Origin of the sequence: Rhizobium sp. ZPR4 (assembly GCF_040215725.1) — a bacterium.
Classification (GTDB): Bacteria; Pseudomonadota; Alphaproteobacteria; order Rhizobiales; family Rhizobiaceae; genus Rhizobium; species Rhizobium rhizogenes_D.
The window spans coordinates 510525-567174 of sequence record NZ_CP157968.1 but is presented as its reverse complement, the minus strand read 5'-3'; the positions used below and the strand labels follow the sequence as shown (position 1 = coordinate 567174).

General features: G+C 59.3%; 52 protein-coding genes, 3 pseudogenes and 1 riboswitch (2 of these 56 only partly in view). Of the genes and pseudogenes, 29 read left to right on the top strand and 26 right to left on the bottom strand.

Annotated features, from left to right (window positions below):
- The 3 genes from ABOK31_RS22185 to ABOK31_RS22175 form a co-directional block, all read right to left on the bottom strand.
- Positions 1–618: the 5' portion of an ATP-binding cassette domain-containing protein gene (locus ABOK31_RS22185; RefSeq protein ID WP_349960859.1), read on the bottom strand. 69 nt of this gene lie to the left of the window's left edge; 618 of the gene's 687 nt are visible here — the first part of the coding sequence; it begins with the start codon at positions 616–618; its stop codon lies beyond the left edge, outside the window.
- Positions 619–623: 5 nt separating this feature from the next.
- Positions 624–1088: a hypothetical protein gene (locus ABOK31_RS22180; protein ID WP_349960857.1), complete on the bottom strand. Its 465-nt coding sequence runs from the start codon at positions 1086–1088 to the stop codon at positions 624–626.
- A 75-nt stretch (positions 1089–1163) separates the two neighbouring features.
- A complete protein-coding gene (locus ABOK31_RS22175) occupies positions 1164–2918 on the bottom strand; it encodes an alkaline phosphatase (RefSeq protein ID WP_349960855.1) in 1755 nt (584 codons plus the stop codon).
- Positions 2919–3244: 326 nt separating this feature from the next.
- Between ABOK31_RS22175 and ABOK31_RS22170 the strand changes: the two genes are divergently transcribed.
- The 7 genes and pseudogenes from ABOK31_RS22170 (at position 3245) to ABOK31_RS22140 (ending at position 9059) form a co-directional block, all read left to right on the top strand.
- Positions 3245–3724 (top strand): Lrp/AsnC family transcriptional regulator, encoded by a 480-nt coding sequence (locus tag ABOK31_RS22170; RefSeq protein WP_349960853.1) that lies wholly within the window; start codon positions 3245–3247, stop codon positions 3722–3724.
- Positions 3725–3962: 238 nt separating this feature from the next.
- A complete protein-coding gene (locus tag ABOK31_RS22165; protein WP_349960851.1) occupies positions 3963–4580 on the top strand; it encodes a methyltransferase domain-containing protein in 618 nt (205 codons plus the stop codon).
- A 171-nt stretch (positions 4581–4751) separates the two neighbouring features.
- Positions 4752–5735, top strand: a complete 984-nt coding sequence (locus ABOK31_RS22160) for a TerC family protein (protein ID WP_349960849.1) — start codon at positions 4752–4754, stop codon at positions 5733–5735.
- Positions 5736–5807: 72 nt separating this feature from the next.
- Complete coding sequence (locus ABOK31_RS22155) at positions 5808–6119, top strand: hypothetical protein (protein WP_349960848.1); 312 nt, start codon at positions 5808–5810, stop codon at positions 6117–6119.
- A gap of 48 nt (positions 6120–6167) precedes the next feature.
- Positions 6168–6797 (top strand): annotated as a pseudogene (locus ABOK31_RS22150) (exopolysaccharide biosynthesis protein).
- 173 nt (positions 6798–6970) lie between these two features.
- Positions 6971–7687, top strand: coding sequence for a hypothetical protein (locus ABOK31_RS22145; RefSeq protein ID WP_349960846.1), 717 nt, complete (start codon positions 6971–6973; stop codon positions 7685–7687).
- A 400-nt stretch (positions 7688–8087) separates the two neighbouring features.
- Entirely contained in the window at positions 8088–9059 is a 972-nt protein-coding gene (locus ABOK31_RS22140; RefSeq protein WP_349960845.1) for a hypothetical protein, read from the top strand.
- Between the two features lie 492 nt (positions 9060–9551).
- On the opposite strand, the gene repC is transcribed toward ABOK31_RS22140, so the two are convergent.
- The 4 genes from repC to ABOK31_RS22120 form a co-directional block, all read right to left on the bottom strand.
- A complete protein-coding gene (repC, locus tag ABOK31_RS22135; protein ID WP_349960843.1) occupies positions 9552–10865 on the bottom strand; it encodes a plasmid replication protein RepC in 1314 nt (437 codons plus the stop codon).
- 155 nt (positions 10866–11020) lie between these two features.
- Positions 11021–12022, bottom strand: coding sequence for a plasmid partitioning protein RepB (gene repB / locus ABOK31_RS22130; RefSeq protein WP_174181609.1), 1002 nt, complete (start codon positions 12020–12022; stop codon positions 11021–11023).
- Between the two features lie 4 nt (positions 12023–12026).
- A complete protein-coding gene (repA, locus tag ABOK31_RS22125; RefSeq protein ID WP_174181607.1) occupies positions 12027–13220 on the bottom strand; it encodes a plasmid partitioning protein RepA in 1194 nt (397 codons plus the stop codon).
- A 479-nt stretch (positions 13221–13699) separates the two neighbouring features.
- Entirely contained in the window at positions 13700–14176 is a 477-nt protein-coding gene (locus tag ABOK31_RS22120; protein WP_349960841.1) for a ProQ/FINO family protein, read from the bottom strand.
- A gap of 927 nt (positions 14177–15103) precedes the next feature.
- Between ABOK31_RS22120 and ABOK31_RS22115 the strand changes: the two genes are divergently transcribed.
- Positions 15104–15640, top strand: a complete 537-nt coding sequence (locus tag ABOK31_RS22115; RefSeq protein WP_349960839.1) for a hypothetical protein — start codon at positions 15104–15106, stop codon at positions 15638–15640.
- A 397-nt stretch (positions 15641–16037) separates the two neighbouring features.
- Here the strand turns inward: ABOK31_RS22115 and ABOK31_RS22110 are convergent, their stop codons facing one another.
- Positions 16038–16454 (bottom strand): hypothetical protein, encoded by a 417-nt coding sequence (locus ABOK31_RS22110; RefSeq protein WP_349960837.1) that lies wholly within the window; start codon positions 16452–16454, stop codon positions 16038–16040.
- A gap of 378 nt (positions 16455–16832) precedes the next feature.
- Here ABOK31_RS22110 and ABOK31_RS22105 point away from each other — a divergent pair, with 378 nt between their 5' ends.
- From ABOK31_RS22105 to ABOK31_RS22080, 6 genes and pseudogenes are all read left to right on the top strand, one after another.
- Positions 16833–17258 (top strand): DoxX family membrane protein, encoded by a 426-nt coding sequence (locus tag ABOK31_RS22105; protein ID WP_174181599.1) that lies wholly within the window; start codon positions 16833–16835, stop codon positions 17256–17258.
- Between the two features lie 358 nt (positions 17259–17616).
- Positions 17617–18123: pseudogene (locus ABOK31_RS22100) on the top strand (HIT family protein).
- 82 nt (positions 18124–18205) lie between these two features.
- Positions 18206–18847 carry a glutathione S-transferase family protein gene (locus tag ABOK31_RS22095; protein ID WP_349961261.1) on the top strand — a complete coding sequence of 214 codons (642 nt, stop codon included), beginning with the start codon at positions 18206–18208 and terminating at the stop codon, positions 18845–18847.
- A 173-nt stretch (positions 18848–19020) separates the two neighbouring features.
- A complete protein-coding gene (locus tag ABOK31_RS22090) occupies positions 19021–20187 on the top strand; it encodes a GGDEF domain-containing protein (RefSeq protein ID WP_349960835.1) in 1167 nt (388 codons plus the stop codon).
- 260 nt (positions 20188–20447) lie between these two features.
- Positions 20448–21149: a GntR family transcriptional regulator gene (locus ABOK31_RS22085; RefSeq protein WP_174181593.1), complete on the top strand. Its 702-nt coding sequence runs from the start codon at positions 20448–20450 to the stop codon at positions 21147–21149.
- Positions 21150–21273: 124 nt separating this feature from the next.
- On the top strand, positions 21274–22236 hold the full coding sequence (locus ABOK31_RS22080; RefSeq protein WP_349960832.1) for a dihydrodipicolinate synthase family protein: 963 nt from the start codon (positions 21274–21276) through the stop codon (positions 22234–22236).
- Positions 22237–22331: 95 nt separating this feature from the next.
- On the opposite strand, the gene ABOK31_RS22075 is transcribed toward ABOK31_RS22080, so the two are convergent.
- On the bottom strand, positions 22332–23369 hold the full coding sequence (locus ABOK31_RS22075; protein WP_349960830.1) for an Ldh family oxidoreductase: 1038 nt from the start codon (positions 23367–23369) through the stop codon (positions 22332–22334).
- Positions 23370–23528: 159 nt separating this feature from the next.
- Between ABOK31_RS22075 and glnQ the strand changes: the two are divergent.
- The 3 genes and pseudogenes from glnQ to ABOK31_RS22060 form a co-directional block, all read left to right on the top strand.
- A pseudogene (glnQ, locus tag ABOK31_RS22070) lies at positions 23529–23816 on the top strand (glutamine ABC transporter ATP-binding protein GlnQ); the annotation flags it as partial.
- Positions 23816–25057 (top strand): FAD-binding oxidoreductase, encoded by a 1242-nt coding sequence (locus tag ABOK31_RS22065; RefSeq protein WP_349960828.1) that lies wholly within the window; start codon positions 23816–23818, stop codon positions 25055–25057. The pseudogene glnQ and the gene ABOK31_RS22065, both read left to right, overlap by 1 nt.
- A gap of 72 nt (positions 25058–25129) precedes the next feature.
- Positions 25130–26818 (top strand): aconitase X, encoded by a 1689-nt coding sequence (locus tag ABOK31_RS22060; protein ID WP_349960827.1) that lies wholly within the window; start codon positions 25130–25132, stop codon positions 26816–26818.
- 94 nt (positions 26819–26912) lie between these two features.
- On the opposite strand, the gene ABOK31_RS22055 is transcribed toward ABOK31_RS22060, so the two are convergent.
- The gene (locus tag ABOK31_RS22055; RefSeq protein WP_349960825.1) at positions 26913–27941 is read right to left on the bottom strand and encodes a proline racemase family protein; all 1029 of its coding nucleotides are present in this window, start codon (positions 27939–27941) and stop codon (positions 26913–26915) included.
- Positions 27942–28178: 237 nt separating this feature from the next.
- Between ABOK31_RS22055 and ABOK31_RS22050 the strand changes: the two genes are divergently transcribed.
- Positions 28179–28853 carry a GntR family transcriptional regulator gene (locus tag ABOK31_RS22050; RefSeq protein ID WP_349960823.1) on the top strand — a complete coding sequence of 225 codons (675 nt, stop codon included), beginning with the start codon at positions 28179–28181 and terminating at the stop codon, positions 28851–28853.
- A 38-nt stretch (positions 28854–28891) separates the two neighbouring features.
- Here the strand turns inward: ABOK31_RS22050 and ABOK31_RS22045 are convergent, their stop codons facing one another.
- The 5 genes from ABOK31_RS22045 to ABOK31_RS22025 all read right to left on the bottom strand — a co-directional run bounded on the left by ABOK31_RS22045 (position 28892) and on the right by ABOK31_RS22025 (position 33707).
- Positions 28892–29653, bottom strand: coding sequence for an SDR family oxidoreductase (locus ABOK31_RS22045; RefSeq protein ID WP_349960822.1), 762 nt, complete (start codon positions 29651–29653; stop codon positions 28892–28894).
- A gap of 13 nt (positions 29654–29666) precedes the next feature.
- Positions 29667–30479, bottom strand: coding sequence for an ABC transporter permease (locus tag ABOK31_RS22040; protein WP_174181576.1), 813 nt, complete (start codon positions 30477–30479; stop codon positions 29667–29669).
- Entirely contained in the window at positions 30479–31345 is an 867-nt protein-coding gene (locus tag ABOK31_RS22035) for an ABC transporter permease (protein ID WP_174181575.1), read from the bottom strand. Before ABOK31_RS22035 ends, ABOK31_RS22040 begins: the two co-directional genes overlap by 1 nt.
- Positions 31346–31429: 84 nt before the next feature.
- Entirely contained in the window at positions 31430–32593 is a 1164-nt protein-coding gene (locus tag ABOK31_RS22030) for a spermidine/putrescine ABC transporter substrate-binding protein (protein ID WP_349960819.1), read from the bottom strand.
- Between the two features lie 22 nt (positions 32594–32615).
- On the bottom strand, positions 32616–33707 hold the full coding sequence (locus tag ABOK31_RS22025; protein ID WP_349960817.1) for an ABC transporter ATP-binding protein: 1092 nt from the start codon (positions 33705–33707) through the stop codon (positions 32616–32618).
- Positions 33708–33894: 187 nt separating this feature from the next.
- Between ABOK31_RS22025 and ABOK31_RS22020 the strand changes: the two genes are divergently transcribed.
- Positions 33895–34707 (top strand): helix-turn-helix transcriptional regulator, encoded by an 813-nt coding sequence (locus ABOK31_RS22020; RefSeq protein ID WP_349960816.1) that lies wholly within the window; start codon positions 33895–33897, stop codon positions 34705–34707.
- Between the two features lie 114 nt (positions 34708–34821).
- On the opposite strand, the gene ABOK31_RS22015 is transcribed toward ABOK31_RS22020, so the two are convergent.
- On the bottom strand, positions 34822–35106 hold the full coding sequence (locus tag ABOK31_RS22015) for a hypothetical protein (RefSeq protein ID WP_349960815.1): 285 nt from the start codon (positions 35104–35106) through the stop codon (positions 34822–34824).
- Positions 35106–35903 carry a thioredoxin family protein gene (locus tag ABOK31_RS22010; RefSeq protein WP_174181570.1) on the bottom strand — a complete coding sequence of 266 codons (798 nt, stop codon included), beginning with the start codon at positions 35901–35903 and terminating at the stop codon, positions 35106–35108. Before ABOK31_RS22010 ends, ABOK31_RS22015 begins: the two co-directional genes overlap by 1 nt.
- Before the next feature lie 120 nt (positions 35904–36023).
- Here ABOK31_RS22010 and ABOK31_RS22005 point away from each other — a divergent pair, with 120 nt between their 5' ends.
- From ABOK31_RS22005 to ABOK31_RS21995, 3 genes are all read left to right on the top strand, one after another.
- Complete coding sequence (locus tag ABOK31_RS22005) at positions 36024–37244, top strand: helix-turn-helix domain-containing protein (RefSeq protein WP_349960813.1); 1221 nt, start codon at positions 36024–36026, stop codon at positions 37242–37244.
- 49 nt (positions 37245–37293) lie between these two features.
- The gene (locus ABOK31_RS22000) at positions 37294–37926 is read left to right on the top strand and encodes a DUF5074 domain-containing protein (protein WP_349960811.1); all 633 of its coding nucleotides are present in this window, start codon (positions 37294–37296) and stop codon (positions 37924–37926) included.
- A gap of 135 nt (positions 37927–38061) precedes the next feature.
- The gene (locus ABOK31_RS21995) at positions 38062–38577 is read left to right on the top strand and encodes a hypothetical protein (protein WP_349960810.1); all 516 of its coding nucleotides are present in this window, start codon (positions 38062–38064) and stop codon (positions 38575–38577) included.
- A gap of 249 nt (positions 38578–38826) precedes the next feature.
- Here the strand turns inward: ABOK31_RS21995 and ABOK31_RS21990 are convergent, their stop codons facing one another.
- The gene (locus ABOK31_RS21990) at positions 38827–40152 is read right to left on the bottom strand and encodes an MFS transporter (protein WP_174181566.1); all 1326 of its coding nucleotides are present in this window, start codon (positions 40150–40152) and stop codon (positions 38827–38829) included.
- Between the two features lie 318 nt (positions 40153–40470).
- Between ABOK31_RS21990 and ABOK31_RS21985 the strand changes: the two genes are divergently transcribed.
- On the top strand, positions 40471–42261 hold the full coding sequence (locus tag ABOK31_RS21985; RefSeq protein ID WP_349960808.1) for an ATP-binding protein: 1791 nt from the start codon (positions 40471–40473) through the stop codon (positions 42259–42261).
- Positions 42258–43562 carry a sigma-54 dependent transcriptional regulator gene (locus tag ABOK31_RS21980; RefSeq protein WP_349960806.1) on the top strand — a complete coding sequence of 435 codons (1305 nt, stop codon included), beginning with the start codon at positions 42258–42260 and terminating at the stop codon, positions 43560–43562. Before ABOK31_RS21985 ends, ABOK31_RS21980 begins: the two co-directional genes overlap by 4 nt.
- Before the next feature lie 630 nt (positions 43563–44192).
- On the opposite strand, the gene ABOK31_RS21975 is transcribed toward ABOK31_RS21980, so the two are convergent.
- Positions 44193–45788 (bottom strand): DHA2 family efflux MFS transporter permease subunit, encoded by a 1596-nt coding sequence (locus tag ABOK31_RS21975; protein ID WP_349960805.1) that lies wholly within the window; start codon positions 45786–45788, stop codon positions 44193–44195.
- A gap of 23 nt (positions 45789–45811) precedes the next feature.
- Positions 45812–47005 (bottom strand): HlyD family secretion protein, encoded by a 1194-nt coding sequence (locus tag ABOK31_RS21970; RefSeq protein WP_349960803.1) that lies wholly within the window; start codon positions 47003–47005, stop codon positions 45812–45814.
- Positions 47006–47128: 123 nt separating this feature from the next.
- Here ABOK31_RS21970 and ABOK31_RS21965 point away from each other — a divergent pair, with 123 nt between their 5' ends.
- On the top strand, positions 47129–47785 hold the full coding sequence (locus ABOK31_RS21965; RefSeq protein ID WP_349960802.1) for a TetR/AcrR family transcriptional regulator: 657 nt from the start codon (positions 47129–47131) through the stop codon (positions 47783–47785).
- A gap of 55 nt (positions 47786–47840) precedes the next feature.
- On the opposite strand, the gene copC is transcribed toward ABOK31_RS21965, so the two are convergent.
- The 5 genes from copC to ABOK31_RS21940 all read right to left on the bottom strand — a co-directional run bounded on the left by copC (position 47841) and on the right by ABOK31_RS21940 (position 51476).
- Positions 47841–48209: a copper homeostasis periplasmic binding protein CopC gene (gene copC / locus ABOK31_RS21960; RefSeq protein WP_349960800.1), complete on the bottom strand. Its 369-nt coding sequence runs from the start codon at positions 48207–48209 to the stop codon at positions 47841–47843.
- Between the two features lie 135 nt (positions 48210–48344).
- Positions 48345–48941: an SCO family protein gene (locus tag ABOK31_RS21955; RefSeq protein ID WP_349960798.1), complete on the bottom strand. Its 597-nt coding sequence runs from the start codon at positions 48939–48941 to the stop codon at positions 48345–48347.
- Positions 48931–49410: a copper chaperone PCu(A)C gene (locus ABOK31_RS21950; protein WP_349960797.1), complete on the bottom strand. Its 480-nt coding sequence runs from the start codon at positions 49408–49410 to the stop codon at positions 48931–48933. Before ABOK31_RS21950 ends, ABOK31_RS21955 begins: the two co-directional genes overlap by 11 nt.
- A 64-nt stretch (positions 49411–49474) precedes the next feature.
- Positions 49475–50848, bottom strand: coding sequence for a PepSY domain-containing protein (locus ABOK31_RS21945; RefSeq protein ID WP_349960795.1), 1374 nt, complete (start codon positions 50846–50848; stop codon positions 49475–49477).
- Between the two features lie 223 nt (positions 50849–51071).
- Entirely contained in the window at positions 51072–51476 is a 405-nt protein-coding gene (locus tag ABOK31_RS21940; protein ID WP_349960793.1) for a hypothetical protein, read from the bottom strand.
- Positions 51477–52062: 586 nt separating this feature from the next.
- On the opposite strand from ABOK31_RS21940, the gene ABOK31_RS21935 reads away from it, so the two are divergent.
- From ABOK31_RS21935 to ABOK31_RS21920, 4 genes are all read left to right on the top strand, one after another.
- Positions 52063–53157, top strand: a complete 1095-nt coding sequence (locus tag ABOK31_RS21935) for a diguanylate cyclase (protein ID WP_349960791.1) — start codon at positions 52063–52065, stop codon at positions 53155–53157.
- Positions 53158–53237: 80 nt separating this feature from the next.
- Positions 53238–53493, top strand: a riboswitch (cobalamin riboswitch).
- A 163-nt stretch (positions 53494–53656) separates the two neighbouring features.
- Complete coding sequence (locus ABOK31_RS21930) at positions 53657–54673, top strand: ABC transporter substrate-binding protein (RefSeq protein ID WP_349960790.1); 1017 nt, start codon at positions 53657–53659, stop codon at positions 54671–54673.
- Positions 54674–54676: 3 nt separating this feature from the next.
- On the top strand, positions 54677–55714 hold the full coding sequence (locus ABOK31_RS21925) for an iron ABC transporter permease (RefSeq protein ID WP_349960788.1): 1038 nt from the start codon (positions 54677–54679) through the stop codon (positions 55712–55714).
- Entirely contained in the window at positions 55711–56475 is a 765-nt protein-coding gene (locus ABOK31_RS21920; protein WP_349960786.1) for an ABC transporter ATP-binding protein, read from the top strand. Before ABOK31_RS21925 ends, ABOK31_RS21920 begins: the two co-directional genes overlap by 4 nt.
- 66 nt (positions 56476–56541) lie before the next feature.
- Here the strand turns inward: ABOK31_RS21920 and ABOK31_RS21915 are convergent, their stop codons facing one another.
- On the bottom strand, positions 56542–56650 hold the end of the coding sequence (locus ABOK31_RS21915; RefSeq protein WP_350019300.1) for an ABC transporter permease. The gene runs 1019 nt beyond the window's last position; only the last 109 of its 1128 coding nucleotides appear in the window; the start codon falls outside the window, past its right edge; it ends in the stop codon at positions 56542–56544.

Sequence of the window (56650 nt, the reverse complement as noted above, 5' to 3'; positions counted from 1 at the left end):
ACGCTCGGCGAGCGCCGCATCATGCGTAACCACGATAAGCGTCGTCCCTTCTTCTGCCGACAATTGCAGCAAGAGCTCCGCAACCTCACCACCCGCCTGGCGATCGAGGCTCGCCGTCGGCTCGTCCGCAACGATGACGCCGGGGCGCAATAGCAATGCGCGGGCAACGGCAACGCGCTGCATTTCGCCGCGCGACAAGGTTTCGATCTTCTGCTGCGGCCGGGCGATACCGGTCACGGAAAGCAGATGAAGCGCACGCTCGCGTTCTTGGGCCGCAAGGCGCCGTGTCAGCTTGATCGGCAACACGACATTCTCGAAGGCGGACAGGCCGGGAAACAGATGAAAATCCTGCATGACGAGACCGATATTGCGCGCGCGAAAGGCGTCGCGACGGCCGGCGGAGAGGCGCGTGATCTCCGTCCCGCTCCAGGACACGCTGCCATCCCTCACATCTTCCAGCCCGGTAATGGCATTGACGAAGGTGCTCTTGCCGGAACCGGACGCACCCGTGATCGCAAGCCGGCCGCCCGCCGGCAAATGAAGCCGGTCAATGGAGAGAACCGGCGCGGCCAGACCCGGAAAGCGCATCTTCAGGCCGGAAACATCGAGAGCGAGCATGAGGATCAGACAGTCCTGAACGAGGCGTCCCTGAGACGCAATTGGCTGATGAAGCCGGTTTCCGGGTCCGTCCACGAACCATGTTCCAGCATGCCGCGTGCCATGATCGGCGCGTTGTACTGCACGAATGTCTGCTTGGAGGAGAGATAGACGACCAGGATATTGTCGGGCCAGTCGGCATCGGAAGAGCAGAACGGGCAGAGCGACATCGGGATTTCCGTGAGCACGAAGAAAGCGGCCTCCGCCTTCAAGGGCGGTGCCATGAAGCCGTTTATGGCAACTTCCTTGCCGCTCAGCTGTTTTACCTTGTCAGAAAATTCCAGTCCGAGCGGGCCGAAACTCTTGTAGAGTTCGCCGAAGCCTAACTTCTCGGAGGCGCCTGTGCGTGTCGCAATACCCATGACAGGCAAAGCCGCGGCAGCAGCCAAAAAGCTCCGACGATTAATGGTGGCGATCTTGTCCCCGGACATCGCATACCCCCATGAAAGATGAAAAGACAGGCGGCGTTGACACCGCCTGTCCATATTCACATGGTCCGCAAGAACTTACATCTTTTCGGTGCCGAGCGCGAAGGTATCGGCCAGCACGCGGTAGACGTCGCTCTGTTCCATGTAACCGCGGAAGCCTTCGGCACCAGGACCGGCAGCCTGCAGAACGATATCGTCCACAGCGTGGACACCACTATCCTCGTCCTTCGGGATATTGCCCTGCACGAAGACGGCACCGGGCACGTCCTTGTAGGCTTCGTTGGCAACATATTCCTTCTTCTCGTTCTGGATTGCCGGAACGAAAGGACCATCGAGCTTCGGACGGAAGGTTTCGTAGTGGTCAGGGCCGTTGTTGGCGGCCATGAACAGACGACGCGAAACGTCGACGCGATCCGGATAGCCATCGCCATCCTTGTCTTCGTAGTTCGGGAAGCCGGCAGCGGCGTAGGTGCCGACCTTTTCACGCATTTCGGTGCCCGGCTTGTTATCGTCAACCGTGCCGATGATCGAGACGCCATGGGTATGGTCGCCGGTAACAACGATCAGCGTATCCGGGTTCTTTTCCTGGAATTCGCGGGCAACGGCAACGGCCTTGTCGAACTCGATCGTGTCGACAAGGGCACGATCCCAATCGAGCGGATGGCTCATCTTGTCGATGGAGGCACCCTCGACCACCAGGAAGAAGCCTTCCGGGTTCTTGGCGAGCTTGTCGAGCGCAACCTTGGTCATGTCGACGAGGCCCGGCTGGTTCGGGAACTTGTCGACGGTGCCCTTCTTGAGGAATTCGCGATCGAGCGTCACGTCGAGGTTACCGGTGTGGAAGAGACCGAGCAGCTTGTCCTGGTTGGAGCCGGCAGCGGTCGCCAGTTCGCTCTTGTCGGTGGCAACGGCATAGCCGGCGTCCTTGAAGAGCGCGATATAGTCCTTGTCGTCCTTGCGCTTGGAGCCGGGAACGCTTTTCGCCAGGAAATAGGCCGAGCCGCCACCGAGCAGGACATCCGGCTTGACGTCGTACATCATGCCGACAATCTCGGCCTTGTCGCCGCGCTTGCGCGTGTGGGAGACGAGTGCGGCCGGCGTTGCATCTTCGACTTCGGCCGTGGTGACGATGCCGAGCGACTTCTTGCCGGTGCGGCGCAGGGCTTCACCGATCGTTTCGACCTTCGGATCGTCCAGGCTCGCCGGCGTGCGGTCAGCATAGACGCCGAGTGCATTTACGGCCGACTTGTGGCCGGTCATGTAGGCCGACATGGTGTTGGCGCTGTCGGTGGCGATGGCCGAGGTCGAGGACGTGCCGATGAAAGCGACCGGCGGGATATCGTCCATGGCGAGGCGGCCGTTGGCCTTACCTTCGGTCATGCCCTTGGACATGATGCGGGCACCGGTGCGATGCGCAACGGAGAGACCGTCGCCGAGCAGGAAGATGATGTTCTTGGCCTTCGGCGTCGCCGACGTGCCATAGACATCCCAGTTGACCGACTTTTTCTCGTCGCCGGCCGAAACTTCGACCTTGTACTGGCCAGGCTTTGCGAGCTTGATGCCGCGCAGGATCAGGGCCGATCCGAGAACCTTGTCCTCAGCGCCCTTTTCTTCCGCGACGAAATCGGCAGCCTTGCCGAAAACGGCATCGTAGCTTTCGCCGTTGACGGTGACCTTGACGTCCTCCGGCTTCACGACCTTGCTGAATTCCACCTTGAAATCGAAGGGCGAGCCGGCAAGTACCGTTGCCCGGTCCAACGGATAGACTGTCGCTGCATGGGCTGCGCCGGATATTACGGTCGCAGACATCATGGCGAGAAGAAGTTTACGCATTTTTACCCCCTGCGTTTGGTTGCTTCCCGCTTCCCACTTATAAAAGCCAGATGACAATCACGTAAAAAGGAGTCAACTTTCTGCAACCGGAAATTCCAAAGGTGCAAACGCTAAGGAAGACTGATTGTATGTGCGGCATCTAAAAAGATGGCGCGAACGCTGGTGGCAGTGCAGCCCCTTCCCGTTTCGTTCGGCCCAAAAGCGTCGAAAATTATCGAATCCAACTGTGCAAGATTTGACCGAAGATTCGCCCTTGAAGCTTGTAACTCTCCGAGGAAAAGACAAAACTCGTACAGGATTCGTGAGGATTGTAAGAGTTTTGCGCAATGGATGAACAGCTCGACAAATTGGATCTGCGCCTGTTGGAGGAGCTTCAGAAAGACGGAAGATTGACGAACAACGAGCTCGGCGAACGTATCGCACTTTCGCCATCGCAGTGCTCGAGGCGACGTACGAGGCTGGAGGCGGAAGGCTATATCCGCAGCTACCAAGCCAATCTTGACCGGCAGAAGCTGGGGCTGGACATGCTCGTGGTCATTTCGGTGACGCTTGCCACCCACAACAGAGACAATGCCCGCCGGTTCTCCCAGCTCATCAACGGGCTGCCGGAGGTGCTGGAAGCCTATGCGCTGACAGGCGAAATGGACTATCACCTGAAGGTCGCCACTCGCGGGCTTACCGATCTCTCCCGTTTCGTCAACGATGTGCTGCTGCCGCATGAATCGGTTCAGCATGTAAAGACGTCGATCGTCCTCGACACGCTCAAGACCTTTGAAGGATTTCCCGTGCTGTCGCCACATGGCTGACGTGGCGACGACGTTCGATGATCGCAATTGCGCGGCTCTGCCCCATCGACCGACGAAGGCAAGTTTTGAGGGCTTGCTTTCGGCGCATGCAGCCTTTCCAATCACGCCAAAGACTACACCCTTGGCGAGGACAGGCTTCATGACATACGCGGCCGTACAGACACGAAATCTCGAAGAATTTTCTGAGATCTTGCTAAGGTGTAACCACCTGTACCATCCAAGCAACGACAGTATTGCTTTGCGCAATGCTGTCGAAAGCCGGCGCCAGATCGAGATATTCGACTATAACCTTTCCGCCGATGCCTTCACCCGTGCATTCGGTATGCGAAACTCTCTGAAATGCCTGCAGGCGCTTACCAGCCTTGAAGACGCCGTCCACAGATATAGAAGGGTATGCGATCTCGGCTGCGGCTCCGGCGCCTTCAGCCTTGCCTTTGCCTATCTCGCCGACAATCCCGAGCTGGAGCTTCGGGGGCTGGACTTATCCGAACACCAGCTGTCCCTCGCCAGAGAATTGATGGCTGCCGCGGGGTTGCCCGGCGATTTCCAGTTCGAGCAAAGAAATCTGCCGGCACAGATCGGCTACCTCCCCGATCTGACAATTTCCTCCTACTGGTTCTGCGAAAATGAGCGCGTGCTCGCCGATCCCCTTCTCTTCGACCTCATGGCCGGTCGGGAGATGCTCATCGTCGATTATGAAACGATTATCGACCGCATCGCCACCTGTCTTCCCAAAGGGTTCCGTATTCTTGAGCGGCGCAGCGCCCATGTCGACATTCCATCCGCGCTGACGGATTTCGTCGCACAGAAGAGAGCAAGCGTTCACAGCATCCACATCGGCCGGACCGCAGCTTAAAGGAGCAAGCGAAATCGCTGCGCCTTTGAAAAGTGCGTGCAGCTCTTGAAACGCAAACGTCCGCTTCCCAGCTATTGGCCAACCCGCTGGTCCGGGCCCCTCTGGTGAGAGCCGTCGGCGTTCTCGCGATGTCGGACCTTTCCGACACCGCGCCGACAGAGGTTTTCCGTCATGGAAACGTCTTTGCTCTTCGTCGAGTGGCTGGGAAAGCCGCTCTGGATGTGGGCGAGCTTCCTTGCGCTCGTCATTGCCATCCTCTCCTTCGATCTTGGTGTCCTGCATAAGGAAAACAAGGAAATCGGCGTTGGCGAGAGCATCAAGCTCTCCGTCCTCTACATCACGCTCGGTCTCGCCTTTGGTGGCTGGGTATGGTGGTATCTCGGTGCCGATTCCGGCCTTGCCTATATGACGGGCTTCGTCGTCGAAAAGACGCTGGCTCTCGACAACGTCTTCGTCATTGCCCTCATCTTCGCCTTCTTTGCCGTACCCCGCCTCTATCAGCACCGCGTGCTCTTCTGGGGGATTCTGGGTGTCATCGTGCTGCGCGCCATCATGATCGGTGTCGGTGCGACGCTAGTGGCCGAGTTCTCGTGGCTGCTCTATGTCTTTGCCGCCTTCCTGATCGTAACCGGCATCAAGATGCTGGTCATGAAGGATGCCGAGCCTGATGTCGCGAAGAACCCGCTCATTCGCTTCATGCGCAGCCGCTTCAACGTCACCGACCACCATCATGGCGAACGCTTCTTCGTCAAACAGCCGCATCCGCAGAACGGTAAAATGGTCTGGTTCATCACGCCGCTCTTCATGGCGCTTGTGCTGATCGAAGTCGCCGACGTGATCTTTGCCGTGGATTCGGTTCCCGCCATCTTCGCGATCACGACCGATCCGTTCATCGTCTACACCTCGAACATCTTTGCAATCCTTGGCTTGCGTGCCCTCTACTTCGCACTCGCCGCCATGATCCATCGCTTCCAATATCTGAAGCCGGCGCTTGCCATCGTGCTCGTCTTCATCGGCTCGAAGATCTTCGTCGCCGACATGCTGGGCCTGGAAAAATTCCCGGCCGCCCTCTCGCTCGGCATCACCTTCGCCATTATCGGCAGCGGCGTCGCCTGGAGCCTGCTGAAGACGCGCGGCAAGGCCGAAAGCGCCTGATGCCGTGAGGTGCCCGCGCTCCGTGGGCACCTCCCTCCCCCGCTTCAAACAGATTTCCGACAAGGTACAGATATGATCTCCAATATCCTCGCAGCCCTCTTCGCCACCTTCGCCCTTGGTCCGCTTCAAGCCGAGATCGAGCGACAAGCCGTCGCCGTCGGCCAGCCAGTCGAGATCGTCAGGCAATCGCAGGCCTGTCTCTCGACCGAAGTCCCGGCACTGGCGCAACGCGCGTCGGAAGATACTTTCTGGACGATTTCCACCGTCATCGGCCTGTCGACCGGCTGGAGCAGCCCCGCCGACCTGCTCGACAAAAGCAATCCGGATTGCGCGACCGTCATCAAGCTGATCCAGACAAACAGTGCAGGTTCCGATGAGGCCTGAAGCTTTGTGCAAGCAAGAGATTCGAGTGGCCCGATCTGGTGATGTCCGATGATAGAACGGGCTGCCGGCACGACTGAGGAGGATGATAGGGCGTCCACTCGCCTGTACGATCTCGCCAAGCTCGCCCATGAGCGGGGCGGCCTCTCCATCGGAGAGGTGCTCTCCGGCCTCGGGCGCAGAAGCATGGCCTTTACCATTCTCGTTCTCGCCCTGCCTGCCCTGATTCCGATACCGGGGCCGTTCGGTGTCGTTTTCGGAAGCGCTCTCACTCTGGTGGCGGTGCAGATCGGGCTAGGCTGCCGGACGATATAGTTGCCCGCCTTTCTAAGCCGGCACAAGCTGTCGCCGTCACTCGTGGAACTCATTGTGCGCTACAGCGCGCCGATCCTCACCAGGATTGAAACCGTCGTTCGTCCGGGTCGTCTGGCCGCTTTCACGGGCAGCACCATGCAATGGCTGCTGTCCTTTCCGATCCTGCTGCTGGCGATTGCCATTGTCCTTCCGATCCCACTCGGCAACTATATGCCGGTCTTTGCCCTCGTCGCGATCTCGGTCGCCCTGATGGCACGGGACGGATTGCTGATATTGGCGGCACTGTTGGTCTCCGCGCTGGCCTTCGTCGCCACGGCCGGCCTCATCCAGTTGGCGATCATCGGTCTCGATGCAATCGGATCTTAGGCATCTCATACGGCGAGGAAGACACCGGCTGATTTTGCGGCCGGTTGCCGCGCTTGTCCGCAACAGCCTTTTCAGGTCTTGCCAATAGCAGCGGGCCTGCCATCTATGCCAACGGCGCACTTGTCAGCCACTAGGTTCTGGCCTGTAAAATCATCTGCAGAGGATTTCATCGCATGGCATCAAAGTCCCCGTCATTCGTCCGCATGATTGCCCTCGGCAGCTCGGTCGCCATCGCGCTTGGCGCGCAGACGGCAACGGCGCAGGAAATGTCGGCTGCTTCCCAGTGGCCCGACACGCCAACCTCGCGTCTGGAAGCACTGGCAATCCTTCAGACCCTCAATGCCGATCTCCTCAGCAATGCCAGCGCCACGCTGACGCTCGACCGCTGGTGCGCCGCGCATAAGCTTGCGCCGGAAGGCTCGAAGATCATCGCACAGCGCGTGCGCGGTCAGGACAAACCGGCCGATGCTTCCATCCGGAAGTTGCTGGCGGTCGGATCCGACGAGCCTGTCGCCTATCGTCGCGTTCGCCTGGCCTGCGGGGATCGTATTCTGTCCGAGGCGGATAATTGGTACGTGCCGGCAAAGCTCACAGCCGAGATGAATAAGTCGCTCGATACCAGCGATATCGCATTCGGCCGCGCCGTTCAGGCCCTCAATTTCACGCGTACGAACCTGTCGGCAAAGCTGCTCTGGTCGCCTCTCCCGCAAGGATGGGACACGGGCGCCGATCTGCCGCCATCCGGAAACGCGTCTCTCGCGCTGCCTTCGTTTCTTCTCGAACACCATGCCGTGCTGAAACTGCCGGATGGAACACCGTTCAGCGCGCTGATCGAAAGCTATACCAGCCGGGTGCTGGATTTTCCTGCCCCGCATCTGTCTTCGCAATAAGTGACCGGCCACCCTGCCAACCTGATCCAGACGCGGAAGAGCTACATCGGCGGTTCCAAGGCATTCCCACGAGTTCCTAGCTTCTGGCGCCCTGCTCGCCTGAAGTCCGCCATATTTGCGCCGTGATCGCTGAAGAATGCTGGCGCGAAACGGATGTCGACAATCAATGACAGGCGAGCAATTTTCCTTGTCAACCAGGATTTCCCGTATCTGTTAGGGTCTCGTTCAGCAAAGCAGCGCACAAGTATGATTTCCGGATCTGAGCGCGTGCCAGTCGAGCTTGTGGGGCAGGCAGGCTGTCAACATTGCTTTTGACGGCAGCGGCGCGTGAGGGCCCGGGATATTTGATAGGAGAACTAATTCCGTGCGGTTGAGATATGCCCTTCGAAGCGTCCCCCAGATGCTCAGCCTTTGCTCCCTCGCCCTCGTCATTCCCGCAACATCGCAATCCCTGGCCGCGACCCGGCAGCCGGACATTCCGGCCTGGCTCGGAGCCTATGTCGGTACCGGTGAAGGGCAGATTGCCCAACCGATCCTGCAAAGAGCCCGCGCGCTCTACATGCGAAAAGTGAGCGAAGGCACGGTCAAAAATCCCTGCTATTTCGCCATGGACGCAACCCGTCCAAACGCTCCAAATGACGGCAAGTCCGCGGGTCGCTTCTATATCGTCTGCGAGGCGACACAGACCTTCCGTGTCGTTTCATCGGGCCACGGCAGCGGCCGCGACCTCAAAGGTGTTGCCGACTTCGGCAATGGACGCATGTGCGCGAAGAACTTCGGCAACGCGATGGACTCGAACCTCACGATGGGCGGCTCCTATGTGACCGAAGAGACGAAGACGACCTTCAAGGGTTACTACAAGCTCTCCCAAACGAAGGAGGCCGCCTACCTTCGCACGTTCCTCCAATTCGACGGTGAAGGCGAGACCGCCAATGCGCGGCAGCGAGCGATCGGCGGACATGCCGCCGCCAAGGTTGCGGGCATCTGCATGAAGAAGGATCCGCAGAGCCCCTATGCCAACCGGGACGGCTATGTTCCGCTCGGAAAGCTGGTGGAATATGCCGGCGGCCGCAGTGATGGTTGCACCAGCTGGGCGGCATCGGATGCCAATCAGATCATCTCCATGGTCAAGGACAATCCGACGACACTCTATATCTACCCGGAGTCTTTAGACATCAAGGCAATCGCCAAGGCCGTTGCGGCGGGACGCTCTCCGGCCCAATCCGGACTGTATTGGAACGATTCCTGCCTGAAGGAAATCGGCACGCCTAAGTTCTGGCCCAAGGAAACCCTCGAGCCGATCATCGTTCAGTACAAGAAGGACCATCCGGTTCCGCCTGCCAAGCCGATCCCGATCTGCGACCAGCAGTGACAGTGACCAACGGCCAAGTCAGGTCGTTTGACAGGCAACGGCAGGGATCATTGTCGTGCCTGTTTGAGCGAGCCGGGGATACAATTCCCATACGCCGCCGGCATGCCGTCCAGTATCCTCACCTATGCATATTGTAGCATCGGACCGAGAACCCATATGCGAAAATATATGGACATTTGCCAGCAAAAACGGCATAAAAACTTGGTATCGGCGAACGATAAGAGCGTTTCCCATGACTTATTCGGTCAATTTGGCTGAATTTTATATAGTCTCTAGCCGATTGATTTCATTGAAATAAAGCCTCAAATAGAAGCTATTTTTCCCTTTGCTGCCGCTAGCCCTGCACGAAGGTCGCACACTAACTTTCGCATCAACGAAACCGTCGTCGATGCGTCTCAGCAGACTTGATCAGGTCCGCGTTAAATCAGCGCCACGAATTTGGGGGCTAAGCGGAACCGGATATCAATTTTTTTACACTGAAATCGGAACCAGCTAGGCCACCTTTCGCGCTGTCGTGGTCATATTTGCCCGCAGAAGGCTCATAAGCATGGGACCAATCGCAAATTCTCCCTTCTCCGTTCGCCGGGTCAGATCTCGGAGATAACCACCGGCAGAATTGATGTGTGCGGCGCGTTGGAGGATGCAGGCGATCACAGTGGCAGCATTTTCTGTCCCCATGACCCTGCAGGCCTCCTGATGGGCTCCAGGGCTAATATCGAGTGTTGATTTGGCGATGATCGTGGCTGCAAGCAGATCGCGCCAGTTGCTGATAGTGCCGGCCGGTGCATAAGCCGTGATGTCCGGGCAAGCACGGAGGATGAGATCCAGCGGGAAAGATTTCAGTTCCGCTGGAATCTCCTTACGAGTTTCAGTGCAAAAGCCATGTGATGTTGAAGGTGTTGGTCGGATAGTATCCGAAGATGTTTGGGCTTTGGGGGTTGTTGGAGTTGTCCGCGGAAATGCAGATTGGTTCAGCGGTATTGTTCGCTGTTTGGCTCCGGTTTCAGATTCAATGAAGGATTCGGAGTCTGAATTCTGTATGTGCCGCTCATTTTGATAGGGATTGCCGCTTAATTTCGTGGTTTTTATGTATGTTTCCAACTGGTTGATGATTTCGTCATGTAGGTGGCCGAGCTTATCGAGAAGAACTTCCAGCTCCATTGCCGTCGGGGATCTTGAAAGCCCGTCGATCAATGCACGGAAAGCCACATAGACGGCCTCCCAGGGGCCTTCCACGGCCTCGGCAATGGCGGTTTCGATCAGTTTGGCAATATCGCGTCTGTGGAGGCTGATGCGCTCGCGCAGGCTCTGGATATGAAGCCGCTCGGCTGCGACCTGGGCGGCAAGATGTTCGATCTCTTCCGCTCGCGAGAGAAGAGGCGCCAATGAGAAGCCATAGGCCTCATTGAGGTCCCCTGCCCTGCTCCGACGAGCATAACGCTTGCCGTTGGGGCTATCTCTGCGCACAAGAAGCCCGGCAGCGATCAACGCAGCCAGATGACGGCGAATGGTCTGCTCGGCCATCCCATGAGCGCGCAAGGACAATTGCGCGTTCGAAGGAAACACGATCAGGTTGGCATCATCCGATAACTCGTTCTTCGGATAGAAGCTCAAGAGTGCATTGAGAACTGCAAGTGCGCGGTCCGTCACCCCGAGAAGAGGCTTGGCTTCACAGAGCGCGCGATAAATCTTCCATTTGTCGACAGACCTGATGGGCTTCCCATGCTCGGCTCGTCTTTGAGCCATCAACATGGCAAGCGTCATCGGCCGCCGCCCAAAAGGCGTCGTCACATATTCGGCTTCCATTTTCTTTCACCTACGTTGTGGCAAAAGAAGACAGCTCACCAAAACGGCGTCAAAGACTCTTGACTGTGATTCGGGGAAATGCGATTCTCGATTTGCTTAAGATCAGAGAAGGGCTTCCACGACGACGTCGTTTGGGGGCCTTTTTCTTTTGCGGGTTACGTTTCCTTTCCTTGCTGAAACTCGTTGAAGAGAGATTGCAGTCTCTCCTGCACGAACTCGTCGAAACCAGGCGCAGCCTTGCTGTCGAAAACAAAGGTGGCGCGCGCGGGTGTTCGCTTAAAAGTTACTGGAACTCCGGTCATGGATGAGGGAGCTGCTACACTCTTGGCAGAAGTGGGCTTGCCCATTGCCAGAATGAGTGCACGCTGGAAGCGCTCATCGCTCGACATCTTCCGATAGTTGTCCGCGGACAACTCCGCAGTGATCGGCTCGGAAGCAATGCTCTCAAGACGCTCTCCCAGCTCTAGCCATCGCCTGCGGCCGATTTCGGGAGCCGGCCCGATCGCGCTGATAAGCGGCAGAGGCACCTGTCTCGTGACGATCAGCATCTTGGAAAGCGCTGCCTTGTCGACGCCAAGCGCAGCCATGATGACATCGCGGCCAAAACCACGCTGCTCGAGGCGCAATGCGAACAATGCTCGCTCAACATAGGAGAGATTGGTGCGTGCGCTGTTTTCCTGGCCCTGACTGACGACCAGCTGGTCATCCGTGAGCTGACGCACGACCGCGCGCACTTTAATGCCGAGTTCCTTCGTGGCCGCCAGTCGCCGATGGCCGTAGGCGACCTGAAAGCGCCCCTTGGCCTCCGGATGCGGTCGCACAAGGATCGGGACCTGCTGGCCGTGCTCGCGTATCTGCTCAACCAGCTGGCCAAGCTCAATCGGATCTATTTCGAGGCGATCGGTAACGAAGGACCCGTCAATGACATCGGGATCGATGTCGACGACCGTTTGTCCCTCTGCCAGCTGCCGTTCGAGATCGCTGGCGCGTTCCATCTTCTCCGTGATGTTTCCGAGCGTCCTCGTAATGCCACCTACAGGACCGGCACCCCTCGCCTGTGGCAGGAAGCCAGCAATCGGACGATTGTCCTTTGCTGTCGGCGCATCCGTGCGCGCCGTGCTCGGCGCCGAGATTTCAAGGAGGTTTTTGCGCGCCATCTATTTATTTCCTTCCCCAGGTCAGGCGGAGATGCGTCTCGATCTCGCTGTTGACGAGATTGAGCGAATCCAGAGCCCGGTCGTAGGTACCCCTGGTGAACTGGGCACGATCGACCTCATAAAGCGTTTGTTTGGTGACACCGGCGTCGGCAACGGCCGTCGACTTGACCATGGCATTCTGCAGCATGCGGTTGCCGAAGATTGCTCGCATGAAGCCGGTCATCTGACTTTGCGGTCCGTCGTTCGGCTCAAAACGGGTGACGAGATAACGCATCCAGTCGTAGCTGGTACGGCCGCCTGCATTCTCGACCACGGACATAAGCTCGCTCGTCATGGTGAGAAACTGCGACATGGACATGACGTCGAGCATCTGCGGATGAACGGTGATAAGGATTGATGTCGCGGCGCAGAGCGCAGACATCGTCAGGAAGCCCAGCTGCGGTGGGCAGTCGATAACGACGACATCGTAGAAGCTTTCGATCTCGGTCAGAACCTCACCAATGCGGGCAAAAAACATCGTCTCGGCGCGACCTGCCGCCATTGCGCGCGGCGTTTCGTGCTCGAACTCCATGAGCTCGAGATTGCCGGGGATAAGATGCAGGTTCGGCGTATAGGTCGAGCGGACGATATCGGCGATCGGACGCGGCTCTTCATAGCGGATGGCGCCGTAGAGCGTTTCATTTTCGCCGACATCAAGTTCCGGTTGATGGCCAAAAAGAGCAGACAAGGAGGCCTGCGGATCGAGATCGATAGCCAGCACGCGATAGCCCCTCAGCGCCAGATACTGGGCGAGGTGGGCGGCGGTGGTGGTTTTGCCTGAGCCACCCTTGAAATTCATAACCGAGACGATCTGGAGCTTTTCCGATCCTCTACGCCAGGGAACATATTTGGGTGCCCCGTTGCGCTCATCCAGTACCTTGCGGATGCGGTCCATGTCTTGGGCGGCATAAAGCCGACGCCCATTGGAAAGCGGGTCGGGCCCATGGCCTTCAGCTGCGATCTGGCGAAGATAACCCTCACCGATGCCGATGAAGGCTGCAGCTTCGGCCGGCGAAAACATCCGCATAGTTTTCTGTGACTGCGGCGGGAAGATCTTTGCCTGATGTTGCTGGAGCTGATAAGACAATTCCTGCGCATCTGTTGCCAGAAGCGTTGGAAGGTGCTCTTGATCTTCTTGTAGCGCGAGGCTCGGCTGCATGGTTGTTTTCCCAATTAACTGCGCAATTGTGACGGAATGCTACTGAACTACGCAGTTACAATATGCTCCGATTCGTGTCCGTTTTACAAATGCTTAGATAAAAGGCAGTTTTTGATGCGTTTTTGCGCATCAACAGCGCTCTGCCACGTTCGATCTGTGGCCGCTTTACTATTCCGACGATTTGAGTAGCGCCGATCGCGAAAGTGATTCGCTCCACCTGATGTTCCTGGATAAAGCGATGAGTAGTCCGCGGACCACTCACGTTGGAGGCTGGGCAGGATTCTAGAGTGATCGCGTCTAAGCGTCTAAGGATGACGCTTCGCGCATGAAGCTCAATTGGCCGGTAGTCCGCGGACTACCGGGATGCCGCCGGAGTTGCCGCCCACCACAGCGTTGCGTCACCGCGCTAAAGGCGCAGCGTTTCCATTGTGGTCATTACAATAAAGGTGAGAAGGTTACAGGCGATGCGCCCAGGCGCATCAGCGAGCGGCGCGATCGGAGCGCCGGCCCAGGAGAGAGGCTCGAATGAGTTCTGCTTTGCTCAAGACTGGCGGTGGTGGCGGCTCGTCGCGTTGAACCGTAGCCTTGGCCTGCGTTTGACGGAGCGTGATCAGGCGCTGCTGTGCGGCAAGCCTATCTTCGGCCGAAAGCGGCTCGACGGGATTGCCGGCAAGATCGTGCCGCATGGATTCCGGCTGGGCGCAGGCATGATAATATCGCTTGGAATGCAGAAACGCGCTGGTGGAGCGACGCAGAGACATGACCGGCACGTCAGGTTTCAAAAGCGGACGGATTTCATTCCAGAGGCCAAGCGCAAAAGGACGGATAGGGTCGCCGGCTTTGGCGGGCAGGATACCGATAGGGCGAAGCAAGAGCGTGTTGATCGCGGTCGCCTTCTTGACATCGAGCTCGGTCGCCGCGATCGGCTCGCGATTGGTTGTCGAGGGTTCTTCCATCAAATCGTTCCTCTGCGTACAATTCCATTACGGATTGATTGTGAAGTGATTTTGACGGGATGGCAAAGAAATCTGTCCCCGCTTGTTCGCCCTCACGCCAAGCCGACGTTCATATATGAGTTGGTGCAGCCTGCAGCAAGTTTTGGTTAACGAGATTTTTATAGTTGGGCGGCTAGCGTTCGCAAAGCCGCGATAGGTAGTGCGTACGCGGCGCATCTTCCCTCAATCCCGAATTCGTAACAAGCTGCTTGCGAAAATGTCGCAGGGCTCTGGCTTGTGCGGACAGCCGTGTCCTAAACGGGGAGGGCTCTTTACCCGGCAGCTGCAAACCAGATGCTGGCGGAGCAAGTCGCGGCCAATCGGCGGCAATCGATAGTCCGCGCTGTGTTTGCCGTCGTTCAAAAGATCTGGTGAAGTCGCTTCTTTCGAATGGTCGGCGCGCTGAGCGGTAAAGCAGAGCATTGTTCGGATTCGAGCTTTGCTTGCCAACGCCAGCGGCTGGCTTCTGTGGTCCGAGGCTCGCCGTTGGTGCCATCAATTCGGCATCCCATAGCATTTTTCCTCGGCAGGGTAGGGAAAGGAGTATTTGCATTTGAATAGCGCCGCAGACGGAGAAGGGATTTGCGAGAATGAAGCCATACAGGGCAGGGGCCGGCTGTCGAGCGGGAGGGTGCGATCCATCCTCTTGCGTCGTTAAGCCAGGCCGCCATCCTTCAGTGCATTGAAGAGGGCGGTTCTATATCGGGTGGCACCGCATAGGTTAAAGCACATTCCGCGGCCGTCGCGATGTAATCTGTGAGCCCGATGAAAAATCTGGAGATAGTTGTTCCGAGCGGCTTGGCTGGCGGTGGCCGTAGCGGTAGATACAGCAGCGCGGCCGACACGATCCGAGTTCGAATGGCTTATTAGTCATCGGGAGAAATATTCTTGAATATAGCAGCATCCCTTTCGCTGGGCGTCGTTGTTTCGCTTGCGCTCGGTTCGAGCGCGTTGGCTTTCGACAAGGCTTCCTTCTTCGATGCGGCTCTTTGCAAGCCGCCTTATTCGACCGCCAGCGCGACAAAGATGTATGATGAGGCTGAAAAGCTCGCGAAGGCAGATACATCACTCATGACGGCTGCCGTCTACAAAATGTCCGCGGACTTCGGACGCCAGGGCTTCAAGACGAATGAAATCGTCTTCGCTGGAACCAGCTTCGGCGTTCTGGTGGAGGGCTTGAGGGCGGACGATCTGGCCAAGACCTATCACCTCACATCTGATGGCCTTGGCAATCTCTTCGGCACCGCAACGAAGTCATACGGGCGCACCTTGTCCAAGGCCGAGCAGCCCGCGGCCGAGATGGGAGTGGTGTCCGTGATCGCTCGCGAATCTGCGGCCTTCCCCGACAAGACCCTGCTGGCTTGCGAATTCGTTTCACATGAAGACCTCAAGGCCATGAAGAGTATGCAGTCGCTGCCGAAGTAATGCGCGCTGCGGGATAGCGCCTCTGTGTTCTTCCGCAGTTGGAAGGCAAGCGAGGCATGGCCTTCCGCTGAAGAAGATGGGAATTGCGATCGACTGCTTTGAAGCGGCTCCCGGTTCAATATTCCGCATCCGACCCTTCAGCCTCGCTCAAACCCGATTGCAAGAGCGGCGCGTGTGGCGGAAGCAAAACCTCAAATAGCTTCGGCTAAGCGAAGTGTTAACCATAATCTCAAGCTATTGCGAAACCTGTCGTTTGAGTTCTCCTGGGTAGATGGAGGATAGGTGGGACAGATTGGGAGGCATGTGATTTTTCGTCCTGAACCAATCAAGTCATCGGGCAGCCGCTGCCGCAAGGTCGCAGACCGAAGGGAATGAATCGGCCGGACTTCTTGTTTTCTCAGCTCGAAACTGGAGTATGGCTCGTGATCACATAGCGGTTGTTCTTGTCCAACTCGTCAGGATCCACCAAGGCGACGGATGCCTGTCCGAATTGAGACATCAGGATGAAGGAATATGGATTCGCCGTCTCGTCATTGGCAACCAACAGCGATGTCTCGAGCAAACGTGCCAATCGACCAGCAGCTTCGAGAATGGGTGGCGGATCAAGGTCGCTGGAATGGTAGATGCTGATGATCTGCGCATAGTCATCCAAAGCCTCCGATTTCACAAGGCATGTTACCGGCACATCGGAGATTTGGCCGATGTCGTGGATAACGTCTATGTCGCAAGCATCGATGTTCAGTACGACCGCAACACAACGCTGCAGAAGATTGTCGTCCGCGGTCTTTTCCAGCAAAGCATCAAACCAGATCATTGCCCGAGATCCAGATTTTTGAGTTAGACCGCAGAGCCGCGTCACAGCTATTGGCCTATCGCAAATTTGCACATGTTTGAAGCCTGAGGGCGCTGAAGTTTTCACCGTCGCCACCGAACGCGCCCCATTTACTCGATGGAGGGGTAAAGGGGCTGATTTGGAGACAGCGCAACCTCTTTGTCGAGTTCGGCCTTGTCGAGATCCAATCCTGTTCGGCAGAAGGACGTAATACGCCAACCGTGGGAGAAGCGTTCTCGACCACTTGTTTCATGCTGCAGGTGATCAGCATCGGCAAATAATTTTTCCCATCCTTCTTGTCGGGATAGCCTTCTGCCGGCCGTCCTTGGGGCATCAACCGCTTCAATCTGGAGGAATATCGTGGAAAACGCTCAATCAGTCTGGCAGACTGCCGCCATTCTCATCGCTCGCCTGATCTTCACCGCCGTCTTCGTGATGGCCGTCTCGTTCAAGTTCATGGATATGGGCGCGACCGCCGGCTATATCGCCGCCGCCGGTTTCCCGTTCCCGTTATTCCTGGCTTGGTGCGCCGCGATCCTTGAAGTACTGCTTGTCATTGCTTTCTTGACCGGTGCTTTGTTCACTCCGGCATCGCTCGCCGCCGCCGTTTATGTCATCTTCCTCGGATTTTCATTTCACGGCCCGTCACGCTGGGCCGGCAACCAAGCCGAATTCGGCTTTTTCGTAGACCACTTCGTTTTCGTAGCGGGACTGCTCTTTGCCGCCGTACATGGACCGGGCAGCGTGTTGGCCGCAAAGTGGGCACCCTGGTCGGAGAGGATATGATGCAGCTCTATCAGGAGCTGGGACTTGCCCCACATTCTCCTTCTAATCGCAGATGGCTAAGGCGCAGGCCTGTCGAAGAACTGCACGCGCGGAAGGCTGAAGTTACAGCATTGCGGCCTGGTAATGAGGCGCTGATGTAGCTTCGCACTCAGTTCCCTGCGAGGTGCAGAGTTATCGATAGCTCAATTTGACGCGGCGCGCTCGCCGCTCACTCCCCAAATCCGAGACACGCCATCCATTCTGCTCCATCTAGCAAGTGGAGCAGAATGGATGGCATTGCCGGTGTGACTTCCCAACCTGAATTGATGCGCTAAACTGAAAGTCGATACGTCGCCGAGTAGCAGGGCACAGGTTCAGAATGAACGACCGGCAGCCATTTGATCTCAAGGCCTACGTGCACGACAGCGAAACAAAACCATGCTTCATCTGCGGCCTGGTCAGGAATGATCCTTTATGCTTTCACCACCGCATTTTTGAGGATAGCGAGACGATTATCTTTCTGAGCAAATACCCAACTTTGCCCGGTTACTGCCTTGTCTGCCCGAGGGAGCACCGCGAGGATTTGGCTCAAGATATGTCGACGGATGAATATCTCAGATTATAGAAGAAGGTGCATGTGTTGTCCCGCGCCCTAAAAAGGACGTTTGACGCCGAGCGAATTTATGTACTTTCGCTCGGCAGCCAAAAAGCCAATAGCCACTTACATTTTCATGTCGTCCCCTTGCCGGCAGGTGTGCCGCTCGAAGAGCAGCAATATCATGCATTGATGGCGGAACATGGGGTTCTGCATATACCTGATGACCAAATGGCGCAGATGGCGCGACGGATCACGGAAGCTTACCATTCTGAGCTGAGCACACCGTAGTCGGGCAGTAAGCTTTCGGGTTTAAAGCCATACCGGTGTCAATGAGTATCCTTATCGCGATAACGACACATTTGGACTGAGGATAATGAGCAAGCCGCGGTTGTTCGGTGCAGACTACAGCGTTTACGTGCGGATCTGCCGTCTCGCGCTTCTTGAGAAAAACGTCGATTACGACTTGGTTCCAGTCGATATATTTGCCTCGGAGAGTGCTTCGGCGACCTATCTGGAGAGGCAGCCTTTCGGCAAAATCCCGTCCTTTGAGCATGATGACTTTCGCTTGTATGAGACCGGAGCGATTGCCCGATATGTGGATGACGCTTTTCCGGGAAGCGCCCTTCAACCGGCGGAGCCGAGAAAGCGGGCTCGGATGAACCAGATCATCAGCATAGCTGACGCTTATGTCTATCCGTATCTGGTTTGGGGGATGTATGTTGAGCTTGCAGCCAAGCCGGCGCGAGGTGAGCAGCCCGATGAGAGCCGCGTGGCTCTATCCCGGGCAAAAGCTGCGATATGCTTGAAGGCTCTATCCGAACTCCTTGGCACCGGCCTTTGGCTTGCCGGTGACGATCTCACGCTTGCCGATCTCTATGTCGCGCCAATGCTTGACTACTTCCTTATGCTTCCCGAAGGCAGGAAAACTCTCGTTGAAATACCAAATCTATGGGAGTGGCAGCAGCGAATGGGCTATCGAGAAAGCTTCCGGAAAACGCGGGCCATAACCTAGTTGGAATGAGGGATAATTCCGACAATTCGAATGCGACGTCCAGAAGCCCCGGTCGGAGTGAAGCCGAGCTACCTGCCTGATCGGCAAGATCTTTAGCAGCCCAGTTGGCAAAATCTTTAGATCGTCCGGAGTATCGAGGCCGCGATGCTTTCCGGTTGCTTTGGTAGTTTTCGATGATCAATGAATTAGATATGCCAACGGTGCTCTTTCTTCAAAAGACATCCTATATCGCTGGTGCGGTGACTTTGGGTTATTTGAAGTACAGCGCAAATGAAAGCCGCGGCATCGGTTTGCTTGCCTCAAGTTTCGTAATTCTCGCGGCGGCATCAACATTGGCCGGATATGCCGAAACCCACCCGGCATTCTATGCGCCTCTCAGCCTTATCAATCTCGTTTGCGCCGTGCTTGGATATTCGTTGCTCGGCTCATCTTTCGTGGTGATCAGCGATCCCGACAGAAAGGTGATGCCGGCTTTTGCATTGCTGCCCGGACTGCTGACCTTGCTCGCCGGAGCTCTCACGGCATTTCATTTGAACAATACATATCGGGCAGCGGCATTCAATTTCCTCGCCTGCGTGATGCTTGCCGGTGCGGCGATCGTCATCTTCAGGGACTCGTTTCGCGAACCGTTGCCGATCAGAAAATTCGTTGCCGCAATATTATTGGCCTGCAGCCTGTTATCGCTGATAATGGCCCTCGAGTTTTCGTTCCATTCTTTCGTCCTTTTCGATGTGGCGAGCGGCTTCCTGCTGATGATCCTTTCCAAGTTCGTGCTGGCATTGTCGATTGTCATCTTCATAAGCGAGCGCCAACAGGTAAAACTCAGACAAACAGCCGAGCGGGATGGCTTAACGGGTCTCTATAATCGCCGCTTCTTCAATGAGAACGTGTCCGGACGGCTTCGGGATGGAGATGCTCTTCTTTATCTCGATATCGATCACTTCAAGCATCTCAACGATCGTTGGGGTCATGCGGCGGGAGATGACGTTCTTGTTGCCGTCTCGCGAACGATAGAGGCGGTCCTGCCGGCTTCCGCCATTTTTGCACGGCAGGGCGGCGAGGAGTTCATAGTCTTTCTTCCCTTGAAAGCAGGATATCCGCTTGTTCAGGCCGAGCGCATTCGGGAAGCTGTTCAGCGAACCAGATTTCCGGATCTCGGGGCCGATGTGGTGGTGACGACAAGCATTGGCATTTCGAAGGTGAGCCGGGAATGCAGGTCGCTTTCCGAGCTTTGCCGCGAAGCGGATCGTGCCCTCTATCTGGCAAAGGCAGCCGGACGAAACCGGGTGTGTGACGCGAGCAGCGACTTTGTCGCTGAAGGTTACGTTCGCTCGGCATGATCCCCGCTCAACTCGCCGGATCATTGTGACCTGAAGGCGCTTTCGAAAGAATATCTGGAGACGGAGTAGGGGCAAGCAACGGAGGCCGGCGTATCATGTTGCTTGCAGACCGTTGCAGAGCATAGCGTCGGCATCGAGGTTGCTGAATAGGAACGAGGCAATTCTCGATTTCTGGCAAAGGCCTGGAATGCCGGGAAGCGGCGTTGATTTAGCTGGCATGCCCCTTTATTTCTCACGCTGAAAGAAGAGGTCAGTTAGCCATGGATAATGAAACAAGCCTCCGAAACGAGCGCAAGCGCGGCTCCGGCGTGAAGGTGGTCTACGATATCTTGCGGGACGAGATTCTGGATCTGGAACTGCCACCGGGCAGCCCCATCGATGAGGTGCAGCTTTCCGAACGTTTCGGCATGTCGCGCACGCCTATCCGCGAAGCGTTGGTGCGGTTGGCGGGCGAAGGGCTGATCGACACGCTACCCAACCGCTCGACCATGGTCTCCCAGATCGACTTTCTCAACATGCACAGCTATTTCGATGCCCTGGTCCTGATGTACCGGGTGACAACGCAGCTTGCCGCGAAATATCACCGTCCGGAAGATCTCGAAGGTGTGCGCGCGCTTCAGGCTGAATTCGCCGATGCCGTCGAAGCGCAGGATGCGCTCGCCATGATCTCCACCAACGCCGCGCTGCATCTTGCGATCGCCGAGGCTGGCCGTAACCCTTATTTCACTGGCCTCTTCTCGCGATTGCTGAATGAGGGCCGGCGCCTCCTGCGCCTCTATTATCAATCCTACAACGATCGTCTGCCGCGCGGTTTCGTCGAGGAGCATGATGAAATCATTGCCGCCGTCGAGACGCGGGATACGGAACTTGCCGAGCGCCTCGCGCGCGAACATGCTGAACAGATTGTCGCCCAGATACAGAAATTGCTGATGCGCGGAGATCGCCTCGACGTCAGACTTTAATCTGCATATTTCTTGTCGACAAAATAAATACAAGGGTATATCAATGCTGCAAAGATGGTGAGGCGCGGTGGCTGATGCTGCTGGGCTGGTAACCGATCCACTCCCGGTCCAAGAGGATAGACAGATGACTGCAAGCATTTTCTCCGGCGTGATCCCAGCCCTGATGACCCCGTGCAAAGCCGATCGCAGCCCCGATTTCGATGCGCTCGTGCGCAAGGGCAAGCAGCTGATCGCCGAGGGAATGTCGGCTGTCGTCTATTGCGGCTCGATGGGCGATTGGCCGCTGCTGACCGATGCGCAGCGCATGGAAGGCGTAGAACGGCTGGTCAAGGCGGGAGTGCCGGTCATCGTCGGCACCGGCGCCGTCAACACGGCATCGGCCGTCGCCCATGCGGCACACGCGCAGAAGGTTGGCGCGAAGGGTCTGATGGTCATCCCCCGTGTGCTCTCGCGCGGCTCGGTCATCTCCGCACAGAAGGCGCATTTCAAGGCGATCCTCACGGCGGCACCCGATCTTCCGGCCGTCATCTACAACAGCCCCTATTATGGCTTTGCAACGCGCGCCGACCTGTTCTTCGCGCTGCGCGCTGAACATGCCAATCTCGTTGGTTTCAAGGAATTCGGCGGTCCTGCCGACATGCGCTATGCCGCCGAAAACATCACCAGCCGCAATGACGACGTCACGCTGATGATCGGCGTCGACACGGCCGTGTTCCACGGCTTCGTCAATTGTGGTGCGACCGGCGCCATCACCGGCATCGGCAACGTCTTACCCAAGGAAGTCATCCATCTCTGCAACCTCGCCCAGGCTGCAGCCAAGGGCGACGTCGATGCACGCCAGCGTGCGCTGGAGCTTGAAGCCGCACTCGCTGTCCTTTCCTCTTTCGACGAAGGCCCGGATCTGGTTCTCTTCTTCAAGCATATGATGGTACTGGAGGGCGACAAGGAATATGAGCTGCATTTCAATGAAAGCGATGTCTTGAACGACAGCCAGCGCGGCTATGTTGAGGCGCAGTTCAAGCTGTTTAATAGCTGGTACGCCGAGTGGAGCAAGCTTCCTGGTGCCGTGGAAAAGTACAAGGCCTAAGCTCTTGTGATAGCCTAGGCGCAAGATGCGAGAGGCCCCCACGGGGCCTCTTTTTTATTATCTTACGTTTGTATTCACTTACATTTCAAAGTCGTTCAGACCACGGCGTCAAGGCCGAGTTCCTGTAGGCGGTCGAGCTGGCGGATTTCCTCCGCGGTCAGCGGGATGCCATCCTTTTCCGCACGAGCGCGAGCGGCGAAGCGACGCTGCGAGGGCAGACGCGCGCCTTGGCCGACAATCGCTTCGAACAGCACTTCGGCACGGGCGAGCGGATTTCCAGGTCGACCGGCCGCGAAGGTCTCCGGCGAGAAGGCGACGATGAGTTCGCCGTGCCGCGGTGCGAAGGCCGTAGAGCCGAGATAATCGAGCGCCTCGCGGCTGGTGAAGTCACCGATCATGACGCCGGCCAGAAGTTCGATCATCGTGCCGATGGCCGAGCCTTTGTGCCCTCCGAACGGCAGCATTGCGCCAGCGAGGGCGGCTTCCGGATCCGTGGTCGGTTGGCCGTCGGCATCGATCGCCCAGCCTTCAGGAAGCGGCTTGCCTGCGCGTCGGTGCAGCTCGATTTCGCCGCGGGCGGCAACCGAAGTCGCGAAATCGAAAACATAAGGCGGGCTGTCAAGGCGCGGCCAGCCGAAGGCGAAGGGGTTCGTTCCCAGGAGCGGTGCCGAGCCGCCGGCCGGCGCCACGGTGGAATAGCTCGGGCACATGGCGAAGGCGGCAAGGCCGCGATCGGTCAGGGCTTCCACTTCCGGCCAGAGCGCGGCGAAATGTGTGCAGTCGTTGATGGCAAGTGCGGCAATGCCGAAGCGGCGAGCCCGTTCTGCAAGCACAGGCATGCCGAGTTCGAAGGCGGCATTGGAAAAACCGCTCTTGGCATCAACGCGGACGACGGCGGAGCCATCATTTTGTTCGAGAACCGGCACCGCATCCGGCCGTGCCTTGCCGGCCTTGACCGCGCGCAACACGCCTTCGATGCGGTAGATGCCGTGGGACTTGCAGGCATCACGTTCGCCTGCGACGATCACCCGCGCGATCGCCCCGGCCTGCTGCGCATTGATGCCGGCTTTTGAAAGGATCGCTTCGACACGGCCTCGCAGCGCATCCGGTGTCAGGGTGGTCACGTCGGTCAATTTCGGTTCTCCCATGATATGCTCGCTTGCATCATAGACTTGAAAATTATAAATACAAAAAGAATACAAAAGATCGACATGGAATGCTGTCGCGCATTTCGGCTTCAGCTGAGGAAGGTCAGTGGAATTACCGTCACCCGCAAATAGCAGGCCGCTGCAGCTGAAGAAATGACGGCAAAGCAAACTCATACTGGCGTTGCCGAGACGTTCCCGACTCCTCCGGCTAGAGCGCTTGCCATGTCGCCGGAACATATGTTGTTTGATGAAGTAATATCTGCGCTTGATCCCACACCGGGAGGAGGGATGACCATGATCTGCCTGACGCTTAGAACAGCGTTTGCCCGCGATGTCTCGGATCGAGTCGACTATTTCGATCAGGGCATCATGACCAAGATCGGCAAGCCCGAACATCTGGAAACACAGAAATTTCTCGCGAGCGTGCGTTGATGGCAAGACCGGACGTTATCGTCATTGGGGCTGGGGTCGTCGGCCTTTCCGCAGCGATTACGGCGCAGTCGCGCGGTTTGAGCGTCGTGGTCATGGACCGTGAGGGACCGGCTGCTGGCGCTTCCGCCGGCAATGCCGGAGCCTTCGCCTTCACGGATATCCTGCCGCTTGCATCGCCAGGCATTTTGAAGAAGGCGCCGAAATGGCTCCTCGATCCACTTGGGCCGTTGTCGGTGCCGCCTGCTTATGCGCTGCAGATCGCGCCCTGGATGTTCCGTTTCTGGCGGGCCTGCCAGCCCTCGCGCGTTGCCCATTCCACGGCGGCACAGACAAGCCTGATGGATCTCTCCAAGGCGGAGCTGGAGCCTTTCCTAGCCGCGACAAATACGCTCTCCATGTTGCGCAAGGAGGGCAATCTGCAGGTCTATGAAAGCGAGGCGGAATTCCGCTCTTCTCTGCCCGGTTGGGACGTGCGCCGCAATCACGGCATCGAATTCCAGCATCTGAAAGCCGACGAGATGGCAGCGATCCAGCCGGGGCTTGCATCGCGCTTCATCCTCGGCACCTTCACGCCCGGCTGGTATTCCATTGCTGATCCCAAGCTCTACACACTGGCGCTGGCCGCGCATTTTCGTAGCCGCGGCGGCGTCATCGAGACGGCGGAGATTTCGTCACTTCGTGCAATGCCTGCTGGGGTCGAAGTGGTGGCTGCGGATGGAAAGCTGCGCCAGGCCGGCAAGGTCGTTCTGGCCGCCGGCGCCTTCTCGCACCGGATAGCCAAGACGCTTGGCGAACATATTCCGCTCGAGACCGAACGCGGCTACAACACGACACTTCCGGTCGACGCCTTCGATCTGCGCACGCAGGTAACCTTCGGCGGCCACGGTTTCGTCGTCAGCAAGCTTTCGACCGGCATCCGCGTCGGTGGTGCGGTGGAGCTGGGCGGACTTGCCTTGCCACCGAATTTTCGCCGCTCCGAAGCCATGCTGCAGAAGGCGCGCACCTTCCTGACCGGTCTCAAGCCGGAGGGCGGTGTGCAGTGGATGGGTTTCCGTCCGTCGTTGCCCGACAGCCTGCCTGCGATCGGTAGCGCCAAGGCGACGCCGGACGTGATCTATGCATTCGGCCATGGCCACCTTGGCTTGACCCAGTCGGCTGGCACGGCGCGTATCGTCGCCGATCTTTTGACACGGCAGGCACCGGCGATCGATCTGACGCCATTCTCGCCGCAACGCTTTTAATGCAAACAGGCATGCCGATGTAGGCTTCCGCATCGGTGCTTACGATCCTCTCGCATCTGGATCTATGGTGACATGAACGACACGACATCGGCTCGCAGCATCATGGGCGGCACGGCAGAGGGCCGCGTCGTCGCCACGCAGGAAGCTCTCAGTTTTTGGGGCGGGGTTGACCCCGCCACCGGCAAGGTCATCGATATCCATCATCCCCTGCATGGCGAATGTCTGACAAGCGCGGTGCTGATGATGCCATCGAGCCGCGGTTCCTGCAGTGGCTCCGGCGTGCTGCTCGATCTGGCGCTGACCGGCCGCGCACCGGCTGCATTGATCTTTTGCGAGGCAGAAGATGTACTGACGCTCGGCGCGCTTGTTGCCGCCGAAATGTTCGGCCGGCAGCTGCCGGTCGTGCGGCTCCAGCCTGAAGTCTTTGCGCGCCTGTCGCAGGCAAAGACGATTCGGATCGAAAGCACCGTCATCATGGCGGATGGCGAGACGATGCCGCTTGCGCCGCCTGCCACCTCGGCGCTCACGCTGACGGACGCCGACCGCTCCATGCTTGCCGGAGGCGAAGGCGTTGCTGTTGCTCAAGCCATGCGCATCCTGACCGCGATGGCGGCTCAACAGGGTGCCACTTCCCTTATCGACGTGACGCAGGGCCATATCGATGGATGTATCTATGCGAGCCCGGCCAACCTGACCTTTGCCGAAAAAATGGCGGAGCTTGGCGGACGCGTGCGTGTACCCACGACCATGAACGCCATTTCGGTCGATCGCGCCAATTGGCGGTCGCAGGGCGTACCCGAGGACTTCGGCGACCCCGCTGCGCGGCTCGCGGACGCCTATGTGCGCATGGGCTGCCGCCCGACGTTCACTTGTTCGCCCTATCTGCTCGATAGCGCGCCGGGCGCCGGCGAGGCCATCGGCTGGGCGGAGTCCAATGCCGTCATCTTTGCCAACAGCGTGCTTGGCGCGCGCACGGCAAAGCATCCGGACTTCCTCGATCTCTGCATCGCCTTGACCGGCCGAGCGCCGCTTTCAGGCGCCTATCTCGATGAGAACCGCAAGGCGACACGTATTCTGGACGTCAAACTGCCGGAGGGCCGCGATGATGCTTTTTGGCCGCTCGTCGGCTATCTCGCCGGTAAAGCGTCTCCCGATCGCATTCCGTTGCTGCGCGGTCTGGCCGCCGGGCACCCGTCGCGCGACGACCTGAAGGCGCTCTGCGCTGCCTTCGGTACCACCTCGGCGGCGCCCATGCTGCATGTGGAAGGCGTAACGCCGGAGGCTGTCGATGCTCTCAATCCGAAGGCCGATCGTCTCGCGATCACGCGCACCGACATGGCTGCCGCTTGGAAAATGCTGAACGAGGGACCGGAGACCGTCGAGCTCGTCGCCATCGGCAGTCCGCACGCCTCGCTTGCCGAATGCCGGGCACTCGCTGACGCTTTTGGCGGGAGGCGTCGTCTGCCTGAGGTGATGGTCATCGTCACGGCAGGGCGCGATGTCATCACCGCTGCCGAGGCGGATGGGACGCTGGCGCGGTTGCACGACAGCGGTGTGCAGGTTCTGCCTGATCTCTGCTGGTGTTCGATCTCCGAGCCAGTCTTTCCGCCCGGCACGCGGGCGGTCATGACCAATTCAGGCAAGTACGCGCATTACGGGCCGGGGCTCAGCGGCCGCGCGGTTCGTTTCGGAAGCCTTGCCGATTGCGTGGAGGCGGCTGTCACAGGACGTGTGGCTGCGAGTCTTCCTAGCTGGCTTTGAGGAAATCAGCGTCGGATGATCCGGCGCAAAAATGTCCTCATTCAGATTTGCGGAACACATTCTGGTAAATGCCTTCCGCAGCAATATTTCCCGTTCAATCATCCATCGGCCAGGTGTCCGACAGCCGATAGCCGGCCGGGAAGGGGTCATCCGGGTCGACCATCAGCTGATGTGTGCCGATGACCCAGGCGCGGCCTGATATGATCGGGCTGATCGCGGATTTGCCGTTGAGATCGACGGCGCCGTCGATGCTGCAATGGAATTCCGTATCGATGAGCGACGTCCCGACGAAGCGATCGCCGACCTTCATCTGACCCTTTGCGTGCAGAACGGCCATGCGCGCCGAGCATCCGGTGCCGGTCGGCGATCGATCGATCTTGCCGGGGCGGATCGCGACGGCGTTCTTCCCCCACAAAACGCCATCCTTCATCTGCACGGGATCGGTGATCTGGCAAAAGGAGATGTGGTTCCAGTCGTTGACGGGATGGCGGAAACCGAGCTGTTCATTGGCTGCTTCGGTAATTTTCACGCCGAGCCGGGCGATGTCGCGTGCCTGGTCGGGCTGAAGGCTCACGCCAATCGACGCCGCATCCACGAGCACGAAACTATCGCCGCCGTAGGCGGTATCCACCGTGATCGTGCCGATGCCTTCGACTTCCAGCTTCGTATCGAGCTTGTCGGCAAAGGACGGGACATTGCGCACATGAATGCGCTCAGCCTTGCCGTTGCGGCACTCCGCTTTCACTTCAATGAGACCGCCCGGCGCCTCCAGCACCATACGCGTGATCGGCTCTTGCATCGGGATGATGCCGGTGTCGAGCAGAACGGTGGAAACGCAGATCGAGTTCGATCCGGACATGGGCGGCGTGTCGGCCGGCTCCATGATGATCCAGGCCATCTGCGCTTCGGGGTTTTTCGGCGGAACCAGCAGGTTGACGTGGCGGAAAACGCCGCCGCGCGGCTCGTTCAGAACGAAATTCCTCAAGGTTTCGTCCTCGGCGATCCAGCGCGACTGCTCCCAAACGGTCGCGCCGGGAGGAGGGGCAACCCCGCCGACGATGACATCGCCGACTTCTCCCTCGGCGTGGCAACTGACAACATGAACGACTTTCGATGTGCGCATCTCTGTTTCGGTCCTCCGGATTCCCATGTGGTGAATAGTCAAACTTGATCAAACGATCACCAACGCAATTTCAAGATCGTATACGTTATCCTATAATTTCAGATAACGTATACGATCTTGGGTGCCGGTCAAGGTGCATGGCGCATCTTGCGCCGTTCAGGAAGATCAAGATATTGAAAGCATATCGCGGCGCCAAGCTTCGATCAGCTTTTGCCGTCTCCGGGGAATAACGACTGAATGCCTCTTAATGTCGAAGAGATACCCAATCTGGGAAAGGCGCCGAGCACATCCGACGTGATCCTGAAATTCATCCGGGATTCGATCGCCGACGGTTCCCTCGACGAAGGCGAGCCGATCCGTCAGGACGATGTCGCGCGTCTCTTCAATGTCAGCAAGATCCCGGTCCGCGAGGCGCTGAAGCGCCTTGAGGCAGAAGGGCTGGTGGAATTCCATCGCAACAAAGGGGCGATCGTCACCAGGGTTTCGGAGCCTGAGATCGCGCAGATCTTCGAAGTCCGCGCCATTCTGGAATCGAATGCGCTGAGGCTTTCCGTGCCCTTCATGACGGAGGCGACCTTCGAGAAGGCGCAGGGTTATTGCGACGCCTTTGCGGGGGAGGCGGACGCTGCGCGCTGGTCGGAGTTGAACTGGCAATTTCACAGCTGCCTCTACGAAGACGCGCAGAGGCCTTATCTGGTCAGCACGATTCGCTCCGTCAACGACCGGCTCGAACGCTACTTGCGGGTCCAGCTCACCTTGTCGCACGGCAAGGAAACAGCCGACCGCGAGCATCGCGAATTGCTGGCGATCTGCAAAACCGGCGACGTGGAAAAGGCAGCCGCTTTTTTGACCGATCACATCATGCAGGCGTGCCAGTCGCTATTGCACCACCTTCCCGCCAAGCGGCGCTGACGGCGGCCCGCAGTATCCGCTTTCGATCACGCCATAGGCTAGACGACCGTTTCGCCGCCATCGACCACGAGGATTTGGCCCGTCATGTAAGACGAGCGATCCGAAACAAGGAAGAGGATCGGCTCGGCGATCTCCAAAACGTCGGCCCAGCGCCCAAACGGCACCTTCTCGGCGATATAGCTTTCGATGGCGCTGCGTCCGCCCATTTGCGCGATGAACGGCGCATTGAAGGGCGTGTCGACCCAGCCGGGGCAGAGCGCGTTGACGCGGATGCCGAAGCGGGCATAGTCGCCCGCCATCTGCTTGGTCATGGCGATGACCGCGTGCTTGGAGGTGGTATAGGCGATCATCTCGCGATCATAGAGGACGCCCGATGACGACGAGGTGTTGAGGATTACGCCCTTGCCGGCCTTTTTCATGATTGGCATGACGAAGCGCGAGGCCATGAAATGTGCGCGGACGTTCAGGTTCCAGGATGTGTCGAAGCCCGCGATTGCGACGTCTTCCAAACTGCCTGCCACCTGCGATCCCGCGTGATTGTGCAGGATATCGATACGGCCGTGCTTCGCTGCAATCGCTGCAATGCCTGCCTCAAGCGCCTGATCGTTCGTGACATCGACAACCAGGCTTTCGGCGCTGCCGCCGGCAGCCGCGATCTGGCGCACCGTCTCTTCGGCATTTGCCAAATCGATGTCAGCGACGATCACATGCGCGCCTTCGCGCGCCATGATCAGCGCGCCGGCGCGGCCGATGCCGGAGCCAGCTCCGGTGACGATTGCGACCCGATCCTTGAGTATCATGTGTTTTCCCTGGTCAGTTTGTCGTTGTCTTTTCACGCATCAGGAAACGCGCGATGAAAATGAGGAAGAGCGATGCGATCAGCACCATGGTTGCGATCGCGTTGATCTCCGGCGTGACGCCGCGACGGATCGAGGCGAAGACATAGATCGGCAGCGTGGTGTTCGATCCCGCGACGAAGAAGGCGATGATGAAATCGTCGAAGGAGAAGGTGAAGGCGAGCAGGAAGCCGGCGAGGATCGACGGCATGATCTGCGGCAGCACGATCTGCCGGAAGGTGGTCAACGGCGTCGCGTAAAGATCGCTCGACGCCTCGACGATATCGCGGCCGAGGCTTGCGATACGCGCTTTCACGATCATCGTCACCAGCGCCATGGTGAAGAGCCCGTGTGCGGCGATGATCGAGCCATAGCCGAGTGCGAATTTAGGCGGCTGATCGCCGGGCCAGACGGCCGCGATCAGCGGGTTGATGATGCCGAAAACCTCGACCAGTGCCACCAGCGTCGCAATGCCGATAACGACACCCGGCACGACGATCGCCGCAGCAAAGAGCCCGTCAAAGACGGCACGGGCGCGAGGACCGAGCCGCTCCAGGCCGATTGCGGCCATGGTGCCGAAGATTGCCGCGAGTGCCGCACTGGTAAAGGCGATGATAAGGCTGTTCTGCAGGGCTTCCATCAGGAAGGTGTTCGACAGTGCCCGCCCGTACCACTGCGTCGAAAAGCCGGTGAACTCGCTGGCATTGCGACCCGCATTGAACGAGAACAGGACGACGAGCGCTATCGGTGTGTAGAGGAACAGATAGACGAAAGTAACGAGCGCGCGCATCAGACGAGATCCACCTGGCGGGTGCCAGCAACGCGCCAGGCGATGCGCATGGCAACCAGCAGCACGATGACGACGACGGCAACGAGCGTCACGGCGATCGCCGATCCGAACGGCCAGTTGCGTGATTGCAGGAAGAGGTCGACAAGTGCATTGCCGATGAAGAACACCTTGCCGCCGCCCAGCAACTGCGGGATCAGATATTCCCCGAGGAGCAGGATCGTCACCAAGGCGACGCCGGTCATGACGCCGGGCAAGGACAGCGGCAGCGTAATGCCGAAGAAGGTCGAGACGGGTCTGGCGCCGAGGTCGGCTGATGCCTCGAGCAGTCGGCGATCGAGTTTTTCGAGGCTGACAAAGATCGGCATGATCATCAGCGGCAGATAGCCGTAGACGATGCCAAGCAGAACGGCACCGGGCGTATTGATGAGCCTGACGTTCTCGATGCCGACGAATTCAAGCAGATGCGGGATACCGCGCGCGCCGAGCAGATACATCCAGGCGTATGTGCGCACCAGGAGACTCGTCCAGAAGGGCACGACAACAAGAGAAACGAGCAGGAGGCGGCGCTGCGGGCTCGCCTTGACGGCGAGATAATAGGCCACCGGATAGGCTACGAGCAGGCAGGCGGCGGCACCGATCGGCGCAAGGATGAGCGTATTGACGAAGGCGGCCGAGCGCGAGCCAAGGTTGGCGAATTGCGCGAAAGTAAAGGCGGCCTGATAGCCGCCCTCAGGTGCACGCTCGCCAAAGGCGAAGATGATGATGGCGATGAAGGGCAGCACTAGGAAAACGAACAGCCAGATGCTTGCCGGCCCGACAAGGGCAGCGGTGACGAGGCGCCGTTTGGTGGCAGGGTTAAGGGGCATCGAAAAGTTCTTTATCCGCCGGTTCTAAGCGCGAGGCCGGCCCTTGCCGCCATGGCGACAGGGGCCGGAGTTAAGCGAAGCCGATCAGGCCGACTTGAAGCGGGCCATCAGCTCGGCGCGGCTCGGATCGGTGAGCGTGACTGCTGCACCGAATTCGAGCGGTGTCAGCGCGGCCTCATCCGGATAGACGATCTTGTTCGACGTGATCTCTTTGGGCAGGAGCTCGATGACGCGGCTGTCGGTGGTCGGCGCGCCGTTGGCGATATGCTCCTTCACCGCGTTCTTCGGGTCCATGAGATAGTTGAGCAGGGCGTAGCCGGCCGCCTTGTTCGGCGCATCCTTCGGGATCGCATAATAGTCGGTCCAGATTTCACCGCCGTCCGTGCCGAGCACATAGGCTAGTTCGGGCATGTCGCGATTGAGCTGCGCACCGTCATTGGTCCAGCACATGGTCAGCCAGGCGTCGGTTGAGCGCATTGACGGCTGGTAGTCGGAATTGATGGCGAAGAGATGAGGCTTGACCTTGATCAGCAGTTGCTCTGCCTTGGCAAGCTCGTCCTGCTTGATCGAGTTGAAGTCGTAGCCGAGAGAGACCAGCGCGCTGCCAATGGTTGTCAGCTGATAGTCGTGTACCATGGCGCGACCATCGGCCTCTGTCTGCGCCACCTCGAAAAAGTCCTTCCAGCTCGCAAGCTTTGTCTTGATCTTCTTGGTGTTCACGGAAAAGCCCGTCGTGCCCCAGTTCTTCGGCACGGCATAGGTCTTGCCGTCGATCTGCCCTTCCTTGGTGAAGCGCGGGCTTTCCGTTGTCTGGCTGAAGTTCGGGATCTTGGAGAGATCGAGTTCTTCGATGAGGCCGAGCTTATGATAGGTCGAAATCGTGTAGTTGGTCGGTACGAACAGCGACCAGCCTGAGGCACCCGCCTGTAGCTTGGCGAGCATTTCCTCGTTCGAGCCGAATACATTGACCTCGACGGCGACGCCGGTTGCCGCCTTGAAGTTCTCGAAGGTTGCCGGGTCGTGATAGTTCGGCCAGGTGGCGATCGACATTTGCGTGCCGAGCTCGCCGGCTGCATAGGCCGGCGTCGACAGTGCGCCCGGGACGCGCGACAGAACCGCGGTCGCAAGGCCGAGGCCGGTGATATTCAGGAAGTGACGACGGCTGACGGAGCCGCGCTTCAGGCGCATGAACTCATCCATGAAGCCTTCGGCGGAGATGGGGAGATTGTCCTTATAATCCTTGCTCATGATGCTGTTCCCTTGTTTTGGCTTATGCATTCGATGCTGGAAAGACGTGTAAGGCTTTGGGGTCGAAGCCGAGGAAGACATCTTCGCCCGGACCCACGAGATCGCTTTCGTTCATGCTGCGGCGATCTGAGGTAATCAGGAAATCACCAAGCCCGGGGACGGTGACCGCATATTCGGCCGACGAGCCCAGGAAGATGCGATGCGTCACCGTGCCCTTGAAGGACATGCCCGAAGCGACCGCACCGCGACTGAGATGGATTGCTTCCGGGCGGAGCGCTGCGATCGCCGCTCCCGGTGCCAGCCGCTTGCCAGCCGAAAGGACCGAGCCGTCCGCAAGGCGAAGCGTCTCGCCATCGGCTTCCATCGTCGCTTCTATGCGGTTCGTCTTGCCGACGAAATCGGCGACGAAGAGATCGGCGGGACGGTCGTAGACCTCCTGAGGCGTGCCAAGCTGCCGGATACGGCCGGCGCTCATCACGCAGACGATATCGGCCATCGACAGCGCCTCTTCCTGGTCATGGGTGACGAGAACGAAGGTGATGCCGAGTTCGCGCTGCAGCGTCTGAAGCTCGATTTGCATGGCCGAGCGCAGCTTCTTGTCGAGCGCGGCAAGCGGTTCGTCGAGCAGGAGCACGGAAGGACGGTTGACGATGGCGCGCGCCAGCGCGACGCGCTGCTGTTGGCCGCCCGACATTTCGTGGATACGCCGCTTGGCAAAGCCACCGAGCCGTACCATCTCGAGCGCTTCGGCGACGCGGCGCTCGACCTCGGCCGACTTGATCTTCGGACGCATCTGCTTCAGCCCATAAGCAACGTTCTGCTCGACGTTGAAATGTGGAAACAGCGCATAGTGCTGGAACACCATGTTGACCGGGCGCCGGTAAGCGGGCACGCCGTTCATCTCGCGCCCATCGATCAGCACGGTGCCTTCGCTCGGCTGTTCGAAGCCGCCGATCATGCGCAGGCACGTCGTCTTGCCGCAGCCGGAAGGCCCGAGAAGCGCCAGGAATGCGCCCTTGGGCACATTGAGATTGATGTCCGTTACGGCGGTCACGGCGCCATAGTTTTTCGTGACCGAACGGAATTCGATATCGTTCGTTGAAGCGGATGCCACGTCTGTTCCCTGCGGTTGGTCGGCAGTCTTTGATCTGCCTTATTGCCACCGTCGTTAAGGAAAGAGTAAGCCTGGGCTTCCTGCGAGGTATATACCCCGAAAGAGGTATTTCGGCGCAAAAGACTTCGTGGAAGGTATATATAGGGGCTGCGCTTGTTGGCGCAGGGCGGCAGAGGGGATCCGTCACATGAGCACCGACCTTGAGGGGCTTTTTACTGCCTTCAACACGACGATCGGCCGATCGACGATGACGGATTCCGAATTCGGCGAGACCTTTCGGCAGATGATGGCGGCGCTTGTGCGGTTCGACTATGTGGTCGTCTTCGCCTATCGCGGCAAGGAACGGCCGATCGACCTCTACAGCACCTTCGACCGCGACGAGCATATCGTTTTCGTCACGCTCTATCAGGCCGGCCCTTATCTACTCGATCCCTTCTACCACACGGCGCGCAGCCGCCGCGAAGGCGTGCTCAGGATGCGAGAACTGGCGCCGGATCGCTTCTTTTCCAGCGAGTATTACCGGACCTATTATGTCCAAACCGGCTTGGCCGAGGAGATCGGCTTTTTCGTCAATGCCGACGAGAACGTTACGATCGTCCTCTCATTGATGCGACGTGAGAAGACCGGTGTTTTCCCGCCGGCGGAATTCATGACGCTGAAGAAGGTCGAGCCGCTCGTTGCAAGCATGGTGAGACATTATTGGTCCGGCTTGGCTTCCCGCTTCGATGCGCAACTGGCGGCCGGTGGCAGGAGCCGGCGCAGAAAAGGCGAGAGCGAGGCCGTCCCGCCAGCCGAAGCCGTCTGGCGGGATCTCAATCTGACGAGCCGGGAGACCGCGATCGTCGAGCTCGTCCTGCAGGGGCATTCGTCGGAATCGATCGGCCTGAAGCTTAATATTTCGACCGGCACGGTGAAGGTCCACCGGCGCAACGTCTATCGCAAGCTCGGCATTTCCTCCCAGACCCAGCTGCTCTCGCTCTATCTCAAGAACCTGGCTTAGCGTTGCCGGGACATGGAGCGGTTCAGCGTTTCACGGAATCGCCAAACCGCTCTATCTGTTTGTTCCTGTGCAATTCCGGACGGAAAACTGCTGCGCACTTTTCCTGGAATTGCTTTAGCCCGTCACACGAGCGCCATGTCCTTCTCTCGCGAGCAGCTTAAGCCAGGGGCCGCAGTGAAAAAGGCCCATGAGCAGATACATCGGCGCCATCCCACCAAACATCGAGCTATCATGGGCCGAGCAGATCATATCGCCGTCCGCGCCATAGGCCGATAGTGCGGTCATGAGGGCGAAGCTCGGGGCTGCCGCTAATGCCAGCCATCGACTGGCGATGACAGGTAGCGCAGGGTCGGCGGCATGTCCGCCGGCCCTTTCGTTGCTTTCGGATGAGCTAGACATCAGTTCGCTCCGTAGCGATCGTGATGCCTCCACCACACGCCGGTCTCATTGCGGCCGAGTGGTGCGCGATCGAGCCACTGATACATGCCCCAGAGACCATCAAGGCCGCGGGCATAGGACGAGTAGGTGTGATAGATGTCGCCGTCCTGTATCGCGAAGGCGCTGACGCCAGGCCGGTCGCGCGTGTAGGTCGCGACATCCGTCCCCGTCATTGACGCCATCAGTTCGACCGGGCCTTCGCTGCCGCGCAGCTCCCATTGCTGCATCGTCTTGCCCGCTTGAGCATCGGGCATCGGCGGCTCGCGACGGTAATTATATTCGATGCTGCCGTCGCGCTGTTCCTCCGGCGTGAACCAGACATTGAAATCATGGTTGAAATCGCTGTTGGCCGAAGAGGCCCAGTTGAAGGTCCAGCCCATGCGCCGCTTGAATTCCTGCAATTTCATGAGAGGCGCGCGGGAGACCGCGGAAAAGGCGACATCATGATTTTCGAGATGCACCGCGATGCCGTTGAAGCCGTCGGCGATTGACGAGCAGGATGGGCAGCCGGCCGCATAATCCGTTCCGAACATGAAATGATAGACGAGAAGCTGCGAGCGACCCTTGAAGAGGGCCGAGAGAGGCACGACGCCCTGCTCGGTCTCGAGCCGGTAGTCCTTCTCGACCTTTACCCAGGGCAATTCCTGGCGGCTCGCGGCGATCTCGTCGCTGCGCCGGGTCAGCTCCTTTTCCTGCTCCAATAGGGAAAGCCGGGCTGAAAGCCATTCCTTGCGCGTTCCTGTCTTATGCATCGTCATGGTTCATCTCCTCTTGTCTGTCAGGTCTGTCCTTGTCGGCACTGCATCTTGCCAGCCGATATGCGATAACTTACCGCTGGAGGCGTAAGGGGTGGGAGTTACAAGTGTGACGGGATTTCGATGGACTCGCTGATCGTCGCGGCAGCTCAGGCGCTCGCCGCCGGTGATGCGTTGGGCGCGCTGAAGCGCGTGGCGCTGCGGGACGATGGGCCGGCACTGGCGCTTCGCGGCATCGCCATGGCGCAGCTCGGCGATCTCGTCCGTGCCAAGGTGCTATTGAAGAGTGCCGCGCGGGCCTTCGGGCCGCGCGAGACTGTTGCCCGTGCTCGCTGCGTGGTGGCCGAGGCGGAGATTGCGTTGGTTTCGCGAGATCTCGGCTGGCCGGAAAAGGCGTTGGAAACGGCGCGGGCTGCACTCGAAAAGCAGGGTGACCGGATCAATGCCGCCCATGCCCGCAATCTGCAGATCCGCCGCCTGCTGCTCGTCGGTCATCTGGATGAGGCCGAGCGATTGCTGGCGAAACTCGACCCATCGCCCCTGCCGCCTGCCGCAAGGGCAAGCCATGAACTGGCGGTCGCCGGTATCGCCGTTCGCCGCCTGCGGATCGAGCCTGCGCGTGCCGCTCTGACGCGTGCGGAGGAAGCAGCCCGCAAGGCAGGAATCCCCGCTCTTGCAATCGAGGTGCGTGATGCGGCGCGTATTCTCGACGAACCGGCCGCCCGCCTGGTGGCCAAAGGGAGCGAAAGGTCATTGTCGCTGGATGAGGTCGAGGCGCTTTTAGCGTCCGATGTCTTGGTCGTCGATGCCTGTCGCAACGTCGTGCGCAGTGGCGGGGGCATCATATCGCTTGCGAGCCGGCCGGTGCTTTTTGCCCTTGCTCGCGTGCTTGCGGAAGCGGCTCCAGCCGATGCGTCGCGCGCGCTGTTGCTTTCCCGTGCATTTCGTGCCCGCCACGCCGATGAATCTCACAGGGCACGGCTGAGGGTCGAGATCGGAAGGCTTCGCGCCGCTCTGGAACCGCTCGCCGAGATCAGCGCGACTGCGGAAGGTTTTGTGCTGACGCCGCGGCATGCGCGTAACGTCGTCGTGCTGGCGCCGCCGGTTGAGGTCGAGAATGCCTCAGTGCTCGCTTTGCTCTCGGATGGTGAATCCTGGTCGAGTTCGGCATTGTCGATCGCACTGTCTACAAGCCCACGTACGGTGCAGCGCGCGCTCGACGCGCTTGCTGCTATCGGGATGGTGCAAAGCGTCGGCAACGGACGGGCCTGTCGCTGGATGATGCCGCCGGTCGTCGGCTTCCCGACAACATTGTTACTCCCAGGCCCGCTGCCGAGCGACTAGGCTCTCGCATCATTGACACTCAACCGATCCCGACCGGAGGATGGAAGCCATGAAAAAGTCCCAAGCGGAAATCATTCGCGAATACGGTCCCTTCGAGAACGCGCCCCGCGTGAACGGCGTCACCTTCGACGGGCAGCATGTCTGGTTCGCCTCCGGCGAAAAGCTCCATGCTCTGAACCCTGAGAGCGGCGAGCAGGCGCGTACGATCGACATTGCCTCGCACGCCGGCACCGCTTTCGACGGCCACCATCTCTATCAGATTGCCGAGGACAAGATTCACAAGGTCGATCCTCAGACGGGCACGATCGTTGCGACTATTCCCGCACCGGGCAATGGTGGCGATTCAGGTCTTGCCTGGAGCGATGGCAGTCTCTGGGTGGGGCAGCATCGCGGTCGGAAGATCTACGAGATAGACCCGGAAACCGGTGCCATCCGCCGCACCATCGAATCCAACCGTATCGTCACCGGCGTGACATGGGTCGATGGCGAGCTGTGGCATGGCACCTGGGAGGGCGACGAAAGCGACGTCCGCCGCGTCGATCCGGCGACGGGAGAAGTTTTGGAACGGCTCGAAATGCCAGAGGGCACCGGCGTTTCCGGCCTGGAATCCGATGGCAAGGACCGCTTCTACGCCGGTGGTGGCGGTAGCGGCAAGCTGCGGGTAATCCGCCGCCCGCGCTGAGTGGCGGCAACCGAGATGTCTTGCGCCTGGGATCGGTCGATCGATCCCAGGTTTGCCGTTTCGGAAAGAGTTGACTTACGTCTCTGGCTTGAAAGACCGCATCCGGATCACGACCGGATAGCGCGACTTTAAAACTTGCCGCGCCATGGACTGGACTTCGGGCCAGATCCCGCGATCGCCGACATCGCTATCTCGCGCATTGTGAACCAATCGCAACGCCATGCGTTTCCAGCATGGAAGCCATGCCTTGCCGGTCCCGGCTTTCATTGCCATATTTCACTTACCAACCGCATTTCAATCATTTCCAAATTACGAGCTGCGCCGATCCCGACGAATGTCGTGAATGGTCGGGCGCGCCAAGGAGAAGTCATGAATGAGATCACGAAAAGTCTTGGCGAAATGAACTTGCAGGAGCGCGCTGATCTTATGGCGGCCGTCGCGGACGTACTGCAAGCCACCGCCGAGGAAGCCGAGGAGGATGGCGATGCGCTCGCCGCTACCAATTCGCTGTTCCTGGCATGCAATCTTCGCGGCTGTTCGTCCGATCTCGGTCCGAACGATCTGAAAGCGGCAGAACTGCTGCTGGAGCAGGGGATCACTTTCATTCACCTGCTGAATGGGCGAAAGAAAAGCCGCGCATTGGTGCATTAGCGTGCTGCAACCCCGTGCCAGGCCCGCACGCGGGACCCAATCACAGTTGATCGACGCGGCGTTGTTGGGAAATCGGGCGGACGTTCATCTGCTCGTCGCCAATAAAGATCGCCAGACTGATCTGGTTGAGGATGGTGAGGAAGGATTTCGGCGCCGACAAGTCGCCAAGCTGAACACCGGCGGGTCATCATCGATGTTCCCGCCGGCTCGCATTCTCCCGATCCCGCGATCTTCCATGGGCGGGACGGATCAATCTTCTTGGATGGCGCTGTTTCTCGCCGTATCCCGCATGAAGAGATAGACGATGAGCGAGATGCCGATCATTGCCGTCACATACCAGTAGAAGCCTTGCTCCCAGCCGCTGCTCTTGAATTTCAGCGCCACGAATTCTGCTGTGCCGCCGAACAATGTGTTGGCGAGGGCATAGGGCAGCGCGACGCCGAGAGCACGGATGTGAGCGGGAAACAGTTCCGCCTTCACGACCGCGTTGATCGATGTGTAGCCGGTGACGATGACCAATGCGCCCATGACCAGCAGTCCAGCGATGAGAGGATCTTTCGTGGTTTCTAGCGCCGAAAAGATCGGATAGGTAAACAGCATGCCGCAAAGACCGAAGCCGATCATCAGGGGCTTGCGGCCGATCCTGTCGGAGAGCCCGCCTGCAATCGGCTGCAGGAGCATGAAGATGAACAGCGTGATTGCGTTTATCTCGCTCGATGTTTCCCGGCTGAACCCAGAGGTGTTGACCAGGAATTTCTGCATGTAGATCGAGTAGGCGTAGAAGGCGAGCGTGCCGCCGGCTGTGAGCAGCATGACGAGCGCAGTTTCCCTGGGATGCCGGGTGATGAGCATCCAGAAGCCGGACTTCTGTGCATCGCTTGCCTGCACATTCTTGAAGCTCTCGGTTTCGGCAAGGCCGCGCCGCAGCCAGAAGACCACGACTGCAAGTGCTGCTCCCATGAAGAAGGGAATGCGCCATCCCCAGGCGTTCAGCGCTTCCGTCGTCATTACGGCCTGCAACAGGATCAACAGTGCAATAGCCAGGAGCTGGCCTGAGATCAGCGTGACATACTGAAAGGACGAGAAGAAGCCGCGGCGCTGGCGGCCGGCCATTTCGGAAAGATAGGTTGCCGAGGCGCCGTATTCGCCGCCGACGGACAGACCCTGCATCAGGCGGGCGAGAACCAGAAGTGCCGGTGCCATCACGCCGATGGTTTCATATCCAGGGGTCAGCGCGATAATCAGCGAGCCGGCGCACATCAGCGTCACCGAAAGGGCGAGGCCGGCTTTGCGGCCCTTACGGTCGGCATAGAGCCCCATGATCCAGGCACCGATCGGCCGCATGACGAAACCGACGGCAAAGACCGCTGCCGAATTCAACAGCTGCGCCGTCTGGTCGCCGGCGGGGAAGAAATGCGGCGCAAAATAAAGCGCGAATGCGGCATAGACATACCAGTCGAACCATTCGACCAGATTGCCGGTGGAACCGCCGATGATCGATTTCAGACGTTTGCGCCGTTCGGCTGCTTCCGCCTTTGCTGTCGTTACGATGGGATCTTCGAATGTCTTCAGCATTATGCCTCTCCTCCCGTTCTTGCTTCGGATCGTCGTAAGGGAGCGGTGAACCGCTGCGAACGACGGGTTCGCCGGGAGGGGCCGTATGCTTGCGGGTGGCTGCCGGCCAGTCTCGCCGAGACGGCATCGGCAAAGCCAATTGCCCGGCTGACAGCCAGCTTTTCTATGTATTGAGGACCACTCTCCCAGTCTTCGCATTGATACGTGTGGAAGGCGCGAGGCACGAGGTTTAGGGATACATAAGGATACCCCATTGATATACCTTGATTTTCTCCAGACATCGCGTTGGCCCTCAGGGTATTGCGCGCAAGATTCTGCGTGGCTATTTTGAAATTTGTGCAATATTCTGCACAGATGAGCGGATCGGGCCTCAAGCGAATTGTGTTTCTGGTAGCGGCCGGTTTGGCCGTCGCAGTCGGAATCTGGTATGCGGCGCTCTCGCTGTCGCGTCAGGGTGCGCTTGGGCGGCTGGCTGTGGAGGCAGGGGGGCTTGCGGTACAGCATAGTCGTTTGCTCGACAGCGAACTGGCACGTTTCCGGCTTCTTCCGATCGCGCTTGGCGAATATCGCGATCTTGGCGAGGCGCTTGCAAGCCCTACGGCGGATGCGGCCCGTCGGCTTGACGAAAAGCTCAGCTTCCTGGCTCGCGAAACCGGCGCCTACATCATTTATCTTGTCGATCACAAGGGACTTGTGATTTCCGCGTCGAATGCAGGGACCGAAGACAGTTTCGTTGGCAAGAACTTCAGCTTTCGTCCCTATTTTTCCGAGGCGCTCAAAGATGGCACGGCGGAATATTATGGTGCCGGAGCGATCAGCGGCCGGCCAGGCCTGTTTCTGGCCCGCAGGGTTGGCGATGCCGCCGCTCCGGCGGGAGTCGTGGTGGTCAAATTCGAGTTCGATGCAGTGTCGCGGATCTGGGCGAATGATCCGGGCGTAACGCTTGTCGTCGACGAACATCAGATCATTCTTGCCGCGTCCGATCCGTCACAGGTGCTGACCGCGCTTGCGCCCCTGTCGCCGGAAGACCGGGCCAGCATCGTCGCAAGCGGGCAATATCGCGACGCCGCACTTGGGCCGGGCTATTATCGTGCCGAGGATGCCGGTCGGGTCCGCGGTCCGCGGCATCAGATCATGATTTCGGCGGAGCAGCCGGTCGCCGGCACGCAGCTGCGCCTCCTGCATCTTCTTGACACCCGAACGGCATTGCAGGAAGCCCAGGCGGAGGCCTGGCTTCTGGCGCTGCCCGCCATCCTGGGATTGGCTGTTATCACGGCCGCGATCTGGTGGCGCATGACGCGTGCAGCAAGAGCGGCAGCCGACCGGCGGGCGCTTGAGAAGGCTGTCGCCGCGCGCACGGCCGAGCTACGCGATGAAATGGCCGAACGGACGCGCGCCGAGGATCGCTATCGCGATGCCCGCGAGGAACTTGCGCAGGCCAATCGGCTTGCTTCCGTCGGTTCGATCACGGCGGGATTGATGCATGAAATCAACCAGCCGGTCGCCACCATCCGCACTCTCGCCGAGAATGCCCGCCATCATCTCGCGGCCAATCGCCTCGATCGCGTCGGCGCCAATCTCGATGCTGCAGTCGAGGTGACGGCGCGCATCGGGACGATTACCCAGGAGATGCGACGGTTTTCGCGCCGGGGACGTCATGCGGCGGGAGCGGAGCCGCTCGATGCCATCATTGCCGGCGCCTTGCTGCTGGTCGGCAACCGGTTCCGCAAAGCAGGTGTGCGGCTCGATCTGCCGGCGGAGGGGCAGCCGCATGTACTTGCCGAACGCGTGCGGCTGGAGCAGGTCATCGTCAATCTCATGCAGAACGCCATCGACGCCGTTGCCGAGATTGCCGATCCGCATGTCGCTCTGCTCATCGACGCCGAGGGGAAGGATGTGGTGAGGCTGATTGTCGCCGACAATGGCCCTGGCATCGATCCTCTGCTGGCCAAGGAAATATTCCGCCCATTCATGACCGGTAAGCCCGACGGGCTCGGTCTTGGGCTCGGGATCGCGCAGGACATCATGAACGATCTCGGCGGATCGTTGACCATTGGCCCGTCGCCGCTCGGTGGCGCGGCTTTCGTAATGACTATGAGGCAGGCATGACCCTACAAGCGTCGCAGAAAATCCTTCTGGTCGAGGACGATGGTCCTTTCAATGCCGCGCTTACCGATTCCTTCGTCATAGCGGGCTTCGATGTGGAGACGCATGGTGACGGGCAGTCGGCGCTGGCAAGCCTTGCAACCGCATTGCCTGGGGTGATCGTCAGCGACATCCGCCTGCCGCGCATCGATGGGCACGATCTGCTGGAGGCAGTGCTGGCGCGCGATCCGGACTTGCCTGTTATCCTGATGACCGGCCACGGCGACATCGCCATGGCGGTCGGTGCATTGAAACAGGGCGCCTACGATTTTATTGCCAAGCCCTTTGCCACCGATCACCTGATCGCATCCGTGCGGCGGGCGCTGGAGACGCGCCGCCTGGTGCTGGAAAACCGGCGCTTGCGGCAGGCAGCCGCCGAGGCGGAGGATGCGTCGCCGCTCCTCGGCCAGACGACGGTCATGGCACGATTGCGTGAAACGATCCGTCAGGTCGCAAATGCAGACGTGGATGTCCTGGTCGAAGGCGAAACCGGCACCGGCAAGGAGCTGGTCGCCCGCCTCATCCACCGCTGGAGCAGGCGGCGCGCCCGCAGTTTCGTCGCGGTCGATTGCGCCGCTCTGCCGGATGCGATCGCCGACGAGACTCTGTTCGGAAACCGCGTCCGGCGCGGACGCATCGCCGAGGCCGATCGCGGCACGTTGTTTCTCGACGAGATCGACAGCATGTCACCCCTGCTGCAGGGCCGGCTTCTGCGGGTTGTCGAGGAGCGCGAGCTGCCTTCGGCGAGCGGCGAGCCGGCCCCTGTCGATCTGCGCATCGTCGCTGCGACGAAAAGCGATCTGCATGGCGCGGTTGCCGATGATCGCTTTCGGGCGGATCTGCTCTACCGGCTGGAAACCGTGCGGATCCGCATCCCGCCCTTGCGGGAGCGCCGCGCAGATATCGGCCTGTTGTTCAGCGCCTTCCTCGACGAGGCCGCCCGCCTGCACGGCGTGCCGCGTCCGCCCATCGATGCCGCGATGGAGGCACGATTTCTAACTGACGATTGGCTAGGCAATGTCCGGGAGCTGCGCAACTATGCGACCCAAGCCGCGCTTGGCCTCGCTTCCGCTCGCAGCCAGCCTTCCATCGAGTTCGGCCTCTCCGATCAGATGGATCACTTCGAGGCGAATATTCTGCGGGCCACGCTGGAGCGATATGAGGGGGATATTGCTGAGGTCGCGCAGGCACTCAAGCTGCCGCGCCGAAGTCTCTATGCCCGTCTGCAACGTCACGGCATCAATCCGTCGGTTTACCGTAAGTGAGACGGGGGCCATGTCGAGAGTGAAAGGAATAGGTCGAGCATAGTTTTACTTGCTCAACTTGGCGTCGTAATTTGTATTTAGTGTAATTTCCCTCATAACTTTATAGATATGCGATGTATAAATTAGATTAACTACGTATTAATCATAATTATTCTGCGTGAAAAATAGAGAATAATTAATACATGTTAGGATATTGTGGCTCGTCTGCATGATGCAGCAATTAAATTAGAGAGCTATGATATGCTTGAATTACCTAAATTGATGCAGCTATTACTATTTGCGGCCATTATACTGTTATTTTTCCGCTGGGTCGTCGAGGACATGAACAGGTAGCCGCTTTCGGCGCCTGAATATCCCAGCACCACTCGATTTGCTTCCTCAGTTCACCGTTTCCCTATCGTCCTGCCAAGACCGCGCGTGGCTTCGGCTCGTGCGCGGCGCAAGCTGATCGCAACGATTTGCTGTTGCCCTTGCGTCTCTGTTCGGCAGACTGACGGGAATTGAACAATGGCGCCCGGGGTTTCCGGACGCCATTGAGGCGCATCGTATGATTGTCATGGTACAGGCGCGATCGCTCTTACCGGCTTCAGGCCATACGGTATCGTATGCGTGAGCGTGAACCTGCATGGTTCAGTGGGCACCTGCGCCGCCGCCGGCTTGAGGGCGCTTGGCGAACAGCATGGTGATCGCTGCGATGGCAAGCACGACGCCGATGACGGCGAACGTGTCGCTGAAGCCCATGATCAGCGCCTGTCTCTTGATGATCTGGCCGAGGGCGATGACCGCCTTCTGTTGGGCTGCCTGATGGTCCGAGACCCCGTGCGACAGGAAGTAGCCGGTCATCTGGTCGATCCGTTCGCGAACCTCGTCGCGGCCAAGGGTTACGGATTGGCCGATGATGTTGGAGTGGAACTGCTCGCGTTTGGTCAGGATGGTCCCAAGCGAGGCCGTGCCGACCGCGCCGCCGAGATTGCGCAGCATGTTCGTCAAGCCGGAGGCAGCGGCAGCGTCAGCCGGAGCAATTCCTGCTGTCGTGATCGCGGTGACGGGCGTGATGACGAAGGCCTGGCCAATTGCGCGAACGATGTTCGGAATGAAGAACTGATCTCCGGCATTGTCAGCCGAAAGCGTGACGTTCATGAAGCAGCTCAGCGAAAAGACCGCAATGCCGAAGAAGGCAAGCCAGCGCACATCAACCCGCTTCATCATCAGCGGAACCAGCGGGATCAGCAGCAGCTGCGGCAACCCCGTCCAGGCCAGGACGTTGCCGATCTGCTCGGCGTTGTACTTCTGCACCTGGCCGAGATATTGCGGCAGGATGTAGACCGTCCCGAACAGCGCGACGCCGACGAGAATATTGGCAAGCACGCCAAGCCCGAAATTCCTCTGTTTTAGCAGCTGCAGTTTCACCAGCGGCTTTGAAACCTTCAGCTCGATGATGATGAAGAGCGTCAGGAACACGGCTGCGACGATGCTGAGCCGGACGATGAAGGGCGAGGAGAACCAGTCGTCCTTGTTGCCCTCTTCAAGCACGGTTTGCAGGGCAGAGAGGCCGATCGCCATCGTCACGATGCCGGCCCAGTCGCCCTCACGCAGAAGTTTCAGCTGCATGGGCTGCTTTTCCAGTGTCAGGGCAAGCGCCACCACCATGATGGCGCTCGGGCCGGCATTGATGAAGAAGATGGTCTGCCAGCCGTAATTCTCGGTCAGGTAGCCGCCGATGGTCGGGCCGATGGCCGGCGCAAAGGTGACGGACAATGCAAAGATTGCCAGCCCTAAAGGTTGTTGCGGCTTCGGAAGCTTCGTCAACACCATGGTAAAGGCCATCGGGATCAACACGCCGCCGGCAAACCCCTGCAGGCCGCGTAGCACGATCATTGTTCCGAGATCGTGGGCAAAGGCGCAGGACAGCGACAACAGCGGAAACAGCACCGAGTTCACCAGAATGTAACGGCGAAACGAGAAGACGCTGCTGAGATAGGCGGTGAGCGGAATGACGACGATCTCGCCGATCAGATAGGAGGTCGAGATCCAGGCGCCGTTATCCACCCCGGTGCCGATCCCCCCTTCGATATCGAGGAGGGAGGCATTGGTGATCTGGATATTCAGGATCGCCATGAACGCGCCGATCATGCCGGCCAAGACTGCGATCCACTCTCTTGTCGATGCGCGCGGCTGCGCCGCAGCGGCCGGCATCGCACGGCCATCTATTGTAATCGTTGACATTGTGGGGGCTCCCGCCGGCAGCTTTACAGCGCGGCGCCTGCTTTCGTGTTGATGCTCGGCTCGACGGACATTCCGGGGCGCAGCTCGCCACCGTTCATCGTCTGCGGGTCAAGCGCGATCCTCACCGGAATTCGCTGCACGACTTTGGTGAAGTTGCCCGTCGCATTGTCCGGCGGCAGCAGCGCGAATTCCTGTCCGCTCGCCGGCGCAAGGCTGTCGACATGGCCATGGAAGACCTTGCCGGGGAACATGTCGACTTCGATATCGACAGGTTGGCCAGCATGGACGTTCGTCAGTTGCGTCTCCTTGTAATTGGCGACGACATAGGCCTGGTCGGTCGGCACGAGCGACATCAGCTGCGTTCCGGCCTGAACATATTGGCCGATACGCAGCGTGCGGTTGCCGACGGTGCCGTCGACGGGGGCCATGATGGTCGCATAGGAGAGGTTCAGCTCGGCCTGATGCTGGACGGCCTGGCTTTTCTGCAGGGCGGCGGTTGCTTGTCCGATCTGGGCTTTCAGAAGCGCGACCTGTTTGACGGCACCTTCCAGGGTTGCGGTGTCCCTGACGATGGAAGCCTGGGCTGCGGCGATCTGCGATGCCGCCTGCTGGGCCGTCTGCACGGCCGCATAGCCGTTGGAGGCGAGGCTAGCGTAGCGCTTGTTGTTCTGTTCGGCGAATGTTTCGTTCGCCTTGTCCACATCCAGCGTTGCCCTCGCTGCGGCGATCGTCGATTGCTGGATATCGAGCGAGGCTTGCTCGGCCAGTATGGTTGCCTGTGCCGCAGCGACATCGGCCTTTGCCTGGTCGAGTGCGGCACGGAAGTCACGGTCGTCGATGCGCGCGAGCGGCTGGCCGGCCTTCACGGTCTCGTTGTCCTTGACCAGGACTTCCGCCAGATAGCCCGAGATCTTCGGGGCGATCGAGCTGTTGTCGGCCTGGACGTAGGCGTCATCGGTCGACACCTCAAAACGGCCGTTCTGCCAATAGTCGTGTCCGTAATAGCCTGCGGCAGCGATAATGACGATCGCACCCACGCCATACATCAACCGGCGCGGCGTTTTGCTGCGCTTAGCAGCGGCATTACCGCCTGCCTGTCCCTGCGGTGCCTCCGGACGGGGCTCGGCTGTTACCCCTTCCTTGGCCTTTGCTTCGACAGTTTCCTGCGCCTCGCTGGAAGCGCCTTCCGACGTTACGATATGCAGATTGTTAGCCATGTACTTGCTCCTGACAACGGGTCGCTGCCGGGCAGGGGTAGCGGCCAAGTTCATTTTAGAAACTTGATGTTTTCCAAAATAAGAGCTATAAGATCGAAGTCAACTAGATTTTGGAAAATATCTATGGTCCTAAATCAAAAAGCCGCGAAACGACCACGAGGACGACCGCAGGTTCGTTGTGATGACGACACCAGAGCGATCGTGCTTTCGTCCGCGCGCAAGCATTTTCTGGAGGCGGGCTATGCTTCGGCATGCGTCAACGACATCGCCCAGGATGCGGGGGTATCGACCAAAACCGTCTATCGGCTGTTTGAAAGTAAGGGCGAGATCTTCAATGCCGTGATTACGGACCGCATCGCGCGCTTCAACGTCGAAGTGGATCAGGGCTTGCTCAAGCACACGGATCTGCATCACGGGCTGGAACAGATCCTGATCGCTTACGGCCGTCTGGCACTGGACCCGGAAACCATCGCGATCAATCGTCTGGCCGTAGCCGAGGTCGATCGCTTTCCAGAAATCGCGGCGTCCTTCTACGAGCGGGCGATCAAGGCCTCGACGGTGGTCTTCGAGGTCTGGCTGCGCAGCCAGCACGATAAGGGAGTGATTAGAATAGCCAATATCCCCCTCGCGGCCGGCTTCCTCAGGGGCATGATGACCATGGAGCCGCAGCGGGCTGTCATGCTGGGCCAGCGGCAGGCGCCTGATGACGAGGAAATTAGAACCCGCGCGACGGAATGTGCGGCGATCTTCCTGCAAGGCTGCATTTCCGGCTCGGCGTGAGCCGGAAATGGAAGGGCTAAGCTGCCCGCGCGGTTGCCGGCGGTCTTCGGACCGGTCAAGGCACGATGGTGAAACTGTAGCTCCCGTTGGTCTTGTGGCCGTCCGTGGAGAGCGCATGCCATTCGACCGTGTACTTGCCGGCTGACAATTTGTCGGTCACGGGCACCATCAGCGTGGTGCCGCTGTTCATCAGCATGCCTTCTCCGGTCTTGACGTTCGTCTTGTCGGGGCCGGTTACCTTGATGCCGCTGAATTTCAAATTGAGGCCCTCCGAGAAGGTTAGGTCGAGTTCGGATGGTGCGGCCTTGACTATGCCGTCGGCGGCCGGAACGGCCGACTTCAGATGGGCATGCGCCATAGCCTGGCCGGCAAAAGCGACGCTGATTGCGATGGCAACGGGGAACAATTTCTTGATCGGGGGCATTTGATTTCCTCATCCTGTTGGCGATCCGCGGAAAGTCTGCGGATCGTGTGATGGCGATCGCTCGATCGCCGATATCCGTTCCCGGCAAAGCCGGACGGAATTCTCGTGTCCCAGTGGCGCTTACGCGCCACGGAATTAATCCTGCCGCAGCAGATTTCGGATCTTCTGCAGCGCGACATCGTTGTTTTCCTGATAGGCGATGGTGCCTCTGAGATTGCCGCCGGCATCGACGAGCAGCACGGAGGCGGTATGATCCATGGTGTATCCGCCGTCCGGGCTCGGCACTTTCTTGGCATAGATGCGCCAGCTCTTGATGGCCTTCTGCATTTCGGTGGGATCACCCGTGATCCCGGTGATGCGGTCGGTAAAATTGCCCGTGTAGCTGTGCATGATCTCCGGCGTGTCGCGCTCCGGGTCGACGGTGAAGAAATAGGCTTTCAGCCCATCGGCCTGCGGTCCGAGCGTCTTGAACCACCCCGTCATATCGTAAAGCGTTGTCGGGCAAACGTCGGGGCAATGCGTGTAGCCGAAATAGACGAGCGACGGATGGCCCGACAGGGCCTTTTCGGTGATGGGCTCACCGCGATCGTCCGTGAGCGTGAAGGCTGTGCCGAGGCTGCCCGTGGCCTGCACCTCAGGAACCATGAGGAACGTCGCGTAGCCGATCACACCCGCACCGGCGGCAAGCGTGAGGGCGAAGGCAGTTGCAACGAAACGTCGTCTATTTGACATGGAACGTCTCCCTGTTCGCCGCTATCGATCCCACAGGGAAATCGACGTCGATTGAGCCGGCCTTTTCGAACTGGAGCGTTGCCCTCACCGTCTGGCCCTGAAGGAAGGGCTCGGCAACCTTCATGAACATGACGTGATAGCCGCCGGGTTTGAGTTCGACGGTCTGGCCCGCCGGTATCGGCAGGCCGCCGGCAAGCTCGCGCATGATCATGACCTCCTTGTCCATCTTCATCTCGTGAATCTGGACCGTTGCAGCGCGCGGTGAGCTCGCAGCCACCAGCCGGTCGTTGGTGTCGCCCGTATTCGTGATGGTCATATAACCGCCACCGACGGGAGCTCCCGGCACCATGGCGCGAACATAGGGTGCGGAAATGGTGAGGTTGCCGATTTTGACATCGTCGGCGGAAGCGAGGGAGGAAGACAGGAATGCAAGCCCGAAGGCGGCAAGGGCAGAAATCTGTTTCAGCATGATCGATATCCTTGATCCGGAAAAGGAGCGGGCAGGCGAAGCCTTTGGGCTCCGCCCGATCTCGTCAGGAAAAGAAACGCCGGAGCGGCGGCACGAAACGAACTACGAACTGGTCGAGGAGCAGCATCGCGACGATGGCAGCTCCCGTCAGTGGGAAAGCCACGCCGAAGACGATGGCGATGAGCCAGAGGCCGACATAGACGGACTTCTGCGGCGGCATAGGCGGTACGCCGAGTCGGCCCGATGGCCGGCGCTTCCACCACATGATTGCCGCCGTCACGCAGCAAAGGATGATGGCGAGGCATGCGGCGAGCATCAGAAGCTGGTTGAAGAGACCCCATTCCTGCCCCTGATGGACATTGATGCCCCATTCGATCGCCTTGCCGAGCGCCGGATACTGAGCGTAGGAGATGTCGACCAGCGGTTTGCCGGAATATTGGTCGATGTGAACGGTGCGCTCCTTGCCGAGATCGCCGAAATAATGGCTTGCGGTGTAGACGCCGGTCTCATCCGAAGGGATTGCAAGATCGGAGCCGGCGACCATGCCAAGCCCATGCATGATGTCGACGGCCTTGTTCAGACCGATCGGCTTTGCCGACTGCGCCGCGGCGATATCGGACAGTGGAACTGGCGCGTTTTCAACCACCCAGCCGGCGCGGCTGACGATATCCTGTGTGACCTTCGTCGATTTCGGCACCTCGTCCCAGACCGCAGCCGGTGTTCCGAGATTATTTGCCGTCAGCCAGGCATTGACGTTGGCGCCCCAGTAACCGGACCATGGCATGCCGCTGAAGGCCAGGAAAAAGATAAGGATGCCGGCAAGCGCGCCCGTCACGGCATGCAGGTCGCGCCAGAAAACGCGCCGCGATGGATTGCCGCGAACCGTGAGCACGCCACCGCTCTGCTGGCGCGGCCACCACAGATAGATGCCGGTCACCACAAGGACGAGGGCAAAGCCCGCGACGATCTCGATGAGGCGATTGGTCCATTTCCCGAAATATTCGAGGCTGTGGATGCGCTTGACGACCCAGGCAAACTCCTGCTGCGAGCCGACCGACCCCAGAATGCCGCCGTCATAGGGGTTGACGTAGACGATGGTCGATTGGCCATCTTTGGAAAGCGTTATCCAGGCCGAGCGGTTCGGCGCCGACGCTTCGTGATATGAGGTCGCGCGGGCGCCCGGAAAGGCCGAGAGTGCGGCATCGGCGATCTGCTGCGGCTGCAGCATCGTGCCGGTTTCGGCAACGAGGTAGCGATGCGAGTAGAAAGTATCGGCAATCTGATCCTTGAACAGATACAGCGAGCCGGTGATCGCCAGATTGAGCATGAAAGGAATGACGAGCAGACCGGCGAAGAAGTGCCAGCGCCAGATCGCGCGATAGAGCGAGATATTATGGGTTGCTGCAACTGCAGGCTCTGCAGCGGTAAAGGCAGACATGAAATCCTCCGAAGATCGGCAGGCTGCCACGATCGATCTGAGGAGGGGGCGGGCGATGGTTCGCCATTTGAGGTGAGCTTGCTTCACACGGCCAGCTGGACCAATCGGTCCCGCCTCGTTCGGCAAAGTACAGTCAGGAACACCAATCCTCAGATTTTACGACCTAAGGGTCGCGATGCGGCAGCGTTGACGGCGAGCGTCACGGCAGGGCCGGAACGCCGGTTCAGCCAACGATGTCGAGGAGGGGTGGCGCTCTCGGGCCTGTGTTCGGCGGATAAAGCTGGCGGTGGAAAGCCTCCGATCTTGCGACGACGGTCTCTCCGCGCACGGAGGCAAGGCGCTCGCAAATTTCGGTCGGAGGCGTGGGCACAACCGCGGCAGACGCGATCCGGCATGCCTCGCATCCGGGCGCATAGGCTTTTCCGTGCACCTTGCCGTCGGCATCCTTGTAGGTAATGCAGAGGATCGGCAGAGATCCATCCGGAAGCCTGTATTGGGCAAGCTCGATCGGGGATATCTCATCCGCTGTTGCGACGACAGGCTGATGGGCGAAGCCGACAAGCAACAACGCAACGGCGCAAAGAATGCGCGCGCTCCACTGTCCTGTACGCGAAATGGTCTTCCGCATTCTTGTCCCCACCACCGCATTCGCGGATGAGGTTGCAGTCATAGGATAGGCCCATTGCAAGCGCAATGCGTCAATTCGTGCCGTGCCGAGGTTTGCGGAAGCCGGTACTAGTCAAGGACGCGCGGTCGACGCGTCTCGGCGAACGCCAAATTGGCGGAGAGCTCTTGATCGTTCGGCGCAGGGCGCCAGATAGGGCTGATCATTCGGATCCGTGGGTTGTGCTCGGCAGAAAGGCGATCATGAGCAGCTTTGATAACTCGCCTTCTGCCCGGTGCCGTCGACGTCTCGATCCGTCGGCTTTCATAGTTCGTTTCCCCCGATGGTCTAAGATCTCTAAAGGACGCATGACTGCATCTGGCCTGAACTACAGATCCCGGACGCAGCGATATTGAGATATATTGCTTCAGAAATTCGATTGCGACGATGACCCTCACTTCCAGTTCCCGCCCGAACATTATTGTCACACTGCCGATCAGTGAGAGGCTTGGTAAACCATTTTGTGGAGATCGCATGGTATCCCACACCGACTTCGACTATGCCGGTACAGGTCATTCGTTGCGGTTCGTTGCGAGGACTGGGAACAGCAATGGAAATTGAAACACATTTGGTTTCGCTGATACGCGTCCTCGGCCAGGTGGCGATCATCGTCTATGCTTATTCCTGGGTCATCCGGATCGTCGAACGCGGCGCTCTGAAATCCGTGGCCATCGGGTTGCTGTTCGGGCTGGTCGGCATCCTGTCCATGGGCGATCCGATACAATGGATGCCGGGCGTTATTCAGGATGGCCGCTCGATCCTCCTTGTCCTTGCGCCGATCTATGGTGGCCTTCTGGGAACCATTGTCGCTGCAGCGATGATGGCTCTGTTTCGGTTTCTGGTCGGCGGTATGGGTGCGGTGGGCGGCGTTGCCGGTATCGTGATCGTTGCGATCGCGGGCTATGTGCTCAGCCTCCTGCCGCGGCAATGGACCGGCACGGGCTGGAGACGATCGGCCCTGTTCGGTCTGGCGACCTGCTCATCCCTCGTGGTTCTCTTCTTTCTGCCATGGGCGGTTGCGCGCGCTCTTCTCCTCTCGGCGACACTTCCGGTGACGACCGTCAATATACTCGGTGTCATGCTGCTATCGGATCTGCTGCAGCGGGAGCAATATCGCATCGGTATCCAACGCGCGCTGGAGAATGAAGCGAGCCTCGACCCGCTGACAAGACTGCCCAACCGCCGCGTATTGCAGCGCGAAGGCGATCGATGCAGCAAGGAAGCGGGCATGCGCCGCATTCCTTTCTCGATCATCATGCTCGATATCGATCACTTCAAGAAGATCAACGATAGCTGGGGGCATTCCTTCGGCGACACCGTCCTGGCACGAGTGGCTGATGTGATCCGGCAAACCGTGCGCAAGACCGATATCGCCGCCCGTTATGGCGGCGAGGAGATCGTGGTGCTGCTGCCGAACACGGATACGAGGGCCGCAGCTGCCGTCGCGGAGAAAATTCGCAGGGATATCGAGGGCACGACCCTGATGTTCGAGCAGGAAGCCGTTCACGTCACTGTCAGCATCGGCATCGCCTGCTCCCTTGAGCCGACCACGGATTTCAAGCATGTGCTCGAGGCCGCCGATAAGGCGCTCTATCGGGCGAAGGCGAGCGGAAGAAATCGGGTTGAGCTGGCCGAGGCCGCCTAGCCGCGCCCTGCCTTCGGCGATGAGCATGATGCTCTCTTTCTTTTTGCCATCCAAGCGTTCTTGACGAGAAGGCCCTGTCCGGAATAACTGAACGCGACGGTTCCCCAAGGAAGACTCCGCGGGGATTAATAGGGAACACGGTGAGGAAGACCCAAGAGGGACCTAGACCGTGGCTGCCCCCGCAAATGTAAGCGGATTGCCGATCATCCGGGAGTGACCTTTTTTAAGTTATCTCCCGAGGCTTAAAGCCATGCCACTGCAAGCAAGCTTGCGGGAAGGCGGATGATCGTCAGAGATCCGCAAGCCAGGAGACCTGCCGTCGATCACGATCCAATCAGCCGGGCGGGGATGCCCGGAAAGGACAGAGAATGATTGACCTGAGCCTTCGATATTATCCGACCTCTATCGGCCTTGATTGGGATCCTCGCAACCGGCGGCGGTCTTTCTCAGCGCGATCGTGCTGACACCGCCCAGTTTCCCTCTCCGATCGAGATCTTTCATGCGCCATTTTTTGACGACTATTACATTTGCACTTGGGCTGACCGGGTTTGCCGCCTCCAGTTTCGCCGCCACACAATATCCGCTCACCATCAATAATTGCGGCCAGAAGGTCACTTTCCAGAAGCTGCCGGCCAGGATCGTTTCGATCGGCCAGGGCATGACCGAAATCCTGCTCTCGCTCGGTCTGGCCGACAAGATCGCCGGCACCGCCGTCTGGGTCGGCCCGGTGCTGCCGCAATATGCCGAGGCGAACAGCAAGATCCCGCGGCTTGCCGATAATGATCCGAGCTTCGAATCCGTTGTTGGCAAGGAACCGGATCTCGTCGCCGCCGAATTCGAGTGGCATGTCGGCGCACAGGGCTCCGTCGGCAAGCGCGAGCAGTTTTCCGAACTCGGCATCAACACCTATATCGCGCCGACGGATTGCGTCGCCAAGGTCAACACCGATGGCGGCGACGGCGTGCGCAAGGAACTGTTCACGATGGACCTGGTCTATCAGGAGATCGACGAACTCGCGGAGATCTTCGATGTGAAAGATCGCGGCGATGCCTTGATCGCGGCCCTGAAGAAGCGCGAAGCGGATGCTGTCGCCTCGATTTCAGGCGCAAAGTCCAAGGATCTGCCGATTGTCTTCTGGTTTTCCAGCAAGGAAGTCAGCGGCGATGCCTTTATCGCCGGCAAGAACAGCGCGCCGGCCTATATCCTGAAGACGATCGGCGCCAAGAACGTCGTGACGACCGAGGAAGAATGGCCGCTCGTCGGCTGGGAGACCATCGCGCAGGCAAATCCGGCCGTGATCGTGATCGCCACCATGGACCGCCGCCGCTATGCCGCCGATGATCCGAAGGTCAAAGTCGATTTCCTCAAGAAGGATCCGGTCACCAGCCAGCTCGATGCCGTCAGGAACAAGCATTTCGTCATGATGGATGCGCAGTCGATGAACCCGACCATCCGCACCATCGACGGCATCGAAATCCTGGCCAAGGGCATCAAGTCCTTCGGCCTGGCGCAGTAAGATATGAGTCTCGTTGCGGAACGTCGGTCATGGTGGGCGCTTCTGGCGCTCGCCCTGGCTGCCATCATGATCCTGGCGTTCATGATCAGCCTTGCGGTGTCGATCGGCGAGATTTCCATCCCGCTGTCGACCACCGCCAAGGCGGTCTCGAACCGGATGTTCGGAACGAGTTTCGAGCTTAGCCGTATCCATCAGGGCATCGTCTGGGATTATCGGCTGAGCCGGGCGCTGGTCGCCGCCAGCACCGGCGCGGCGCTGGCGCTGAGCGGTGTGATCCTGCAGGCCTTGCTGCGCAATCCGCTTGCCGAACCCTATGTGCTCGGCATTTCGGCGGGGGCTTCGACCGGAGCGGTCTGCATCATGATCCTCGGGCTCGGCTACGGCATTCTGGGGCTTTCCGGCGGCGCTTTCATCGGTGCGGCCGTCGCCTTCCTCTTCGTCGGCCTGTTGGCCGCCGGTGTCGGCGGCACGAGCGAGCGCATCATTCTTTGCGGTGTTGCCGGTTCGCAGCTTTTCAACGCGCTCACCTCCTACATCGTCACCACCTCGGCCAATGCCGAGCAGGCAAGGGGCGTCATGTTCTGGCTGCTCGGCTCCTTGAGCGGTGTGCGCTGGCCGGACGTCTATCTTTCTGGGCCGGTCGCCATCATCGGCTTTGTCGTCTGCATGGCGCATGTGCGCGTGCTCGATGCCTTCATCTTCGGTACCGATGCGGCCGCCTCACTCGGCATTGCGGTCAGACGCGCGCAGATCGTCCTGCTCGGCGTGACGGCCTTCATGACCGCAGCCGTCGTCAGCATCGTCGGTTCGATCGGCTTCGTCGGGCTTGTCATTCCGCATGCCGCCCGCTTCGTGGTCGGGCCAAGCCATGATCGGCTGCTGCCGGCAGCAGCTCTGGCCGGCGCCATTTTCATGGTCGGTGCGGATATCATTTCAAGAATCATCATTCCCCAGCAGATCCTGCCGATCGGCGTGGTCACGGCCCTGTTCGGGGCTCCGGCCTTCGCCATCATTCTCTATCGCGCGCGGAGGACGGCATGAGCATCGCTGTTGATACGGTAACCTTTGCGGCCGGCAATACTTTGATCGTCAACGGCGTCAGCCTGGCGGTGGAAAGGGGCAAGGTGCTCGGCCTTCTCGGACCGAACGGCTCGGGAAAATCGAGCTTGCTGCGGCTGATATGTCGGCTGCGCAAGGTCAAGAGCGGTATCATCCGGCTTGGCGGCAGCGACATAGCCTCGATCTCGCGCGGGGATATCGCCCGCCGCATCGCGCTCGTCGAACAGCAGGCGACGACCGATACCCAGGTCACCGTGATGGATGTCGTGCGCCTCGGCCGCACGCCGCATCGCGGCCCCCTGTCGGTCTGGAGTGTTCATGACGATGCGGCGGTTGCGGACGCGCTTGCCCGCGTCGGCATGCAGGGCCGTGCCGGGCAGCTGTGGCAGACGCTTTCAGGAGGCGAGCGACAGCGCGTCCACATAGCAAGAGCGCTCGCCCAGACGCCGAGTGAGCTGCTGCTTGACGAGCCGACGAACCATCTCGATATTCAGCACCAGCTCGATATTCTCGGTCTGGTCTCCAGGCTCGATGTCACCTCGATCGTCGCGCTGCACGACCTCAATCTGGCGGCCATGTTCTGCGACAGTCTTGCGGTGCTGCAGAAGGGTGAAGTGGTCGCGGCCGGCCCGCCGGAAGAGGTGCTGACGCAGGAACTGATCGAGCGGGTATTCGGCGTGCGCGCGCATGTGCAGAAGTCCTCGGTTCATGGCCGCTGCAACATCCAATATATGGCGGGTTGATGCCATCGCGGCACGTCCGCCGCCCTCGATCCGCTCGGAGCAATTCCAGGAAAAATGCGAAGCGGTTCAGTTCAAACGATGACGGAACATCCAGGCGGCGACCGGCATCGTCGCGGCGGCAATGGCAAGAAGCGCCAGCATGTCCGGAAACAGCGCCTCGATGCCGGCGCCTTCG

What these genes read in the sequence shown, in the direction of transcription:
- ABOK31_RS22180 (WP_349960857.1), bottom strand. Translation starts at nt 1,088, where the DNA reads ATGTCCGGGGACAAGATCGCCACCATTAATCGTCGGAGCTTTTTGGCT.
- ABOK31_RS22175 (WP_349960855.1), bottom strand. Translation starts at nt 2,918, where the DNA reads ATGCGTAAACTTCTTCTCGCCATGATGTCTGCGACCGTAATATCCGGC.
- ABOK31_RS22170 (WP_349960853.1), top strand. Translation starts at nt 3,245, where the DNA reads ATGGATGAACAGCTCGACAAATTGGATCTGCGCCTGTTGGAGGAGCTT.
- ABOK31_RS22160 (WP_349960849.1), top strand. Translation starts at nt 4,752, where the DNA reads ATGGAAACGTCTTTGCTCTTCGTCGAGTGGCTGGGAAAGCCGCTCTGG.
- ABOK31_RS22155 (WP_349960848.1), top strand. Translation starts at nt 5,808, where the DNA reads ATGATCTCCAATATCCTCGCAGCCCTCTTCGCCACCTTCGCCCTTGGT.
- ABOK31_RS22145 (WP_349960846.1), top strand. Translation starts at nt 6,971, where the DNA reads ATGGCATCAAAGTCCCCGTCATTCGTCCGCATGATTGCCCTCGGCAGC.
- ABOK31_RS22140 (WP_349960845.1), top strand. Translation starts at nt 8,088, where the DNA reads ATGCTCAGCCTTTGCTCCCTCGCCCTCGTCATTCCCGCAACATCGCAA.
- repC (WP_349960843.1), bottom strand. Translation starts at nt 10,865, where the DNA reads ATGGAAGCCGAATATGTGACGACGCCTTTTGGGCGGCGGCCGATGACG.
- repB (WP_174181609.1), bottom strand. Translation starts at nt 12,022, where the DNA reads ATGGCGCGCAAAAACCTCCTTGAAATCTCGGCGCCGAGCACGGCGCGC.
- repA (WP_174181607.1), bottom strand. Translation starts at nt 13,220, where the DNA reads ATGCAGCCGAGCCTCGCGCTACAAGAAGATCAAGAGCACCTTCCAACG.
- ABOK31_RS22120 (WP_349960841.1), bottom strand. Translation starts at nt 14,176, where the DNA reads ATGGAAGAACCCTCGACAACCAATCGCGAGCCGATCGCGGCGACCGAG.
- ABOK31_RS22110 (WP_349960837.1), bottom strand. Translation starts at nt 16,454, where the DNA reads ATGATCTGGTTTGATGCTTTGCTGGAAAAGACCGCGGACGACAATCTT.
- ABOK31_RS22090 (WP_349960835.1), top strand. Translation starts at nt 19,021, where the DNA reads ATGATCAATGAATTAGATATGCCAACGGTGCTCTTTCTTCAAAAGACA.
- ABOK31_RS22085 (WP_174181593.1), top strand. Translation starts at nt 20,448, where the DNA reads ATGGATAATGAAACAAGCCTCCGAAACGAGCGCAAGCGCGGCTCCGGC.
- ABOK31_RS22080 (WP_349960832.1), top strand. Translation starts at nt 21,274, where the DNA reads ATGACTGCAAGCATTTTCTCCGGCGTGATCCCAGCCCTGATGACCCCG.
- ABOK31_RS22065 (WP_349960828.1), top strand. Translation starts at nt 23,816, where the DNA reads ATGGCAAGACCGGACGTTATCGTCATTGGGGCTGGGGTCGTCGGCCTT.
- ABOK31_RS22060 (WP_349960827.1), top strand. Translation starts at nt 25,130, where the DNA reads ATGAACGACACGACATCGGCTCGCAGCATCATGGGCGGCACGGCAGAG.
- ABOK31_RS22055 (WP_349960825.1), bottom strand. Translation starts at nt 27,941, where the DNA reads ATGCGCACATCGAAAGTCGTTCATGTTGTCAGTTGCCACGCCGAGGGA.
- ABOK31_RS22050 (WP_349960823.1), top strand. Translation starts at nt 28,179, where the DNA reads ATGCCTCTTAATGTCGAAGAGATACCCAATCTGGGAAAGGCGCCGAGC.
- ABOK31_RS22045 (WP_349960822.1), bottom strand. Translation starts at nt 29,653, where the DNA reads ATGATACTCAAGGATCGGGTCGCAATCGTCACCGGAGCTGGCTCCGGC.
- ABOK31_RS22040 (WP_174181576.1), bottom strand. Translation starts at nt 30,479, where the DNA reads ATGCGCGCGCTCGTTACTTTCGTCTATCTGTTCCTCTACACACCGATA.
- ABOK31_RS22035 (WP_174181575.1), bottom strand. Translation starts at nt 31,345, where the DNA reads ATGCCCCTTAACCCTGCCACCAAACGGCGCCTCGTCACCGCTGCCCTT.
- ABOK31_RS22030 (WP_349960819.1), bottom strand. Translation starts at nt 32,593, where the DNA reads ATGAGCAAGGATTATAAGGACAATCTCCCCATCTCCGCCGAAGGCTTC.
- ABOK31_RS22020 (WP_349960816.1), top strand. Translation starts at nt 33,895, where the DNA reads ATGAGCACCGACCTTGAGGGGCTTTTTACTGCCTTCAACACGACGATC.
- ABOK31_RS22015 (WP_349960815.1), bottom strand. Translation starts at nt 35,106, where the DNA reads ATGTCTAGCTCATCCGAAAGCAACGAAAGGGCCGGCGGACATGCCGCC.
- ABOK31_RS22010 (WP_174181570.1), bottom strand. Translation starts at nt 35,903, where the DNA reads ATGACGATGCATAAGACAGGAACGCGCAAGGAATGGCTTTCAGCCCGG.
- ABOK31_RS22005 (WP_349960813.1), top strand. Translation starts at nt 36,024, where the DNA reads ATGGACTCGCTGATCGTCGCGGCAGCTCAGGCGCTCGCCGCCGGTGAT.
- ABOK31_RS22000 (WP_349960811.1), top strand. Translation starts at nt 37,294, where the DNA reads ATGAAAAAGTCCCAAGCGGAAATCATTCGCGAATACGGTCCCTTCGAG.
- ABOK31_RS21990 (WP_174181566.1), bottom strand. Translation starts at nt 40,152, where the DNA reads ATGCTGAAGACATTCGAAGATCCCATCGTAACGACAGCAAAGGCGGAA.
- ABOK31_RS21980 (WP_349960806.1), top strand. Translation starts at nt 42,258, where the DNA reads ATGACCCTACAAGCGTCGCAGAAAATCCTTCTGGTCGAGGACGATGGT.
- ABOK31_RS21975 (WP_349960805.1), bottom strand. Translation starts at nt 45,788, where the DNA reads ATGTCAACGATTACAATAGATGGCCGTGCGATGCCGGCCGCTGCGGCG.
- ABOK31_RS21970 (WP_349960803.1), bottom strand. Translation starts at nt 47,005, where the DNA reads ATGGCTAACAATCTGCATATCGTAACGTCGGAAGGCGCTTCCAGCGAG.
- ABOK31_RS21965 (WP_349960802.1), top strand. Translation starts at nt 47,129, where the DNA reads ATGGTCCTAAATCAAAAAGCCGCGAAACGACCACGAGGACGACCGCAG.
- copC (WP_349960800.1), bottom strand. Translation starts at nt 48,209, where the DNA reads ATGCCCCCGATCAAGAAATTGTTCCCCGTTGCCATCGCAATCAGCGTC.
- ABOK31_RS21955 (WP_349960798.1), bottom strand. Translation starts at nt 48,941, where the DNA reads ATGTCAAATAGACGACGTTTCGTTGCAACTGCCTTCGCCCTCACGCTT.
- ABOK31_RS21950 (WP_349960797.1), bottom strand. Translation starts at nt 49,410, where the DNA reads ATGCTGAAACAGATTTCTGCCCTTGCCGCCTTCGGGCTTGCATTCCTG.
- ABOK31_RS21945 (WP_349960795.1), bottom strand. Translation starts at nt 50,848, where the DNA reads ATGTCTGCCTTTACCGCTGCAGAGCCTGCAGTTGCAGCAACCCATAAT.
- ABOK31_RS21940 (WP_349960793.1), bottom strand. Translation starts at nt 51,476, where the DNA reads ATGCGGAAGACCATTTCGCGTACAGGACAGTGGAGCGCGCGCATTCTT.
- ABOK31_RS21935 (WP_349960791.1), top strand. Translation starts at nt 52,063, where the DNA reads ATGGAAATTGAAACACATTTGGTTTCGCTGATACGCGTCCTCGGCCAG.
- ABOK31_RS21930 (WP_349960790.1), top strand. Translation starts at nt 53,657, where the DNA reads ATGCGCCATTTTTTGACGACTATTACATTTGCACTTGGGCTGACCGGG.
- ABOK31_RS21925 (WP_349960788.1), top strand. Translation starts at nt 54,677, where the DNA reads ATGAGTCTCGTTGCGGAACGTCGGTCATGGTGGGCGCTTCTGGCGCTC.
- ABOK31_RS21920 (WP_349960786.1), top strand. Translation starts at nt 55,711, where the DNA reads ATGAGCATCGCTGTTGATACGGTAACCTTTGCGGCCGGCAATACTTTG.